Source organism: Amycolatopsis sp. WAC 04182 (assembly GCF_003947465.1).
Classification (GTDB): Bacteria; Actinomycetota; Actinomycetes; order Mycobacteriales; family Pseudonocardiaceae; genus Amycolatopsis.
On record NZ_QHJJ01000001.1, the window covers coordinates 1,347,082 to 1,402,415 of the forward strand.

The following is a 55,334-nucleotide window of genomic DNA, read 5'->3' on the forward strand; positions in this document are numbered from 1 at the left end:
ACGTCACGGCCATGATCGTAGACATCGCCGCCGGGCGTGACCAGGGCGTCATGTGACGTTGGGAAACCTTGTTTGACCTGCGCCGGAATGCCCCGGTACCGTGTTGTGTTAGCACTCTTGTCGGCTGAGTGCCAATGCACGAAGGAGCAGCAGTGCCCACCTACCAATACGCCTGCAAGGAATGCGACCACGCTTTCGAGGCCGTGCAGTCGTTCTCCGACGCGAGCTTGACCGTGTGCCCGCAGTGCTCGGGCCCGCTTCGCAAGGTCTTCAGCTCGGTCGGCGTGGTCTTCAAGGGCAGCGGTTTCTACCGCAACGATTCGCGCGACTCGAAGGCCAACACGACCTCGGCCCCGGCCAAGACCGAGACCAAGTCGGAGTCGAAGACCGAGTCCAAGCCGGAGGCCAAGAGCGCCGCATCCTCCTCCACGGGTACGACGAAAACGGCCGCCGCCGCTTCCTGACGTCCCGAGTTGTCCACAGGCCCCCGGTTATCCACAGCCGGGGGTTTTCGTTCTTTCCAGGGCAGCGCACCCGCCCCTAACGTCGAGATCATCACCGACCGACGAGGGGGAATCCCGTGCTCCATAATCTGCCCGTCCTGCGAAGACTCCAGGGCAGGCCTGCCCGGCTGCTCCGCCGCTGGCTGGCCCTGTCCCTGCTGCTCGGCGGCTTGATCACCCTGTTCCTGCCCGCGTCCGCCCGCGGCACGCCCGGCACCGCGACCGTCGTCTCCGCCCGCGACCTCCCGGCAGGCTCCTTGCTGCGTGCCGAGGACGTCAGACTCGTCGACCTCCCGGACGACATCCGTCCACAAGGCGCCACCGGCCTGCCGTCCTCCGTGGAAGGGCGGATGCTCGTCGGTGCGGCGCGGGCGGGTGAACCGCTGACGGACGTCCGCTTGCTGGACGCGGGCATCCCCGGATCGGGTGATCCCGAGAATTCAACTGTCCCGGTGAGGCTCGCCGACGCCGGGGTCGCGGAGCTGCTCAGGCCGGGCCGTCGGGTCGACGTCGTCGCGGCCGCCGAAGCGGGGCACGAGGCGTCTTTGCTGGCCAGCGCGGCCGTCGTGGCGGCGGTGGGCGAGCAGGGCACCCGCGATCCGAAGGCCTCCGGTGCCGGGAGCAAGGGACCTTTGGTGCTGCTTTCCCTGCCTTCCGCGATCGCGACACGGGTCGCGGCCACCTCGCTGGAACGGTCCATAACGGTTACCCTCCGCTAGCTCGCGCCTGCCCTGTGGCGGCGGGCGCCTGCGTCCCCCCGGTATGGAGAAGGGACGGTCGGCGAACCGTCCCAGGTGAAGAGGAGAGCGTCTTGATCAAGGGCTTCAAGGACTTCCTGATGCGCGGGAACGTCGTCGACCTGGCGGTCGCGGTGGTCATCGGCGCCGCGTTCACAGCGATCGTCACGGCCTTCACGAACGGCCTGATCAAACCGCTGATCAACGCCATCGGCGGTTCGGACGCCGCCAAGGGGCTGGGGTTCAACATCCTCAGCGCGAACGACTCGACGTTCATGGACTTCGGCGGCGTGATCAACGCGGCGATCAACTTCGTGATCGTGGCGGCCGTCGTCTACTTCGTGATCGTGCTGCCGGTCAAGCACGTTCAGGAACGGCGCAAGCGCGGCGAAGAGGCAGGCCCCGCGGAGCCGACCGACGTCGAGCTGCTCACCGAGATCCGTGACCTGCTGCGCGCGCAGCAGAACCGCGCGAGCTGATCCGGATCACCGGTCGTGGTGAGGCGGCCGGTTCTCCAGGAACCACGAGTCGGAGTCCGGGGAGCGCTGCCCCGGCTCTCGCTCGTCGGAGGTCGTGTCCGGCAGGACGTCGCCGAAGATCTCGTCGACCCGCCGTTTCTCCGCGGCGGAGGGGCGCTTGTCTTCGTCTTCACCTGGCATGACGTCCATTTTCGCACCGGTCGCGGGGGCCGTCCGCCGGTGGGACCATCAGCGCATGAGCATCGTCGACAAAGCGAAGGGGCTGGCCGCGCAGGCCATCCACAAAGCGGAAGAGGTCGCGGGCGAGGTCCGCGAGAAGGCCGGGCCGCTGGCCGAGAAGGCGGGCGACGTCGCGGCCAAGGGTGTCTCGGCGGCGTCGGCCGGGGCGAACAAGGTAACCGGCGGCCGGTTCGAGGACAAGATCGGCCAGGTCACCGAAAAGGTGGAAGGAGTGCTGCACCAGGACAAAAAGGGCGAGCCCGGGACCGAACCCGGACCCGCCCCGAAGAACTGAAAACTAGGCCTCTTCGAGCCCGGACAGCTCGTCGATCACGTACGGCACCAGCGACGAGAGCGTCGCCATGCCGTCACGGACGGCCGCGCGGGAACCCGCGAGATTGACCACCAGCGTGCTGCCGGAGACGCCGACGAGCCCGCGGGAGATGCCCGCGTCCACCGCGCCGGCGGCGAGGCCGGACGCGCGGAGCGCTTCGCCGATGCCCGGGATCGGGCGGTCGAGCACACCGGCCGTCGCGTCGGGGGTGCGGTCGCGCGGGGAGACCCCGGTGCCGCCGACGGTGATCACCAGGTCGGCACCGCCGATCACCGCGGTGTTGAGCGCGTTGCGGATCGCGGCCGTCTCGGCCTCGACCACGACGACGCCGTCGACGATGAACCCGGCCTCTTCGAGCAGCTCCGTGACCAGCGGTCCAGTGTTGTCCTCGTGTTCGCCGTGGGCGACCCGATCGTCCACGATGACCACCAGTGCGCGGCCCAGCCGTTGTGCGCTCCGTTCCATAGGCACACCGTATCCGGTTTCGGGCGATCTTCGCTCCCGCGGTGCCGAGGGCCACGACTTGTGACGATTCCCTGACATGAGCCCGCGATCCGGCGCCGCCGCCGTCGATCGCCCCTAGCGTCGGAACGGTGCGAACACTGGTAACCGGCGGGGCCGGGTTCATCGGCTCCCACATCGCCGATCTGCTGTCCGACCGAGGCGACGAGGTGGTGGTCCTCGACAACCTCCTGAGCACCGCGCACGGTTCGTCGCGACCGCCCGGCTACACCGGCCGCCACCGGTTCCTGCGTGGCGACGTCACCGACACGGAGCTGGTCGCCGAGCTGTTGGACGGCGTCGACGCGGTCTGTCATCAGGCGGCCGTCGTCGGGCACGGCGTCGATCCGTCCGACGCGCCGTCGTACGCGTTGAACAACGACTACGGGACCGCGGTCCTGCTCGCCGCGATGCACCGGGCCGGAGTCCGGAAGCTGGTGCTCGCCTCGTCGATGGTCGTCTACGGCGAAGGCCGCTACGAATGCCCCATCCACGGGATCGTGCCGCCGTCGCCACGGAAACAGTCCGATGTGGACGCCGGCTGCTTCGAGCCCGCGTGCGCGGCCTGCGGCGCCGAGCTCGACTGGCGGCTGGTTCCCGAGGATGCACCACTTCGGCCGCGAAGCACCTACGCGGCCACGAAGCTCGCGCAGGAACATCTGGCGGCGGCGTGGGCCCGGCAAACCGGCGGAACGGTCTGGGCTTTGCGCTACCACAACGTCTACGGGCCGCGGATGCCGCAGAACACCCCGTACGCGGGCGTCGCGTCGCTGTTCCGGTCCTCGCTCTTGCGCGGTGAGGCGCCGATCGTGCTGGAGGACGGGAAACAACAGCGTGACTTCGTGCACGTCCACGATGTGGCGAGGGCGAACGTCCTGGCGCTGCGCACCGACGGCCCCGAAGGTGACCTGACCCCGCTGAACATCTGTTCCGGCCAACCCCACTCCGTCGGCGAACTCGCCGAGGAACTCGCGAAGGCCTGCGGCGGACCGGCTCCGAAGATCGCCGGGGGTGCCCGGCCCGCCGACGTCCGGCACGTCGTCGCCGACCCGGCCCGCGCCCGGCGGCTGCTCGGCTTCACCGCGCGAACCGGTTTCGCCGAAGGCATCGCCGGGTTCGCCACCGCTGAGCTGCGGGAACCGGTCGGTCTCTGAAACCGGGAACAGACCGGGCCCCCGCCGAGTTGTCGTTCCCGGCAACGGAATCGACTTTTTTGGGGGTTTTGGTGGGCATCACCGTCGGAGACATCGAGATCGAAGCGATCGGGGACGGTCTGATCAGGCTGCCGCTCGCGTTCTTCCCGGGTCTCGACCCCGAAGCCCACCCGGACGTCTTCGACGAGGACGGCACCGTGCACGTCCCGACCGGCGCGTACCTGATCCGCGGCAACGGCCGCACGATCCTCGTCGACACCGGCCTCGGCCCGCGCGAATTCGCCTTCCCGCCGGGGATGACGCCCGCCAAGGGCGACCCGACCCCGCCGATGGGCACGGGCGGCGACCTCGCCGCCGCGCTCGACAAGGCAGGCTGCCCGGTCGGCGAGATCGACACCGTCTTCCTCACCCACCTGCACAACGACCACATCGGCTGGATCGCCCCCGAGGGCGACCTGACCTTCCCCGGCGCTCAGGTCGTCTTCGGCCAACTCGACTGGGACGCGCTGATCGCGCCCGCCGGGACGGGCGAATGGAGCCGTATCGGCATGGAGACCGCTCGCGGTGCGGGGCTGACCGAGGCGATCAGCGGCGACGTCGTCGAGATCGCGCCCGGGATCGTGGCGCGGCACGCCCCCGGTCACACGCCCGGCCACTACGTCCTCGACATCACCGCGGACGACGAGCGTCTGCTGCTGCTCGGCGACGTCCTGCACACGCCCGCGCAGCTGACGGACACGCGAGTGGGCTTCCTCGGTGACGTCGACCCGGAACTCGCGCTCCGCACCCGGCAGCGGTTCCTCGCGGAAGCGGAAGAGACCGGCGCGATCATCGCGCCGGCCCACTTCCCGGACATGGGGTTCCTGCGGCTCTGAGCTACTTGCCGCAGAGCACCTTGTCGGTGAGCAGCTGATCCGCCTTGAAGTAGGCCTGCCCCAGGTCGGCCGCGGAGTCCCCGTAGGTCATGGACAGTTCGTAGGTCCTGCTGCCGTCGGGGGTACTGGCCATCACCGTCCCGTAGCCGTGGAAGCCGCCCATGCCCTTGAGGACGGTGCCGCAGCTCGCTTCCTGGACGTACACGCCCAGGCCGTAGCCGCCCTTCGGGTGCGGTTTGCGCATCTCGGCGAGCAGCGGGGCGGGCAGGAGCTTTCCGCCCAGCAGCGCGGAGAAGAACGTGTGGAGGTCCTTGGTGGTCGAGATCAGCTCACCGGCGCTGGACGCCCACGACGGGTTCTGGTTCGTGATGTCGACCGTCTTCCACTGCCCGGGCTTCTCCTCGTAGCGGTAGTAGCCGTGGGCGTGCGGCCCGGGGATTCCCGGCCAGGTGCCGGGCACCACGGTGTCGCGCAGTCCGAGCGGCCGCAGGATCCGCCGCTGGATTTCGTCGCCGTACGGGCGGCCGGCGACCTTCTCGATCACCAGCCCGGCCAGGACGTAGTTGATGTTCGTGTAGGTCCAGTCCGTGCCCGGAGCGAACAGCGGCGGCTTGGACAGGCCGAAGCGCACCAGCTCCTCCGGCCGGTAGGTGTGGTAGCGGTTGTCGAGGAACTCCTTACCCGTCAAGGGGATTCCCGGCACGATCGTGCCGTCGGGCAGCATCGCGCCGGTGTAGTCGAACAGGCCGCTGGTGTGCTGCAACAACATCCGCACGGTGATCCGCCGGTCGAGGCCGAACTCGGGCAGGTACCCGGCCACGGGCGCGTCCAGGCCGATCTTGCCCTCCCCCACCAGCTGCAGGACGACGGTGGACACGAAGGTCTTGGTGTTGCTGCCGATCCGGAACCGCCCGTTCGTCGGCGGCTTGGCGGCCGAGCCCAGCTCGCGCACCCCGGCGCTGCCGGTCCAGTCGCCCCGCGCGTCGTGCACCCGCAGCTGCGCCCCGGCGAACCCGGAGGCGGCGATCTCCTGCACCATCGCCCGCAGATCCGGACGGTCCCGGCCGTTGTCCGCGGCGGCCACACCGGGCGCGACCCCGGCCAGCAGCGCGGCCGCCACCGCGGTGATCCCCGCCCGCCGGAAGAACTTACTCGCTGAAGTCGTCATGGCGGCAACGATCGCGGCCCGCGCTGACACCGCGGTGACACGCCGCTGACACGGTCAGGGCATGGCGAGCGGAAGCCGGACCTCGAACCGGCAGCCGGGGCCGTCGTTCCGGACGCCGATGCGGCCGCGATGGGCTTCGACGAGGCCTTTCGCGATCGCCAGCCCGAGCCCGCCGCCGCTCGCCAGCCCGCCGCGTTCGGGGGTGCGCGCCGTCGTCCCGCGGAACGCGACGTCGAAGACCCGCCCGATCTCGTCGTCGGGGATGCCGCCGCAGCCGTCGGAGACCGCGAGCAGCGCCTCACCGCCGTCGATGCCGATCTGGACCGCGACCGTCCCGTCCGGAGGCGTGTGCCGCACGGCGTTGGACACCAGGTTGCGCACGATCCGCGCCAGTTCGGGGTCGCTGCCGGAGACGACCGGCCACACTTCGGCGTATTCGATCATCCGCACGCGTTTCTGCTCGGCGAGCGGCGCTTGCGCGGCGACCGCGTCGCTGACGACATCGCGCAGCGGCACGGCGGCCATGGTCAGTTGCAGTGCGCCCGCGGTGATCCGCGACAGTTCGAACAGGTCGCCGACCATGCCGGACAGTCGCGTGGTCTCACCGCTGATCCGGCGCGCGTAGCCGGTGACCTCGATCGGGTCGGCGACGACGCCGTCCGCGACGGCCTCGGCCATCGCCTGGATCCCGGCCAGCGGGCTCCGCAGGTCGTGGCTGATCCACGCGACCAGTTCGCGCCGCGACGCCTCGGCCGCGCGCTCCCGTTCCCGCGCCTCCCGTTCCCACACGCTGCGGCGCGCGATCGCGCGGCCGAGTACGAGCGCCGCCGGCACGGTCACCAGCGCGACCAGCACACATACCAGTGTCATCGTGGTCAGCGCGGGGGTGAACATGAACCCGCTGATCCCGAGCACCGCGATCAGCGTCGCGAGTACGGGGATCAGCACGAGGATCGTCATCGTGCTGGCCAGCGAACCGCGGCGCAGCACGTACAGCGCCAAACCGCCGAGCAGCATCACCGGCAACGCGAACATCAGCGCGAACGGCAGGATATGCCAGGCGTGCGCCAGCATCTCGCCGAACGACTCACCGGAGCCGATCATCGCCGCACCGGGTCGTACCGGTAGCCGACGCCCCACACGGTGGCGACGCGGACGGGTTTCGCCGGGTTCTTCTCGATCTTCTCCCGCAACCGTCTCACGTGGACGGTCACGGTGGACTGGTCGCCGAAGTCCCAGCCCCAGACCTTCTCCAGCAGATCGGCGCGGGAGAACGCCACCCCGGGATGGGTGAGGAAGAACGCGAGCAGATCGAATTCCCGGCTCGTCAGGGGAAGTTCCACGCCACCGAGGGCCGCCTGCCGCGCCGACATCTGCAACGCGAGATCTCCGTCGGTGATCACGCGCGCCGCCGGCTCGGGCCGCGGCATCCGTGCCCGCCGCAGGACCGAAGCCACGCGCAACGCGAGTTCCTTGGGGCTGAACGGTTTCGTGACGTAGTCGTCGGCACCGAGCTGGAGCCCGGCGATGCGATTCTCCTCTTCGCCGAGCGCGGTCAGCATCACGACCGGAACCTGGCTCACCTGCCGCAGGCGACGGCAGACCTCCAGGCCGTTGAGCCCGGGCATCATGACGTCGAGGACCACGAGATCCGGCCCGGTCGCCGAGAAGAGCCGGAGCCCCTCGGTGCCGTCCCCGGCGACGTCGACTTCGAAGCCCGCGACCTCCAGGTACCGCCGGACGACGTCCCGCACGGTCTCGTCGTCGTCGACGACGAGCACCCGTCCTTGCTCTGTCATGCAGCCCACCTCACCAGCTCGTCAGCACCAGATGGTTCACCACCAGCGCCGTGGCCGCCGACGCGGCGAGCCACCACCGCCGCCCCTTCGACGGCAGCAGCGCCACCGCGGGCAGCAGCCACACCTCGAACGGTAGCCAGATGCGTTCGACCTCCGCCTTCGACAGGCCGGACAGGTCGGCGAAGGCGATCGTCAGCACGGCGGCCGGCACGATCAGCGTGACCGGCTCGCGGAACGATCGTTTCGGCTCGGCGAGGAACTCCGCGCCGGCCCGTCGTGTCCCGGCGATCACGGCCGGGCCGAGCGCGATCAGCACCGCCGCGATATCCGCCCACACCCAGTAGGAGTACGGGCGCAGCGTCGCGATGCCCTGGTAGTAGCGCTCGACCACGAGGTGATAGCCGTCGAGCCACCAGAATCCGGCCAGCGCGAACGCCACGACGACCACGGCCACCCCCGCCGTGGCCGTCAGGAGGATCCGCCATTCGCGGGTCAAAAAGACGACGGCGAGCACGATCACGCCGAGCAGCACAAGACCGTAGGAGAGGAAGAGCCCGAACCCGAGCAGCAGACCGCCGGGGAGCGCGAGGATCCGCCGTCGCGTGGCGAGTGCCAGCAGCGCGATCCCGGTCGCGGTGACACCCGCGAAGAGACCGTCGGCGGACACGCCGATCCAGATCGCGCCCGGGGTCAGGACGGCGAAAGGCAGGACCGTCCTCGCGGCGTCCTGCCTGCCCAGCGCGGAGAGCGTCACCGGCACCGCGACCACCGCGAGGCAGCCGACCAGGACGACGACCGTCGACGCCCACGCGCCGCCTTGCAGACCGAGCCGGTCGAGCCAGACGAAGACCAGCGTCGCGCCCGGCGGATGACCGGAGACGTGCGTCGTCCACGAGTCCGGCTGGAAATCCAGGATGCGCGAGGAGAACCCGTTCAGCATCTTCGGGATGTCGGTGATCCCCGGGACCTCGTGCAGGTACTCGTGTTCCGTCGCGAGCCTGCCGGTGAACCCGCGCGTCCACCCGTCGATCATCGCCAGCGAGAACGTCCACGCCAGCGCGGTCACGTAGCCGAGCGCGAGCAGCGGACGCCAGCTCAGCCGGGCGGCGAGCAAGGGACCTTTGGTGACGACCAGGAGCGCGAGCACGACGGCGGCGACCGAACCCGGCCCCACATGCGGCAACCACAGCCCGAACAGCGGCGGCGCGAAGGCGTAGATCACCACGCCGGAACCGGGACGGTTGTAGTGGAGGCCGACCGCGAGCGCGGCGGCGACCACGAGCATCGCCAGCCCCACGGCGATCAGATCGGCCCGGCGGCCGGTACGGGAAGGGGCGGTGACAGTGGACATCACCGGCACCATAACCGCGTTTCCCCGGTCCGGCGGTCCGGAACGGAGGTCTGTCAGAACTCGGTAAGAACTTCGCCGACGTCATGATTCGGTAAGCAGCGCAAGGGTTTTGGTCTCTCCATCCCGGACTTAACGTCCGTTGCGTGAACGCTGACCAGGTTGACGTCGTGCTCCCCTGTCTCGACGAGGCCGGTGCCCTCCCCGGGGTACTGGCGGCCCTGTCCGAGCGGTATCGGGCGATCGTGGTCGACAACGGCTCCACGGACGGTTCCGCCGAAATCGCGGCCGCGCTCGGGGCGAAGGTCGTCCACGAACCCCGGCGCGGCTACGGCGCCGCGGTGCACACGGGGCTGGAGGCGGCCACGGCGGACGTCGTCTGCTTCGCCGACGCCGACGGTTCCCTCGACCTCGCCGAACTGCCGATGCTGGTCGATGGCCTCGCCGACGCCGATCTGACGGTCGGGCGGCGGGTGCCGACCGGGCCCGGCGTCTGGCCGTGGCACGCGAGAGCCGGGAACGTCATGATCTCGTCGCTCCTGCGGTACAAGGGATTACCGGTCCGCGACATCGCACCGCTGCGAGCCGTCCGGCGGCGGGCGCTGCTCGATCTCGACGTCACCGATCGCGCCTTCGGCTACCCGCTCGAACTGCTGATCAAGGCGAGGCGCGCGGGCTGGCGGGTCACCGAGTTCGACGTGTCCTACGGCGAACGCGCCAAGGGCACCAAGTCGAAGGTCTCCGGATCGCTGCGGGGAACGCTCCGCGCCGCGCGGGATTTCGGGCGGGTGCTGAGCCGATGACCTTCTGCCTGTTGATCGTCGCCAAGGCACCCGTGCCCGGTTTCGCGAAGACGCGGCTGTGCCCGCCCGCGACGCCGGAGCAGGCCGCCGAAATCGCGGCCGCCTCGCTGCTCGACACCCTCGAAGCCGCCATCCAGACGCCGGACACACGCGTGGTCGTCGCCATGACCGGCGAACTCGACAGGGCGGCTCATAGCGCCGAAATCGCCGCGGTACTCCGGAAAACGGAGGTGATCCCCCAACGCGGGGAGGGGTTCGACCTGCGGCTCGTCAACGCTCACGCCGACGCGTCCCGTCCCGGGGAGCCGGTGTTGCAGATCGGGATGGACACCCCGCAGGTCACCCCGGCGCTCCTGGCCGAAGCCGCCAACCGGCCTGAAGACTCTGTCCTCGGACCTGCCGAGGACGGCGGCTGGTGGGCACTGGGGCTCAGGGATCCTTCGCACGCCGAAGTTCTCGCTGGAGTGCCGATGTCGCGTGACGACACCGGAAGTCAGACCCTGCGTGCCCTGCGCGACATCGGGCTCTGTCCTGGCATCCTGCCCACACTGTCCGATGTGGACACGATCGCGGACGCGCGCCGGGTCGCCACGGCGGCTCCGCACGGCCGGTTCGCCCGAGCGGTGGCCGAAGTCCGGTGACCGCCTTCGACCGCGGCCTGCTCGGCCACCGCTGCTGGCTGGAACTGGCGACCGGCGAACGCGTCGACCTGCCGGTCGACCGGTGGACCGCCATCCCCTGCGAAGGCGACGACGTCCTCCTCGCCGCCTGTGACGGCCCAACCCTCGACGTCGGCTGTGGGCCCGGCAGGCTCACCGCCGCGCTGACCGAACGCGGCGTCGCCTCGCTCGGCGTCGACATCTCGGCCACCGCCGTGCGGCTCACTCACGCCCGTGGCGCCGCCGCGCTCCACCGAGACGTGTTCGACCGGCTCCCGGGTGAAGGGCGCTGGCGGCACGTCCTGCTCGCCGACGGGAACATCGGCATCGGCGGCGATCCGCACCGTCTCCTCGCACGGATGGCGGAACTGATCACCGACGGCGGGACGGTGCTCGTCGAACTCGACCCGCCGGGCCGCGGGCTCCGCCAGGACCGGGTCCGGCTGCGCCCGGAAAACGGTGCGTGGTTCACCTGGGCGTGGGTCGGTGTCGAGGCGATCGCGGACATTGCCGCCCGCACCGCGTTCCGCGTCGCATGGTCCACCAGCCACGGCCACCGCTGGTTCGCCTGCCTGGAGAAAGCATGAACACGACCTCGGAGCGGGTGACGTCGCGGATCGGGCTCGCGCTCGCCGTGACGTTCACGCTGTGCTTCGTCACCGGCCTGCTCAGTCATCTCATCCAGCATCCGCCGTCGTGGTTCGGCTGGCCGAGCCGCCCGGTCTGGCTGTACCGGGTCACGCAGGGCACGCACGTGCTCTCCGGTATCGCGTCGATTCCCTTGCTGCTGGCCAAACTCTGGAGCGTCTACCCGAAACTGTTCGAGCGGCCGGTGATCCGGTCGCTGCCGCACGCGCTCGAACGGCTGTCGATCCTGGTGCTCTCCGCGGCCGCCTTCTTCGAACTCGCCACCGGCCTGTTCAACGTCGCGCAGAACTATCCGTGGACGTTCTACTTCCCGCAGTTGCACTACGCGGTCGCGTGGGTGGCGATCGGCTCGATCCTGGTGCACATCGCGGTGAAACTCCCCATCGTCCGCCGCTCGCTCACTCGGAAGCCGGAACCTTCGCGGCGTGCGTTCCTTCGCACGACCTGGCTGGCCGCGGGAGTCGGCGTCGTCGCGACGGCCGGAGCGACGGTTCCGTTGCTCCGCGGCGTTTCCGGTCTGTCATGGCGGAGCGACACGGGGCCGCAAGGGCTGCCGGTGAACCGGACCGCCGCGGCGGCAGGCGTCCTGGACACGGCGAACGACCCCGGCTGGCGGCTTTCGGTGGTGACGCCGAACGGCACGAAGACCTATTCGCTGGACGAACTCCGTGCCCTCCCCAGAACTTCGGCCGAGCTGCCGATCGCGTGCGTCGAAGGGTGGAGCGAGTCCGCGCGCTGGAGCGGCGTCTCCCTGCCGGAGTTGTTGCGGCACGCCGGAAGCACACCGGGCACCCCGGTGCGCGTGTTCTCGCTGGAGAAGGCCGGGCCCTACGGGATCAGCGACCTCCCCGGCGAGCACACCTCGGACGACCTCACCCTGCTGGCGCTGGAACTCAACGGTGAGGTGCTCGACGCCGACCACGGCTTCCCGTGCCGGATCATCGCCCCGAACCGGCCGGGGGTCCTGCAGACGAAATGGGTCACCCGTTTGGAGACGCTGTGAAGACGGTGCGGCTGCTGCTGTTCCTGCCCGGCCTCGCCGCGCTCGCGTGGGGCGCGGTCTTGTTCGCCGAGTACGCCTTCCCGCTGCGACCGGACGTCTTCGGGACGCTCGGGTGGCTCATCGGCGGCCCGCTGGCGCACGACCTGCTGATCGCGCCGCTGGCCGGCGCCGTGGGATTCACGCTGAGCAGGTTCCTGCCGGAACGCTGGAAGACGCCGGTCAAGACGGGCGCGGTGCTCACCGGCGTGTTGACGCTGCTCGCGTTTCCGTTGCTGTGGCGGCCTTTCGGCGGCGCCCGGAACCCGGGCCTGCATGACGCCGACACCGTCACCGGCCTGCTCGTCAGCCTGGCGGTCGTCTGGCTCGGCGTGCTCGCGGCCGCGCTGGTCCGGCGGAGGGCGGAATAGAAAGGTCTTGGTGGGCTGCCCGCTCCGGGACGTACAGCGACGTGTCGCGAAAGCCACTTTTGGGACGTCACATGTCGCGAAAGTGGCTTTCGCGACACGCGGCGGTGCCGTCTGCGATGAATGGTCCGACCAGAAGCCGCCACCGTTGCGAAAGCCACTTTCGCAACCTTCAACGTTGCGAAAGTGGCTTTCGCAACCCTTCCCTGACCTAGGTGGCGCGCAATTGCCTTACCCATCTCACCAAAAGAGCCACGCGCGACCGGGATTGGCAGCCGGTCGCGCGTGGCTTCTTGGGGTCCGGCCCGCTGGGGGTTCGAGCCGGAGCTGGTCTCGGCCGCGCACTGCGGCCGAGCGTTTTCTGGAAGGGCTAGTTCGGGGTGACGGGCTGCCCGCCGAGGGTCACCTCGATGACCTTGTCCCCGCTGAGCGTGAACTTCACCTTGTCGTTCGGCGCCCGGGTGCGGATCTCGGCGACGAGCGCGTCCGCGTTGGGGATCGAGCGGTCGTCCAGCTTCGTCACGACGTCACCGGATTTGAGGCCCGCCTTCTCCGCGGGGCTGCCCGGCGAGATCTCCCCGAGCTGCGCTCCGCCGGTCGGCGCCGTCTGCACGCGCGCGCCGATGAAGGTCTGCGTCGCCTGGCCGGTGTTGATGATGTCGTCGGCCGTGCGGCGCGCCTGGTCGATCGGGATGGCGAAGCCGATGCCGACGTTGCCGCCGGTCTCGCCGCCCTGGCCCTGCGCGGACTTCGGGCTGTAGATCGCCGAGTTGATGCCGATGACCTGGCCTGCCATGTTCGCGAGCGGGCCGCCGGAGTTGCCGGGGTTGATCGCCGCGTCGGTCTGCACCGCCGACATCACCGTGGTCTGGTCGCCGTTGCCGCCGGCGCTCACCGGCCGGTTCAGCGCGCTGACGATGCCCGAGGTGACCGTGCCCGTCAGCTCGAACGGCGAACCGATGGCGACCACCGGCTGCCCGACGCGCAGGTCGTCGGAGCGGCCGAGTTCCACCGGGGTCAGGCCGCTGACGCCACTGACCTTCACCACGGCGATATCGGTCGTCGGGTCACGGCCGACGACGGTCGCCGTGCCCTTCTTGCCGTCTTGGAACACCGCCTGGATCTGCCCGCCACCGGCGGCGACCTCGACGACGTGGTTGTTGGTCAGCACGTAGCCGTCGGTGCTGAGCACGAAGCCGGAGCCCTCGCCCGCGCCCGATCGCCCGGAAACCTGAAGCTCGACGACGCTCGGCGACAGCTTCTGCGCCACCGCTTCTACCGAACCGGCGGGCAGATTGCCCGTCTGCTGGGCCGGCTTCGGCGCGTCGAGCGCGTTCACGGAAGAGCCGCCGGACGCGTCACCGGTCAGGTAGCCGACCGTGCCGCCCGCGACACCGCCGACGACCAGCGCGATCGCCGCGACACCGGCGAGCAGCTTGCCCGACGTGGACTTCTGCGCCTGCCGCTGCTGCGGGACCGTGTACATCGACGGACCCGGCTGGGTGAACGGCGTCTGCTGGCCGGGGATCTGGTGTCCCTGGGTGTACTGGCCCTGCGTGTGGTGCTCCTGGGCGGGCGCCTGCTGAGTCTGCGTCTGCACCTGGGGAGCCCACGGGTTGTAGGCCTGCTGCGCTCCGGTGTGCGGAGTGGCATGGCCGCCGAGGCCGGGCGCGTCAGGCTGCTGCGGCGTGGGCTGGGCCGCCCAGCTCGCGCTCTGGTCCGCGTCCGGCTGAGCGCCGGCGGGCCGCGCCTTCTCGGCGTCCTGGCCGCTGGGGTCGTTCTCGGTCATGTCTTCACCTTGCGGGATGGTCCTGAGAAGTTCCTGAGCCAAAGCTGTGCATCGCACATGAGTATGGCGTCCCCGGCCGCCGACTTCACGCTTCTTCGGCTTCTGCCGCCTCCGCCGTTTCGGCAATCATCAGCTCACCCGCCTGCTCAGCGAGCGTTTTCCTTGCCTGGTCAGGCAAACCGTCGTCCGAGACGACGACGTCGGCCTCGTCGAGCCCGGCGATCGTGGAGATGCCGACGATTCCCCATTTCGTGTGGTCGGCCAGCACGACCAGCTTGCGGCCGGCTTCGACCAGCGCGCGGTCGGTCTCGGATTCGGTGAGGTTCGGTGTGGTGAACCCGGGCCCCTCTGCCATCCCGTGCACGCCGAGGAAGACGATGTCCAGGTGCAGCGACCGCAGGCTCTGCACGGCGACCGGCCCGACCAGCGCGTCCGACGGGGTGCGGACGCCGCCGGTGAGGACCACCGTGCGATCCGGCTGGTTCACGCCGCGCAGCACGTCGGCGACCTGGATGGAGTTCGTGACGATCGTCAGTCCGGGGACCTCGTCGAGCGCCCTGGCCAGCGTCCACGTGGTGGTGCCCGCGGAGATGCCGATCGCGGTGCCCGGCCGGACCAGCCCGGCGGCGAGCGCGGCGATGGCCTCCTTCTGCGCGCGCTGGCGCACGGATTTGGCCTCGAACCCTGGCTCGTCGGTGCTCTTGCCGACGACGGAGGTCGCGCCGCCGTAGACCTTCTCGACCAGTCCGCGGCCGGCGAGCACATCGAGGTCGCGGCGCACCGTCATATCGGAGACGCCGAGCCTCGCGACGAGATCGCTGACCCGGACCGCGCCGGTCCGGCGCGCCTCCTCGAGGATCACCGCCTGTCGTTGCCGCGCGAGCACGAAGCCTCCGATAACCACACTGGATCAACTACACAAAATCCTACACGATCAAACATGGCGCGACGAGCGGATTCGCCTGCCACCATGAGGCCATGGCCAGGCTTCGCGACGTCGTCTTCGACTGCCGTCATCCGGCTTCGCTGGCGCGATTCTGGGCGTCCGTGCTCGACGGTTACGAAGTCGCACCCTATGACGAAGAAGAGCTTGATCGCCTTCGTTCACTGGGGTTTTCGGGCCCCGAAGAAGATCCTTCGGTGTTGGTCGAAGCGGCATCGGGACCGCGGCTCTTCTTCAACCGGGTTCCGGAATCGAAGGTCGTGAAGAACCGGGTTCACCTGGACCTGACCGGAGACGACGTCGAACGCCTCGTTTCCTTGGGCGCGCGCGTACTCGCGCGTCCCGAAGACGGACTTGTCGTGCTCACGGATCCGGAAGGGAACGAGTTCTGTCTCGTTACTCCTCCGCCGTCTCCCTGACCCCATCGATCGGGATCCCGCGGAAACTCAGCACGAAAAGCGAGACGGCGCCGAAGAACAGCGCGATGTCGGCGACGTTCCCGACGAACCAGCCGTTGTAGTCGATGAAGTCGACGACATGGCCGCGCGCGAAGCCGGGCTCGCGGAACAAACGGTCGCCCAGATGCGTCGTCGCGCCACCGAGCAGCAACCCAAGCGAGATCGCCCAGCCCGCCGAACGGACCTTGCGGGAGATCCACAGCAGCGCGACCACTGCGGCCGCCGCCAGGATCGCGAAGATCCAGGTGGAGTTCGCGCCCAACGAGAACGCCGCGCCCGGGTTGTAGAGCAGCCGGAACCGGATGAAGTCGCCGATCACCGGGATCGGCGCCTGTCCGGTGAGGGCGTCGACGGCCCACCATTTGGTCAGCTGGTCGGCGGCCAGCAGCACCGCGGCCACCAACAGTGTCCACAGCAGACGGCGGGGCGGCAGCTCAGGCTCGTTCTCGGTGCTCATCACCCGTCAGCGTAATCACCCGTCAGGCGGGGGCTCCCGGGAGCCGCAAGGTCATCAGCGCGCCACCGGTGGACGCGCGCCCCGCGTAGACGTCGCCGCCGTGCCGCTGCGCCGCGTGCTGGACGATGGCGAGACCGAGCCCGGAACCGGGCAGCGTCCGCGCCTCCGACGAGCGGTAGAAGCGGTCGAACACCTTCGGCAGGTCCTCGTCGGCGATCCCCGGTCCGGAGTCTTCGACTTCGAGCACCGCGGTGCCGTCGCCGATCGGATACAGCCGGACCCCGACCGTCGATCCTTCCGGCGAGAACTTCACCGCGTTGTCCAGCAGGTTCAGCACCGCGCGTTCCAGCGCGCTCGTGTCGCCGGTCAGCACCCACGGCTGGAGCGAGACGTCGAACTCGATCTCGCCCGCACGGCGGCGTGCCCTGTCCAGCGCGCGCTCGACGACGTCGACCATCTCGACCCGCTCGTGCTCGATCCGCGGCTCGTCCTGGCGCGCCAGTTCGACGAGGTCGCCGATCAGCTGGGTCAGCTCGTCGAGCTGGCCGCGGATGTCGGCCTCGATGTCGGCGCGGTCCTCGTCGGACAGCGTCCGCGCGCCCGGCCTGCTCGCGGACAGGAGCAGCTCCAGGTTGGTGCGGAGCGACGTCAACGGGGTGCGGAGTTCGTGGCCGGCGTCGGCGACGAGTTGCCGTTGCCGCTCCTGCGATTCGGCGACCGTGCCCAGCATCGTGTTGAAACTCTGGGTGAGGCGGGCGAGTTCGTCGTCGCCGCTCACCGGGATCGGGCGCAGATCACCCGTGGTGGCGACGCGTTCCGCCGCCGACGTCAGTCTGTCGACCGGCCGCAAACCCGCTCTCGCGACGGCCGTTCCCGCGGCCGCGGCGACCAGGATCCCGGCGCCGCCGATCAGGAACAGGACCACCGAAAGCTCGTTCAGGGTGCGCTTCGTCGGCCCCAGCGACTGCGCGAGCACCATCGCCTGGCCGTCCCCCTGCGGGAGGGCGACGACGCGGCTGTCGGTCTTCGGGTCGGTGCGCAGGGAGAACGGCGACTCCCCGGTGGCGACCGCGATCTCGTCCGCGCCGTACGGCGGGCGGCTGCCGGACTGCGGGAAGGTCAGCCGGATCTTTTCGCCGACCGTCAGCTGGCCGATCTGCAGGTCCGCGCTGGCCAGGAAGGCGCCCGGCACCTGCTGCAACTCGGTCTGCACCTGCGGCGAGTCGACCGCGGCCTGCGCGCGGGCGAGCAGGTTGTCGTCAACCTGCTGGTAGAGGTTGTCCTTCACGACGAGATACGCGCCGAGCGACACCAACGCCACCGCGCCGGCCACCGAAGCGGCCGCGAGCAGCGTCACCCGGCCGCGGAGCGAGAAGCGCCGCGTGCTCCAGCGGTCGCCGCGCGGATCCTTTTCGGACACGTCGACGACCGGGACCGGCTCCGTCACGGCGGGGTTTCCCTCAGCACGTAGCCCACTCCCCGCACCGTGTGGATCAGCCTCGGTTCGTTCCCAGCCTCGGTCTTTCGGCGCAAATAACCGACGTAGACCTCCAGCGCGTTGCCCGAGGTCGGGAAGTCGTATCCCCACACTTCCTCCAGGATCCGGCTGCGGGTCAGAACGTGCTTCGGGTAGGAGAGGAACAGCTCCAGCAGGGCGAATTCGGTCCTGGTGAGACTGATCTCCCGCCCCGCCCGGCGCACCTCGCGCGTCCCCGGGTCCAAGGTGAGGTCCGCGAACGAGAGGACCTCCGCATTCTGTCCGGCCTGCGGATCCGGGATCGCCCGGCGCAGAAGCGCGCGAAGGCGCGCGAGAAGCTCTTCGAGCGCGAAGGGCTTCGGCAGGTAGTCGTCGGCGCCGGCGTCGAGACCGGACACGCGGTCGGAGACGGTGTCCCGCGCGGTGAGGACGAGAATCGGCAGGTCGTCCCCGGTGCTCCGCAGCCGCCGGGCAACCTCAAGGCCGTCGAGCCGCGGCATCATGACGTCGAGGACCATCGCGTCGGGTCTGTTGGCGATGATCGCTTCCAAGGCCTGCGCGCCGTCCCCGGCCAGTTCCACCTGGTACCCGTTGAACTCAAGGGATCGCCTGAGTGATTCACGGACGGCCCTGTCGTCGTCCACTACGAGGATGCGCATGGCGACAGTCTTACGCAGAGTGCTGAGACTCGCCTAAGAACACACACAGAACCAACAAAGGAAATCCGGCGGTCCACATGACGTTTCAGCCGGTCTCGGGCCCTTTTGCAACGGGTGCGTTCCATCTCCGCCACAAAGCGAGCATCCGGACCCCCACCACGGCGGCGGCTGCTACCAGCGTCACCGCCCCCGGCGGCAGTCGCAGAGAGTGACCGATCACGACGAGCACGGCCCCCGCGAGCGCCGCGACCGCGTAGATCTCCTTCCGCAGCACGAGCGGGATTTCCCGCAGGAGAAGGTCACGCACAGCGCCACCACCGATACCCGTCGTCATGCCGATCAGGCACGCCGCGTAGGGAGTGGCGCCCGCGTTCAACGCGATGGTGGTCCCCGCCGTCGCGAACACCCCGAGCCCGAGCGCGTCCGCCAGCAACACGGCACGCCGCAGCTTCGCGATCTGCGGATGGAAGACGAACACGACCAGCGCCGTCCCGCCGCAAACGGCGAGGTAAGGCCAGGTCCGCAGGGTCGTGGGCGGGGTGATCCCGAGCAGGACGTCACGGATGACCCCGCCGCCGAGCGCGGTCGTCAACCCGACAACGACCACCCCGAAGACGTCCAACCTGGCCCGCACCGCCGCGAGCGCCCCCGAAGCCGCGAACGCGATCAAGCCGAGGAACTCGAGCGCGGTGAGGATCATTACTGGTCGAGCAGGCCACCGCGGTAGGCCAGCAGCGCGGCCTGCACCCGGTTCGCCGCGCCGATCTTGGACAGGACGGCCGAGACGTAGCCCTTGACCGTGGCCTCGGACAGGTGCAGGCGACCGCCGATCTCGGCGTTGGACAACCCTTGGCCGATCAGCCCGACGACCTCACGCTCCCGATCGGACAACGACGCGAGCAGCTTGCGCGCCGGCTGCGCGGCCCGCTGCTCGTCCCGGTGCGACTGGACCATCCGCGCCGCGACCCCAGGGTCGAGCACCGCGCCACCGCGCGCGAGGTCTCTCACCGCCCTGAGCAGCGCGGCCGGGTCGATGTCCTTGAGGAGGAAGCCGTTGGCCCCGAGCCTGAGCGCGAGACTGACGTAGTCGTCGATGTCGAACGTGGTCAACATGGCCACGGTCGGCGGATCCGGCAGCGCGAGGATGGCCCTCAGCGCGCGAATGCCGTCGTCCGGCGCGCGCATCTTGATGTCGAGCAACGCGACGTCAGGGTGGTACCGCCGGGCGACCTCGACCGCTGATCTCCCGTCGCTCGCCTCGCCCACGATCTCGATATCGGCAGCGCCCGACATCATGGCACGCAGGCCCGAACGGACCAGTTCCTCGTCGTCGGCGAACATGAGCTTGATCAACGAAGCCCTCCGGCAGCCGGGGGAGCGGCGTCTCGCGTCCCGTTAACGAAGATTACCTACTGTTGTTCAGGGTTTCGAAACCAGACACGTACGAGTGACCCGCGCGGGTCATCTGTGTCGATCTAGGCGTCGATTCAGACCCTGGTTTACTGCTGGAGAGTGTGGCTGCTCCTGGGCGGATCCGCAGGTCGGGTGTCACTAGGCGGCCAGTGTCGCGGTCCGGCCGCATGCCCGCTCGCGGGCTCTTGGGCAACCGCCGTTCGGGGCATTCCGGGCGTTCACCGAGCCGGCCGCAGGGTTGGTCAGCCCTCTCGACGCCGCCGGGTATCTACACGGTAGGCTGCGCGTGGCAGTACATGCCCTCGTAGCTCAGGGGATAGAGCACCGCTCTCCTAAAGCGGGTGTCGCAGGTTCGAATCCTGCCGGGGGCACTCTCATTGGCGCTTCGCTTGACCGCAGCCTCAGAAGTCGTTCAACACAGCCGGAGCAATACCTCGTCCGCGACGTTGACGTCGGCCAGGCTCACTCCCTTACAAGATTCTAGCGAGCTTGACAACGCCCGCTAATCTGAGTTGTTCTGTCCGGCTTCCAGAGGGGGAAGCAGTGACTGCTGCATGGCAAGTTCGCGCCGGAAGGCGTGGTGAACGTGACCAAGAAGCGCTGGACGTCGGGCTCGCGATCGTCGGCTGGGAGCGGGTTCCAAACCTCGGTCGATTCGAGACACGCTCTGCACTGAAGGCTCAGATCCAAGCACTCTATCCGCAACGTTCGGGATACGTCATCGGCAACTGGACCGGCCAACTCTGGCGATTCTCCCAGGAGATGAGCGAGGGCGACTTGATAGTGATGCCCGTCAAGAGCAAACAGAAACTCGCGATCGGCGAGATCACGGGCCCGTATCGCCATCGAGATGACAAAGCAGCTGGTTTTCGGCATGTCCGTCCGGTGCAATGGATCCGAACGGACGTAGACGCAAGCGAATTCCAACCAGATCTACGCAGCAGCCTCGGTTCCCTACTGACCGTTTGCCAGCTCAGTCGCCATGAGGCCGTCCACCGGATCAGCGAGGTTGCCGCTCGGCGTCCTGATCCCGGCTGGCGTCATGTTTCCGCGAGTGTCGCACCGGACGCGACCCTCGCGGATCTCTGGGAGGCCGTAGAAGCCGGTACCGAGCCGGTCAAACTGACAGTCCGCGAGCTACTGGCTAAATGGGGCTTCAGTCGTCGAACGGCGACCTCACTGGAGACCGTTCAGGCAGAACTGGCGGATCGCGGGATTTCCACAAAGCCTCCGTTCACCACAGCACGCATGGACATGGTCGTCGAGCTGCTACAAGTGGCCGCCGAGCCCGACGCCTCACCGGACCAAGGCGGCCAATCCGACCTCGCGGACACCGAAGCCCTCGACGAACTTCCCACCAAGTGGCGAGTACAAGCCATCCTGCCAGATGAGCCCAGTATTGAAAAAATATCTCCCGACCGCCCGCTCACTGCAGCTATCACCGTGATGCTCGCCCGAAACTACTCACAGCTCGCAGTCGTCGACGAAAACGGAGATTACCAGGGGGCTGTGAGCTGGGAATCGATCGGACGTGCACGTCTTACCAATCCGGACGCGACATTGCGCGATGCGACCGAAAAGGTTCGAGTCGTCGACTATGACGACGAGCTGTTCGACCAGATCGACGAAATCTATCGCCGAGGCTACGTGCTGGTACGAGGCGACGATCGTCGCACCCTCATAGGCATCATCACGGCTAGCGACCTGGCGCGCCAATTCGGCACACTTGCTCGACCATTCTCACTATTGGAGGAAACAGAGCTCCGCCTTCGCCGCAATACCAAAAGGTGCATCCCGGAAGACATCCTCATTAAAATCGTACCAAAATGGGCAAACGGCAATCCCACATTTGGCAACTACGTCAGAATATATACCGAACTCGACAACTTCAAGCTGACGAAGTGGCCACTAGACCATCAAACCTTCCATGACCTCCTGACAAAGGTCAAGAACATTCGCAATGAGCTTATGCATTTTTCCGGCGAAATGATCCCCGAGCATGACCTGGCTGTAATCGAAGGGTTCTGCGCAATGATTCGAGCAGTCGATCAGTCCACGCAAGCCACCTAAGGCCAGGCGGGCCTACTGCGTCCGAGCCCGTCTTTCTCCAGTGGGCTCCCACTCGCTCACTCCCGGTCAACGACCTGCTGGGCGCCCGTCCGGGTCGGTCATCGTGATAGCGCCCCCTTGTGCCCGCAGCACCACATCGGCCCGGTACTTCCCCTCGCCGAGGGCGGCCAGAGTGCCGAGGCTGACCATCCGCGTGGTGGCGCCGTCACGATCGAACACGAGCAGATTGCCGTCCTGGACGTAGTCTCCGCTGTGCGTGCCATCGCCCTCGACTGTGACAGGCCTGCCGAGTTCGCGTTCGATTCGCGCGCCGGAAGCGGGGCCGGTGAGGACGTGCACAGACGTCCAATCGCCGGGTGCCAGTTCCTTGAGCGGGCGCGAGCCGCCTGACCTGGCAAGTTCACCTATCGTTTTTTCGAGACTTTCGTCGAATTCCACTGTCACTCCTGGGGTGCTCGTGCCACAGCCCATCACGAGGGCGAGCAGGGCGAGCAGAGTCACTATCAAGCGCATGGTCAGTATTGGTCCGGAGTCGCCGACGGGTCGCCGGGGTCGTGGTCGTCATTGCGCCCCGGATTGTCCGTGGGCCAAGGCTTGTTCTTGGTTTCGCGGGTCTCGCCAGGAGGCGATTCGTTGGACGATACCAGGGTGTCGTTCTTGTCGATGACCACCATTTTGCCGTCCTTGACGGCTTGTTCGATCAGGTTCGCCATCTGCTCGGGACTGGCGTCCGGGTTGGCTCGGGCGATCGCGCGGCCGACTTCGTTGTTGTGCAGGTCCATGGCCACTGGGACGTGGTGACTGCTCGGGTTCCGTTCGTGCGCCGTGGCGAAGTCGCGGGCCCATTCTTCGCCGTACCGCTGCGTCATCATCGCGTTCCAGTAGGCGTGGCGGAACGCGTCGGCATGCCCGTCGGTCAGGCCTTTGCCCTCGAATTTGCCTTCGGCGACATGCAGGGCGTCCTGCCGGATGTCGGCGAACTCCTTGAGCCCGAGCATTCCCTTGCGCATCTGGAGATCGTCGAGCAACTTGGCCTCGGCTTGAGTGATCTTCTCCTTCGAGAAACCCGCCCGTTCCGCGAGCCAGCCGGTCAGACCGCTCGGCCACACTGTCGTGCCGTCCGTTTTGACCTGGTATTTCGCCAAGAGATCGCGATGCCGCTGTTCGTCGGCGATGCGGTCTTCGCCTGCCGCGGCGGCCGCCGCCAGCGTCGTCGCGCCGGCGTCACCGATCTCGCCGGCGAGGATGCGCTTGAGCACGGAATTCAGTTCGGTGTCGATCTGGCCGGCGCGGGCCAGAATGGCTTCCACCTCGACCTGTACCAGCACGCTGGAGAGAAACCCGCCGGCGTTTTCGGTCTCGACGACCTTGCCGTTGTCGATCCGGAAACCGTTCTTGGCGGCGAAATCCTCGGTCGTCTCGACACTGCGCACCAAATCGCGCACAGCCTGCTCGGTGTCGTCGATGATCTTCACGGCCGCGGACAGGCGCGCCGCGAGATCCTCGAGTTCCTGACAGCGGGCGCGCAGATTCTCGGCCGCCGCGTCCGCTGCCTCACCGGCCCACCCGGCGGGCTTGGCACCGTCGATCTCGTCCTGCAAGCCGAGCACCTGACGGTTCTGCGCGGCCAAGTGGTCGCCGATCTGCCCGATCCCGTCGGCTTTCCACTGACTGACATCGGCCCAGGTGACCATCATCGACCACCTGTCCCGTCGAATTCCTGCTCACCGGAGTCATCTCGAACCCGGTACGCGGTCGCGGCCGTGGTCAGCGATGCCGCGTAGGAATCCACCCCCTTCGCCCAGACACCGATCGAGTTCTCCCAATGTGGACCGAGCTCGGCGGCAGTCTTCGCGGACTCTGTTCCGGTCAATGCGCCGGAAAGCGCCGCCACCCGCTCCAGATCGAGCTCGCGAACGATTCCTGCGGCTCGTTTGGCCTGATCGGCCGCGTCGCGCAGGGCTTTCGGATCAGCTTCGAACCCCGTCATAGAACCCCTCCCCCGCAGACTGAGGCTACTTGTCCCATTTGGGAGGTTCAAGCCGCCGTCAGGCCTCGTGGAAATCGTCGAGACGATGAGCTTCGACTGAAGATTCCGTAGCGGCCAGCCAATGCGGATAGGTGACATAAACCAGTTCCGTGTCCTCATCGGCCACGTAGACGAGCTCAGTCCCCGCCCGCAGGTAGATCACCTCGCCCACGCGAGCCGTCACCGAACCCGAAGGGCCCTCGACAGTGAAGACGCCGGAAGTGATGACCAGAGCCTCGTCGTAGGTCATCTTCCACGGGTTCTTCTCCCCTTTTCCGTAGCGGCCGAAGCCGACGGACATGGCCGCGCCGCTGTCTTGCGCGAGGACGTCGGCCAGGAAGATCTGCTGATCAAGGCGCTGGAACCAGGTCGAAGCGTCGTCGCTCGTGAAGTGTTCGACGGACATCCAAGTCTCCTTAAGTGGAAGTTTCTCCACTTAGTTAACTGGAGAAAGTTCCACTTGTCCACCGGCTAGGCTCACTGAGTGCTTCCCATCGCAGGAGCCGGGACTCCAGAGCGGGCGGACGCGGCTCGCAACCGGCAGAAGATCGTCCACGCGGCGGCCAAGCTTGTGGCGGCCAAAGGGATCGACGGGCTCGCGTTGGACGAGGTCGCGGCGAAGGCGGGCGTCGGGATCGGGACCGTGTATCGGCGCTTCCCGGACAAGGGTGCGTTGGCGCAGGCGTTGCTCGACGAGAACGAGCGCGAGTTCCAGGAAGCGTTCATCAGCGGGCCGCCGCCGCTGGGGCCCGGTGCGCCGGCAGCCCAAAGGCTCAGCGCGTTTCTCGAAAAGTACGTCGACAGGCTTGAGACGCATGGCGAGCTACTGATGGTCGCGGAGACGGAGACGCCGATGGCGCGGTTCGTGACCGGCGCGTACCGGCTGCACCACAGTCACCTGGTCGCGTTGATCAGCGAGATCGAGCCGGAAGCGGACGCGCATTTCAGGGCCGACGCATTGCTCGCCCCCTTGGCGGCGGCGCAGTACGCCTACCAGCGGCAAAGCATGACGCCGGAGCAGATCAAAGCGGGACTGCGTGACCTGTACCAACGCACCTAGACTCCCCGAAAGTCCGGAAGGGGTGGCATGGTTCCAGCAGTGAAGTCCGAACTGGTCGAACAGGTGCGCGCGTTCACCGAATGGGTGGGTGCGGGACGGAAACTGACCCAGACCGGGCGTATCACCTTGGCCGACGCCAAAACGCTGGTGCCTTTGTTGGGCACCGGTGACGTGCTCGAGCAGACCATCGGCTCCCACGTGTACCGGACCAGGTCGAGCGAGCGTCTGCTCAACCTGATGCTCGTCGTGGAGTGCGCCAAGGTGGTGCGGCTGGTCCGCAAGACCGGGCAACGCTTGGTTCCGGTGAAGAAGAATCAGACGCTTCTCGATGACCCGCAGAAGCTGTGGCTCGCGTTGTTCACCGGGTTCGACAAGCTGGGCGAGGCGTTCCTGCACGGCGGATTCAGCGAGTCACTACTGCGCCGGGAGTTCGCCCACGGCAGCCGTGCCGCGTTGGCGTCGTTGTACGGCGCGGACGGTGCTGTCCCGATCGCGAGCTTGTGCACGACCGTCCGGAATGTCGTCAGCGCGCCCTACATCTTGGACGACCTCACCGAGTTCCAGTCTGAGATGTTGCGGAGCACGAACGACCGTGACACCAAGGAGACGCTCGAGGTGCTGCGGCGTTTGGGCGCTGTGACCCTCCAGGACGAATCAGCCGAGCTGACCGAGCTCGGCCGATCGGGAATGCGACGGCTCTTGGGCGAGCCGGAAGCCGGTGATCCGATCTACCAGGTGAAGATCACTCTGCTGGAAATCGAGGGTCTCCCGGTGTGGCGACGGGTGCTGGTTCCGGCGGCCATCCCGCTCGACCGGCTGCACATCGTCATCCAGGCCGCGATGGGCTGGGAGAACTACCACCTGCACTATTTCCTCGACGGGAAGACCTACTACGGCGAGGCTGAGCCTGAACTGCAGTACCGCGACGAACGGGAAGTTCGGCTCGACGACCTGGTGAAGCCCGGCGGCCGTCTCGTGTACAACTACGACTTCGGTGACAGCTGGGACCACGAGATCCTCGTCGAGGAATCCACGGTCGCCACGGCCGATGGGCGCTACCCGCGGTGTATCGCGGGCCAAGCGGCCTGTCCGCCGGAGGACGTCGGCGGAACCGGAGGGTACGCCCGGCTGATCCAGATCCTCGGCGAGCCCGGGCACCCGGAACACCAGGACATCGTCGGCTGGCTCGGTCTCGACGACCCCGGCCAATTCGATCCGGGGCGCTTCAGTCTCGAAGAGGCAAATCAGCGCCTCGCCGCACGTCGATAGGACGGACGCATGCTCGACTTGGAGAAGTTCGATCTTGGCGACATCGCGATGGCCCTGCAGGACCAGACCGACTACGACTATTTTCACCTGGTCGACCCACGGACCGGCGAGATGGGCTTGTGGACACGGGACGGCGGGATCGACGGCCGGAATCCCCTCGACCTCGACGACGTGGACCTGACCGTCATCGAGCCTTTGCCGTCTTCCGTCTGGTACCAGGACATGGCGGACTTCGCGGCGGGTCTCAGCGACGAACGAGCCGGCGAACGGCTATCGAGAGCCCTCAGCGGTAAGGGCGCTTTTCGCCGTTTCAAGAACGAGTTGCACGACCGATACCCGCATCTTGTTCCCGTCTGGAACGCCTTCAGCGACAACCGCGCGAAGCTTCGCGCGGTTGAGTGGCTCGCCGACAACACCCTCATCGACGAGGGCAGCGCTGACCGGTTCGCCGCGGAGCATCCGGATCCCGGCCTGCCCTGAAGGAGCAGGCCGGGACGACGATCAGCGCTCGCCGAGTTGCCATTCCGGCCGCACGTAGTGGCAGGTGTAGCCGTTGGGGATGCGCTCCAGGTAGTCCTGGTGCTCCGGTTCGGCCTCCCAGAAGTCACCGGCCTGGGTCACCTCGGTGACGACCTTGCCCGGCCACTTGCCGGAGGCGTCGACGTCCGCGATCGTCTGCTCGGCGACCTGCTTCTGCTTGTCGCCGGTGTAGAAGATCGCCGACCGGTAGCTCGTGCCGATGTCGTTGCCCTGGCGATTGCGGGTCGTCGGGTCGTGGATCTGGAAGAAGAACTCCAGGATCTGCCGGTACGAGAGCTGCGCCGGGTCGAAGACGATCTCGATGCCTTCGGCGTGCGAGCCGTGGTTGCGGTAGGTCGCGTTCGGCACGTCGCCGCCGGTGTAGCCGACCCTGGTGGAGACGACCCCGGGGTGCCGGCGGAACAGGTCCTGCATACCCCAGAAGCAGCCGCCCGCGAGAACAGCCTTTTCCGTCACTGTAGATCTCCTTCGGTCGTTGACACCCAGTACAACGTGTCGCACCGCCCCTGTCATCCCCGTCCAAGTGTGACGGAACGCTTACGTCCGATGAACGAGAGCGGAGAGGGTGGCCGGGGTACGCCCGGGCGAATCGACCAAGGCGGTGATGAGCCGCTGGACCGACGGCCTGCCGAGTTCCTGCGGAGCACAGTCGTGAGCGCGGTGCAACGCGTCCGCGGCACGCTCGACGTCGCCGTGCTCCTTCCAGGCTCGCGCGGCGTCCACGAACGCTCGTGCTCGTCGCTCGGCGCTGGGCAGTCGTCGCGGTTCGACCGATTCGAAATAAGTCAGCGCGAGAGCCGTGTCACCGAGAGTGGTGTGCACGCCGATGCGATAGACGGCGACGGTGGTCGCACTGAATTGCGCGTTGCCCATGCCGCTTCCGGCGGACTTCAACCGCCGCGCGGCGTTCTCTGCTTCTTCGATGAGTGCGACGGCCTGAGCGGTGTTCCCGTTCTGGGCAGCCGAATAGCTCGCTGTGCACAAGAGTGAGCCATAGGACGCGAGTTGCGGGACAGGCGGATTGCCTTGCTCGGCTCCCAGATCGAGAGCGGTCCTGGTAAGCATCGTGATCGCACCGTTCAGACCGGCATCCCTGTCGATCTTCTCGGAAGCGCCGAGGGCGTGCCGCCGCATTCCGATCGCGATGGCCCTGGAACTCGCGGCGATCACCAGCGGGTCGCCGCTGGCCTCGGCCGCCGAATGAGACCGATCGGCGGCGACACGGGCGACGCAATCGCGGTGTTGCTTGACCGCCAGTTCCGAACCGAGGAGGTATGCCCTGGAGAGTGCCGCGGACATCCGTTCCTGCATTTGCCCGACGGACGCGTCCTTGCTCGCGTGCGCGGTGGCGATCAACTGAGGTAGCAGGCGGCTCAGATCCGCGTACTCGCAGGCTTCGAACTTTCTCTGCGCGTCGGCTAGTGCCTGGGACAGCGTGACCAGTGGTACCGGTACGGCCGGGCACTGTGACCTGGCCAGTAACAGTGCCTCCAAAGATTCCTCGCCAGTGGAGGCGCGCGCCGTGCCGGGCAGGACCCCGGCGATCGTGACACCGACCAGCCCCGCGAGCACCTGTCGTCGCCGCATCGCCTCGTCACCGTCCTGTCCGCCGGGGATAGCAGTGCCGACATTAACCGGCCCACCATCTTCGCGCATTTGCGCCGCGCCGGTGAATGCGGGCGCCAGGCCAAAGAGGTGCGGCGGGATTTCCAGTACCTCGGAGAGGGTCCGCAAGTAATGGACATCGATGAGTTTGCGTTGGCCCGTCTCCATCCTCGACAAAGTGCTCAGGGAGAGATGGCAACGGCTCGCCACCTGTGCCAGTGTCAGCCGTCGAGCGTGCCGGACGGCTCTGGCCAGCGGGCCGTATCGGGCCGTCGCGGCGGCTCGTAGCACTTCGGGCGACGACCAAAACGGGTGGAGTGCGTCCATGGCGACCTCCCCCGGCGATGGTCCCGCATCGGACCGCTACATCAGTAGGGCGTTACCCGGATCGCAATTTGACAGTTCCGCAAAATTGTTGCCGATCACGCACGCGGTCCCCCCACAGAGACGAGAACGCGCGTTCCATGGTCTGGAGCTCTGACAACGCGATGATCAGCGGAGGCCTGCGATGGGCACCCTTCGACACTACGTCCGCTTGATGGCCGTACCACCGAACGTTCCGGACCAACCGGCTCGACGCGCGGTCACGGTCATGGTGTCCGCCTTGGGCGTGCCGTACTTCTGGCTTTCCGGTGGTCACGGCCTTCGATTGCGAGACAAGCCGGACCCAGTCGATTTCGTCGGCTTCGCGCTGAGAACCGAACCCCTGGAAAACGTTTCTCCCATGGAGTACCTCGCACTGTTCATGCTGCGGCCGGCTTCGTCTCCCAGCCGGTGCTCGATCGTTTCGGACCTGCGCGCAGCTGCGTCCTTGATCGAGGCGGTGGGCGGCGCGCGGACCGTCGAGTTCCTCGACGCGAGGTCGGAGCACTTGCACGGCAACGGAACACCGGACGCACCGTTCTCGACCCTCGACGGCGGCGCCATGGCGGATGGCGGATGGCTTCGCTGGTCGGGCAGGAAGCCTTTCACCGGACGCGACACCGAGCACCAGGCGATACTCGAGAGATTCGCCGAGTTGCTGGAGGTCTCGCAGCTCACCCGCGGGGAGCTTTTGATCGCCAGTGTGACGGAACGCTTACGTCCACCGTGCGTCTCACGTTAGGTGAAAACCCTGCTCGCGGCCCTCGCCCTCCTCCTTGCCGGCTGCGCGACGACACCGGAAGCCCCGAGGCCGGAGGACGCCTTCCGGTTCGGCGGGATCTCGATGCCCGCCAGCGGCAAGGTGCTGGAGACGCGGTACGACCGCGGCATCGACTCGAGGTACGTCGTCGTCCTCACTCTTCCGGCGGAGGACGTGCCCAAGCTGCTCGAAGCGTCGAACTTCGCTCCCGGAGTGCTGAACGACGACCGGCTCGTGGAGGGCCGCCGCGTGGTACGCAAGGTCTCCGTCGAAGGGACCACGGTGCGCCTCGAGCTGTTCACGACGTGAGCACTCTGCGTGAAAACGACGGTCCGTTCGGACTCGTCTGGGTGACCCCCTAACGTGTAGCTCCACGCACCAGCCGCCGGAGGACGCATGGATCCGATCCGTGTTCCGCCCGAGATGTTCCGTTTCACCGACGGCAGCAGATCCGGGCTCCCCCTGGCGATCCTGCACGCCTTCGGCGAGGCGAACGAGCGGCTTGAGACAGCGCTCGGGATCGACGACGTCCGCACGAGGCTGCGCGAGGTCGGCTGGCTGGAGACGCTGGACGACGAAGACCTCGTCAAGGCGCTCGACCAGCTGAGGAGCCAGGGCCACCTCGACGTCGTCCAGAGCCACGCTGGCGACTACCGGACGGCGTCGGAGTACGAGCGCCGCAATCTCCAGTACTCGCTGACCCGGCAGGGCGAAGCGGCGTACGCGGGGGTGGTCCGCGCGAACGAGGTGCTCAACGCGTCCGGGGCACTCCAGACGGCGACGCTCGAGGCGCTGGGTGAGCGGCTCGGCGAGCTCGTGAAGCAGCTCGAAGACGGCACGGACCGGCGCGTGTTCAGCACGCTCACCGAAGTCGAGAGCCACCTCGAAGCGTTCCGCGACAACACCAAGCGCTTCAACGGCGACCTCCAGCGCCTCCTGCACGCCGAGGCCGACCTCGCGACGTTTCACGAGGTCAAGGCGGCCACGGTCACGTATCTGCAGGAGTTCCTGAACGACCTGGAACACCACACGCACACGATCGCCACCCGGATCAAGGAGATCGACGACCACGGCGTCGAGCGGGTGCACCGGCGGGCGCTCAACGGAGCGGCGCTGCCGAACCCGGACGCGCGCTGGCTCGACGTCCGCAAGGCGCGCTGGGACGGCCTCCGCGCGTGGTTCCTGCCCGAAGACGGGGCGACGCCGCGGGTCGAGGACCTCCATCGCCTCGCGCGGCGGGCGATCATCACGCTGCTCCAGGTCCTGGACCGGATCACCGAATCGCGGCGGCGCGCGAGCAGCGCGGTCGCCGACTTCCGCGAGCTGGCGCGGTGGTTCACCGTCGTCCCGGCGCAGGAGGACCTGCACCGCCTGTGGTCCACGATGTTCGGGCTGAGCTCCGCGCGGCACGCGCATCTCGCCCACGCGGATCCGGAAGTGGTCAGCACGACGGCGTCGTGGCTCGACGCGCCGCCGGTCGAGGTGTCGGAACTGCTTCGCTCCGCGGGCCGCACCGAGCGATTCACCAGGACCGGGCGGGTTCGCGACGTCAGCGCGATCAGGGCGGCCCGGGTCCAGCAGGCGATCGCGGAACGCGCCGAACTCGAAGCGGCGTGGAACATGCTCGACACCGGCGGCGTCGTGCGGCTTTCGGCGTTCGAGAAGCTGGACCACAGCGTTTTCGAGCGGCTGCTCGATCTGCTGGGACAGGCGCTGGGCAGCAGCCCCGGCACGGGCGGCACCCGGCGGAGCACGACGTCCGACGGCCAGATCGAGATCGTCCTGCGGCCGCCGCAGAACGGCGCGGTCGCGCGCCTGACCACCACGAGCGGCGTCTTCCGGGGCCCCGACTACGAAATCGAGATCAGTACGGCCGGAGGCGGTGCGTGAGCCTCACCAACCAACTGGTCATCGCGGAACGCGAAGAGGTCGCGCGCGGGATCCGGGCCCTGCTGGCCACCCCGCTGATCGGCGAACGCGGCTCCCCCGAGACCTTCGACCTCATCCGGCGCCGCCGCGAGCCCATCCGGCAGTGGTTCGACTACTACTGCGGCTGGACGCTCACCGTCGAACCGCGGCTCGGCTACGCGCGGCTGGTCAAGGTCCGCGCGGCCACCGATCCCACGCGTCCGGCGCGACGGCTGCGGTCCGGGCGCGCCGCGTTCGACCGCCGCCGCTACGTCCTGCTGTGCGTGGTGGCCGCCGAACTGCTGACCGTGCCGGTGACCACCATCGGCCTGCTCGCCGGTCGCGTCGCGCAGGCGAGCGCCGCCGACGATCTCGTCACCACCTTCGACGTCGCCACCAGGGCGGAGCGTCTCGCGTTCGTGGACGTCCTCAAACTGCTGGAGTCCTACGGCGTCCTCGAAGCCGCCGACGGCGATCCGGAGTCCTTTGTGGACGATCCGGCGGCGAAGGTGCTGTTCCGGGTGGACGCGACCCTGTTGCTGCGGATGCTGGCCGCGCCGGTCGGGCCGTCGCAGCTGGCCGTGCCCGCCGACGACGTCGCGTTGCGGTTCGAGGAACTGCTGGAGGCGGTGTCGCACGAGCAGCGCTACGGCCTCTCGTCGGGCCGCCACGAGGACACGCCGAGCGCTTCGGACGTCCAGCGGAACCTGTGGCTCCGGCACACGGTCTTCCGCCGTCTGGTCGACGACCCGGTGCTGTACTTCGCCGAGCTGACCGCGGAAGAGCGCGCGTACCTCGGCACGCCGACCGGGCGCCAGCTGCTGAGGCGAGCCGCGGAGCAGGGCGGTTTCGTCCTCGAAGAACGCGCGGAGGGCGTGCTGCTCGTCGACGTCGACGGGCTGGCCACCGACGAGCGGTTCCCGGACGACGGCAGCAACGCCAAGGTCGCCGCGCTCCTCCTGCTCGACGCGCTGGACGAGCCGCGGACCACCGACTACCTGCAGAAGGCCACCGCCAAGCTGCTGAAACGCTTCCCGCGCTGGGCCAAGACGTACCGGGGCAAGGACGGTGTGCGGCGGCTGACCGTCGACGCGCTCGCCGTGCTGACCGGCTTCGGCCTGATCCGCGTCGAAGCCGAACTCGTCCGGCCGCTCCCGGCCGCCGCGAGGTACACCGACCGCACCGAGGAGGCGCCGTGACCGTGACGAGGTGGATTCCCTCCCGTGCGGGCATTCTCAACATCTGGCGCTACTACGACGAGATCTTCGAGTTCCACGACGGGCGCCTGCTGTTGCGCGGCCCCAACGGGAGCGGCAAGTCGAAGGCGCTGGAGCTGCTGCTGCCGTTCCTGTTCGACGCGAGCCTGCGCGCCAACCGGCTGTCGACCTTCGGCACCAGCGAACGCAGCATGCACTGGAACCTGATGGGCGAAGGCGCTTCCGGCGCCACCCGCGTCGGATACGTCTGGCTCGAATTCGGCATGGCCGGCGAGAAGTGGTTCACCTGCGGCGCGCGGCTCCAGGCCAGCACGCACACCAGCACCGTGCACGCCGACTTCTTCACCACCGATCTGCGGGTGGGCGACGGTTTGCCGCTGGTCAACGAGGCGGGCCAGCCGCTGACCAAGAACGCCCTGGAGGAAGCCCTCGGCGACCACGGGACCGTGCACGACGGCGCGGCCGAGTACCGCGCGGCCATCCGCGCGAAACTGTTCCCCACCTTGAGCGAACAGCGGTACGACGCGCTGATCACCGCGCTGCTCCAGCTGCGGATGCCCAAACTCTCGCAGCGGCTCGACCCGAGCCTGCTGTCCAATCTGCTCTCCCGCGCGCTTCCGCCGTTGGGGCAGCAGGAGATCGCGGATCTCGCCGAGGGTTTCGAGCGGCTCGACGCGCAGCGCGAACGGCTGGGCTCGCTGGAGACCGAGGTCGACGCGACCCGCGCGCTCGCCGCGCGGCAGCGGACCTACGCCCAGCGTGTGCTGCGCGCGGGCGCCGCGAACCTCATCGCCGCGACCACCGAACTCGACGAACTCGCCGCGGCCGCCCGCCGTTCGGCCGAGGAGCACGACGAGGTCGCCGCGAAGAAGGAAGCCGCCGAGGAACGGGCGGCGAAGCTCGAAAAGGACGTCGAAGAGACCGAAGCGCGCCTCGCCGGGCTGACCGAATCCGAGTCGTACCGCAAGGGCCAGGAGCTCGACAAGCTGCGGCAACGGACCTTGGCCACGCGGGAAAAGGCGGAAGCACTGCGCGCGGACGCGGATCGGCTCCGTGCCGAGGCGGACGCCGACGAGGAGCGTTCGCGGGCGGCGAAGCAGGTCGCGAAACGGCAGGCCGACCTCGTGCGCTCGATGGAGGCCGAGGTCCGTGCCGCCGCGACCCGCGCGAACCTGGCCGGGGTGCACGACGAACTCGTCGCCGGGCTGGGTGAACCGGCCCGGCTCCGTCCGTTGCTGCAGGCCGCCGTCCGCGGCAAGCGCGACCAGGTCGAGACGCTCGGCCGGGCGCTGGACAAGCACGAACTCGCGGTCGGACGGCGTCACCGGGCCGAGGCGGATCTCGACCGCGCGCGATCGGATTTCTCGGCCGCGCAGGAGCGGCTGGACCTCACGACGGCGACGCGGGAACTCGCGCTGAGCGATCTGCGCACCCGGCTCGCCGAATGGGCGATCGGCTGCCGCGAGCTGCGGTTCCCCGACGTGGAAGCGGTCGTCCGGGACGCCGAGGCGGAGGTCTCGCTGCTGGGCAGGCTCGGCGTCGTCGCCGAGACCGTGCTCGAAGACATCATCCGGCGGGAGGCGGCGACCGGTGCCGCGCTGGCCGCCGCGCGCGCCGAGCACGACGAACTCCTCGTCGAGGCGGGCGTGCTCGAAACGGAGGACGTCCTCGCGCCCGAGCCGCCGCGCACCCGAACGACGGATCGCGCCGAGATGAGCGGCGCGCCGCTGTGGCGCCTGGTCGATTTCGCGGGCTCGGTCCCGGAAAGCGCGCGGGCGGGCATCGAGGCCGCGCTCGAAGGCGCCGGCCTGCTGGACGCCTGGGTGAATTCCCACGGTGTCGTCGACGGACACGACGTGCTCGCGGAGACCGGGACACTGCCGGTGGCCACCGGGCGGTCGCTCGCCGACGTCCTCGTACCCGAACCCGACGCGGAACTTTCCCCGGCGAAGATCCGCCGGATCCTGGAAGTGATCGCCTTCGACGACACGCTCCCCTCCGGCCCCGCCGCGATCGGCGCGGACGGCGGCTGGCGGATGGGCGGCCTGTCGGGCACCTGGGCCAAGGACGCCCCGGCGTACATCGGCGCGTCCGCCCGCCTTCGCGCGCGGGAGCGCCGGATCGCCGAGCTGCGGGACAAGATTTCCGTCCGGGAGAAGACGATCGCCGAGCTGGAGGGCGAGCTGGCCGGGCTGCGCGGCAGGCGCGAGCTGATCAAGATCGAACGCGCCGCCCGCCCCAGCCACGAAGATCTCCGTGCCGCGACGGGAGAACTGACCGCGGCCGAAGCCGAGCTGACCGCCGCCGACGCCGCCGTCCGGCACTTGGAGTCCGCCGTCTCCGCGCTGGAGATCGAGGCCAAGACCGCGCTGCACGAGCTGACCGCCCAGGCTTCGGAGAGCGGCCTGCCGACCGAGCGTGGGCCGCTGGCCGCGCTCGCCACGGCCCTGCGCACCTACTCCGACCAGGGCGAGAACTGGTTGTACGAGCACGGGAACCTGCTCACTGCGACCCAGCGAGCCGAGCTGTGCGCCGAACAGGCGGACCGGTCGGAGGCGAACGCGGCCCGGCGTGAGGACGAGGCCTCCGAGGCGGAGGCCGAACGCGTCAAGCTCACGGCGATGCTCGAAGCGATCGAAGGAACCGCCGGCAGCGGGCAGCGCGAGGTGCTCGCCGAAATCGACGGGCTGCGCACGAAACTGCGTGACCTCGCCGGCGAACTCCGCGCCGCGAACGCCGACGCCAAGGATCTCGCGGTGTCGCTGGGCGCGCTCGGCGTCCGCCGCACCACCGACGCGCGGGCCCGCGAGGACGCCGCCAAGAAGCAGGACGCGGCCGCGCACCGGTTCCGGAAGCTCGCGACCGGCGTCTTCCCCGCCGACGGCGGGATCGAGGACCTGCCGAAGTTCCAGGCCACCCTGTCCGCTTCCGAGGGGGTGCGGTCGGCGCTCGAAACGGCCCGGCTGGTGGCCGCGGCGTGGCCGTCCGTGCCGCACGCGCCGAGCAACCTCGGCGAGGCGCTGCACCGGCTCTCCGAGGCCGTGCACACCTGCCGGAACACCCTCAGCTCGCGGGCCGAACTCGATCTGGAGACCGACGAGGACGTCCAGATCTTCACCGCCGTCGTCGACGGGCTGCGGGTCGGCGCGGCCGAACTGCTGAAGATCCTTTACGCGGAGGCGGAACAGAGCAGGCACGAGATCACCGATCGGGAAAGCGACCTGTTCGACAAGACGCTGACCGGCGACACCCGCCGCCATCTCGCGGCCCGTATCCGGCAGGCCAACGACCTCGTCGACGGGATGAACGCGCGGCTGGAACGCGTGCGGACCGCGTCCAGGGTCGCCGTCCGGCTGGTCTGGCAGGTCTCCCCCGATCTGCCGCCGGGCACCAAGACCGCGCGGGATCTGCTGCTGAAGGATCCGGATCAGCTGACCGCCGAGGACCGCGTGTCCCTGCACAAGTTCTTCCGGGAACGCGTCGAGCAGGCGAAGGCGGACGACACGGCGACCAGCTGGGAGCAGCAGCTCGCGCAGGTCTTCGACTACACGTCCTGGCACCGGTTCGTGGTCAAGGTGGACCGCGCGAACGGCGCGGGCTGGCAACTGCTGACCAAGAAGCTGCACGGCGCGCTTTCCGGTGGGGAGAAGGCGATCGCGCTGCACCTGCCGCTCTTCGCCGCCGTCGCCGCGCACTATCAGGCCGCGCCCGAGGCACCGAGGGTGATCCTGCTCGACGAGGTGTTCGTCGGCGTCGACACCACCAACCGGGGGCAGGTGTTCGGCCTGCTGTCCGAACTCGACCTCGACCTGATGCTGACGTCGGACCACGAATGGTGCACCTACGCCGAACTCGGCGGCGTCGGGATCCACCAGCTCATCACCGGCGGCGACGGCGACGACGCGGTCACCACGGCCCGGTTCACCTGGAACGGTCACGACCTCGCGCCCGCGGGGCATTAGCCTGAGCGGCCCCAAAGCCGGGCGCAGCGGGGTTCTTTCCGCCGTTCGTCCTTGTGCGGCGCGGGAGTGCTCGCTACGTTCCTGCCGGTGGCTGTGCGGATCCAGGTACTGGGCTCGCTGCGCGTATGGCTGGCCGGGGAGGAAGTCGACCTGGGCCCACCGGGTCGCCGTGCCGTCTTGGGACTGCTGGTGCTCGGCGGCGGCGAGGCGATGTCCAAGCAGGAACTGCTGGACGCGCTGTGGGGCGAACGGCCGCCGCGCAGCGCGGTGAACGTGCTCCAGACGCACGTCAAACATCTGCGGCGACTGCTGGAACCCGGCCGTCCGTCACGGTCCGGGAGCGAGATCCTGCCGCATGTCGGCGGTGGCTACGCGGTGCGCTGGGACGCCGTCGAGATCGACCTTCCCCACGTCCGCGGGCTTGTCGCCGAGGCGAATGACGCCCAGCGCGACGGCGAGACCGGCCGTGCCGCGGCGCTGTTCGGCGAGGCCCTGCGCTGGTGGCGTGGCAGGCCGCTGGCCGATATCCCTTCGCTCTCAACGCATCCGAAGGTCATGGCGTTACTCGCGGAACGCCGCGCGCTGCTCGCCCGCTACGGCGACGCGATGCTCGCGATCGGCGCCGTCGACGAGGTGGTGGCCGAACTGGCCGAAGCCGCGGCGGACCAGCCGCTGGACGAGCCCGCGCAGGCGCGCTTGCTCCGCGCGTACCACGCCACGGGTCAGCGGGCGACGGCTTTCCGTCTCTACCAGGAGGTTCGCGAACGGCTGGTCGAGGAACTGGGGGTCGAACCCGGGCCGGAACTCGCCGCGGCACACGCAGCGCTGCTCGAAGACGGGGAACCGCTGCCTGGTCCGCGTTCCGCCGTACGCGTTCCCCGGCAGTTGCCCGCCGAACCGTCCGGCTTCACCGGCCGGGCGACCGAACTGTCTATTTTGGACCATCTGGTGCCCCGTACCGGGAACTCCGGTGGCGCGGTGGCGCTCGTCGCCGTCACCGGGCCGGCGGGTGCCGGGAAGACCGCGTTGGCCGTGCACTGGGGTCACCGGGTGCAGGCCCGGTTCCCGGACGGGCAGTTCTACGCGAACCTGCGCGGCCATTCCGCCGGCGCGCCCGCGACCGCGCTCGAAGTGCTCACCCGGTTCCTGGCCGCGCTGGACGTCCCCGCCGAACGCCTGCCCGCGGACACGGAGACCGCGTCCGCCCTGTACCGGACGCTGATGACCGACCGGAAAGCGCTGGTGGTGCTGGACAACGCCGTGGACGTCGATCAGGTCCGGCCGCTGCTGCCCGCCGGGCCGGGCTGTCTGGTGCTGGTCACCGCCAGGGATCGGATGGCCGGGCTGGTCGCCCTCCACGGTGCCCGGCGGCTCACGCTGGGCATGCTCGAACCCGGCGAGGCGCTGGACCTGCTCGCGCGTGTGCTCGGTGCCGAATGGGTCCGGGCCGAGCACGAAGCGGCCGCCGAGGTGGCCGGGCTGTGCGCGTATCTGCCGCTGGCGCTGAGGATCGCCGCCGCCAACCTCGCCGAAGATCCCGGGAACGGCATCGAGGACTACGCCATCGAGCTGCGCAAGGGCAATCTGCTCGCCGCGCTGACCGTGCCGGGCGACGAGCAGATCGCCGTCCGGACCGCCTTCGATCTGTCGTACGCGGCCTTGCCCGCCGAAACGCGCCGGTTGTTCCGGCTGTTGAGTCTGGTGCCGGGCAACGACATCGGCGTCGAAGCGGTCGAGATCCTGACCGGCGAGGAGCGGGCGGGCCGGATACTGGACACGCTCGCGAGTGCGCACCTCATCGAACAGCACGCGCCCGGCCGCTACCACTTCCACGACCTGCTCCGCCGTTATGCCGCCGATCGCCTGCGGGAATCCCCGGCGGAGGCCGGATCCGCGCGGCGCCGTCTGCACGAGTGGTATCTGCGTGGAGCCGACCAAGCGGCGAAAATCGTTTACCCGCACATGTTCCGTGTCCCGCTGACCGTGCCGGACGGCCCGGTTCCCGCCGGGGCCAAGGAGAACGCGGCGGAATGGCTGGAGGCCGAACTGGGCAACCTCGTCGCCGTCGTCGAGGACACGTCGCGGGCCGGGCCGCATCCGGTGGCCTGGCTGCTGGCCGACGCCCTGCGCGGCTATTTCTGGATGTCGTCACGGCAGGTGGAGTGGCGGGCGGCGGCCTCGGCGGCGCTGTCCGCCGCCGAGGAAGATGGTGATCTCCGAGCCCGCGTGTCCGCCCGGTTCAGCTTGGCGGATCTGGGTTTTCGCCAAGGGCGGTACCGGGAGGCCGTCCGTGAGCACACCGGCGCGCTCGTGCTCGCCCGGCGGGCCGGGTGGGTGGAGGCGCAGGCCGCGGTGCTGGGCAACCTCGGTTGCGTGTACTGGCAGTCGGGACGGCTCCCGGCCGCCGCGGTGCGGTTCTCCCGTGGTCTGGAGCTGAGCAGACGCGCCGGAAGCCCGGCCGGGGAAGCCGTCGCGCTGGGCAATCTGGGGCTCGTCCACTGGGAAATGGGGGATCTTGCCGGGGCGGCCGAACAGTACGTCCAGGCGCTGCGCCGCTATCGCGAAATCGGCTCCCGCTACGGGGAGGCGATCAACCTGTCCAACCTCGGGCAGGCGCAACACGCCCGCGGCCGGGCCGGCGAGGCAGCAGGCCTGCTCGCCAAAGCCCTCGCGCTGCATCGAGAGGCGGGAAACCGTTCCGGGGAAGCGGAAACGCTCGGCAGGCTCGCCTCGGTGTACTGCGATCTCGGCCGTCTCACCGACGCGCTCGACCACGCGCGCGAAGGGCTGCGGCTCGCGCGGGAGACCGGTGAACCTCGGGGTGAGGGCGAGGCGCTCGTCGCGCTCGCGGGCGTGCACCAGCGCGTGGGGCACCGGCAGGACGCCGTCCGCCGGTACCGGCAGGCGCTCGCCCTGCTGCGGGAGACCGGCGATCGGTACCCCGAGGTCGACGCGCTCATCGGGCTCGCCACCGCGACCGGCGACCTCGGGCAGGCCCGCCGCGCGCTCGCCCTCGCCGAACGGGCGGGCTATCGCGCGTTGCGGAAACGAGCGGCGGCCGCGGTCGAGTCGATCCTTCGCGCCTAGACCGCGATGTCGCTGCTGGTGTCGTATCCGCCAGCCGGGTCGAAGGTGACGACGACCCACGGGTTGACGCCGTGTTCCTTGCCCGCGCTGTCCTGACAGGAGAACTCACTCATGTCGAACGCGCTCCACACCCTGTCCGGCAGTTCCTTGATCGACTCCTCGATCCGGCCGACCCAGCGACAGGCCGGACTGTGCACTCGCGCCGTCACCGACGGCTCGGCCCAGAGGATCGTCCCGCCGTCCGCGCACCACGAAAGGTCGAACGTGTAGGTCCACCTCCCCGCCTCTTCGAGCACCACCGGCTTGATGACCTTGACGCCGGAAGCGCATTCCGGTGCCGCGTCCGCTTCAGCCGGTGCGGCGATCGTGAAACCGGCGCAGAGGACCGCCGAGCAGACAAGGACTTTCTTGGCTGTCATCGTTCCTACTGTTCCGTCGGTGTCCGATGCCCGCAAGCCGCCGGACGCCGGATCCAATCGACGTCCAATGCCCGTCCAGTGCCGCTGATTAGCTTGTGCTCGCACAGTTTCCGCTGAGGGGAGTACGGATGAGGGCACGACTCAAGAAGGCCGCGACCGCGGCGGCCACCACGGTGGCCGTCACGGCGGCGCTCGTCGTCGGGACCGCGACCGGCAGCTCGGCGCAGGCGGCCGGGCTGCGGGCGTTCGCGATCTCGTCGGACGGCAAGCTGATGGCCACCTACTGGACCGGCCAGCCCCAGGTCCTCGACTGGGTGCGGCTCGTACAGGGGCTCACCTGCGGGGAGACCCGCCTGATCGGGATCGATTTCCGGGTCCAGAACGGTTTGCTCTACGGCGTGGGCGAGAAAGGCTGTATCTACACGATCAAATTCCCGCCCGCGGCTCCCGACGTCATCGTCACGAAAGTCTCACAACTGAGCGTTCCGTTGTACGGCACGAACTTCGGCGTCGACTTCAACCCGGCCGCCGACCGGCTGCGGGTGATCAGCGACTACGGCCAGAACCTGCGGCACAACCTCGCCGACCACGTCACGGTCGAAGACACCATCCTGACCACGCCGCCCGCCGGCGGTCCGACCAGGGGCGTCACGGCCGCCGCCTACACGAACAACGACCTCAACCCCGACACCGCGACCACCCTGTTCGACATCGGCACGGCCACCGACCAGGTGCTCGTCCAGTCACCCGCCAACGCCGGATTCCTCAGCCCCACCGGCGCGCTCGGCGTCGACACCGGCCCGATCGCGGGCTTCGACATCTACAGCGACCTGACCAACGGCAAGACGACCTCGGTGAGCGCGTTCGCCGTACTCAACCCGGCTTCCGGGCCGTCGACCTTCCACACGGTCAATCTGCTGACCGGCGCGGCGACCAAGGTCGGCGAATTCCCGTTGCCGATCGGGGATATCGCTGTCGCGCTCGATACGAACTGAGCGGGGAGTGCCGCTGTTCGGTGCCCAGTCTTGGCCGGGCACCGAACAGCGGTGTGTTTGGGGCTTTGGCCGTTGCCGGAAATCGGTAACGGCGTAGAACCTTCGGAGGTCGATATGCCTTGTCGGCCGGCGTAGCTCTTCTACCGACTCTCGCTTGCCCGACCGAGGCTTGCTTGCCGGAAATCGGCAACGCCCCTTTGTCACGGTCTTCGTTGCCGAAAATCGGTAATGCGATCTGTGTTCGTGGGGTCGGGTTTTGTCGGTGGTGGGTCGTATGTTCGTGGGGTGGACATTCATTCCGCGCCTGTGGCGCTTCTGGAGAACCTCACCGGCCCGGCTGTGCTGGCGTCGGTGAATGATGTGGTGGATTCCTTGGACGACAAGGATTCCGTGGCGCTCGCTGAGGCGGCGTCGGCGGGGATCGCACGACTGGAAGCGATCCGGTTCCGGGCTGTGGCGCAGCTGAACCGGCACCGTGCGGGTGCCCGTAGTGTTGTTCAGGAAGTCGCGTTCGCATTGTCCGTTGTGGACAATCATGCGGGTGCTGTGGTCGCCGCGGCCGCCGCGTTGACCAGCCGCCTGCCCCGCACCCTGGGTTTGATGGACGAGGGGAAACTCGGCGGGTTCGGTGCGCTGAAAGTCGCCGCCGCCACCTCCTGGCTCTCCGACGACCACGCCCGTGCCGTCGACGCGCTGCTGGAAGACCGGATCGCGGACAAGAATCCCGGCCAGGTCCGCAAGGCCGCCAACCACGCGGCCAACACCATCGACCCCGACGGCGCCGACAAACGGGCCGAAGGTCATCGTGACGGCCGCCGTCTCACCTTGCGCCACGGCGAGACCGGGGTCGCCTCCATCGAGGTCGAAGACGCCCCCGTGGAGAAGGCGGCCGCCGCCTACCAGCGGATCGACCGGGAAGCGCGTGCTCTGAAAACCGGCGGCGAGACCCGCACTCTGGATCAGCTGCGGGCTGATGTCGCTCTCGACCTGCTCCTCGGCGGCCAGGGTGGTGGCGGTGAACGCAGTGAGGTGTTCCTCTATATGGATCTGTTCACCTATCTCGGCCTGAACGACGACCCGGCGGAGCTGGCCGGGCACGGGTCTGTCCCCGCGGGGTTGGCCCGGCACATCGCCGGCGGGGAGAACACGGTGTTGCGGCGGATCATCACCGACCCGCTCTCCGGGCAAGTCCTCGACCTCGGCCGGGACCGGTATCGGCCGACGGCGGGTTTGGGTGAGTTCGTGCGGGTGCGGGACCGGGAATGCCGAAGACCCGGCTGCCACCGCCCCGCCCAAGCCTGCGACATCGACCACTCGCTGCCGTGGCAGCACGGCGGCCACACCACCGCCGACGAGCTGGTCGATCTCTGCCGCCGCGATCATCGGCTGAAAGACGAACCCGGCTGGACCTACCGGCTCGCCTCCGACGGCACCCTCACCATCACCACCCCCACCGGTCAGAGTTATGACAGCACGCCTCCGCCGCTCCACCCGCCCCGACCGCCAGCCGACGAACCACCACCCTTCTGAACCGATCGCCGGAAAACGGCAACAGCCCCTGCCGGGGTTGCCCCCCCCGCAGCCCGTCCCATGGCCGGAAACGATGATGGCGCGCTGGCGCGTTGCCAGAGAATGGCAACAGCCCCTCTCCACAAAGGGTCTTCAACTACCAGGGCTCCACGACACATCAGCCACATAGCCGAAAAACGGCGACGGCCCATTCCCAGGACCGAGTCACAGCCCGACGCCAGTCGCGTTGCCGGAAACGGCAACAGCCCTGCCAGCGCGGTGGCGAGTTCGCCACGCGCCGGGATGGTCACCACGCACCCCGCCTATAGCCAAAGACCGGCGATGCCCCGTCCACGCCCCCTGATGCGGGTACAGCCAGGACCCCCACCAGCCTTGTCGGAAAGCGGCGACGACCCACCCATGCGGCAGCAAGCTCTCCAGCTGCCACGCATCCCTCCCATAGCCAAACCGGCGACGGCCCGTTCAGACACCTGCCGATCTCCGGGCCGGGCACCCACCAGCAGCCGTGTTGGCCAAAAAACGGCGACGGCCCGCCGAGACACTGCCGATCTCCAGCCCGGGTCCCCACCCGCCTTGCCGAAAAACGGCAACAACCACCCATGCCACGGCAAGTTCTCCAGCGCCCCACCCGTAGCCAAAAACCGACCACGCCCTCCAGAAGTCCCAAGACTCCACCCACGGGCTGAGCCCCAAAACCGGACCGTGATCCGATCCCCGCCACCCCCACGCGCGGCAGGCTCACCGGGTATGGAAACCGACTACGTCTTCCCCGGCCGCCGCGTCGCCGCGGTCTCGATGGTCCTCGGGCCGGTGCTGTTGCTCACCGGGACGCTGCTGAGGGCGCGCTTCGACTTCTTCTTCCCGAGCCAGCTCAGGGCGATGGGCGACCATCCCGCGCTGGTGAGCGCCGCGTACACGTGCTTCCTGGCGGGTATTGTCGTGCTGTGGCCCGCGATCGTCGCCCTCGCCACGAAGATCGGCCGCACGAGGCCGGCGTTGGCCGCTTGGGGTGGCCTGTTCGTCCTTTTTGGACTCTTCGAGCGGACCTTTCACGCCGGGATCGATCAGGCGGCGCTGGGACTCGCCGAACGCCGCGGCGCCGGGTTCGCCGAGAGCGTGGTCAGTGAGTCGTATCAGGACCTGCATCTGTTCAGTTTTCTGTCGTTCACGATCATGTTCGGCTGGTACGTGCTCGCCTTCGCCGCTTATCGGGCGAAAGTGCTCGGCGTCGCCGGGTCGATCGGATTGGCGACGATGGGACTTCTGCCGCTCGGTGTTCTGAAAGGTACCGAATTCGTGTCGATCATCGGCACCGCCGGACTTTGTGTCGCGTTGGTTCCGGCCGGTATCCGGGCATTACTGGAAAGTCCCAAACCGAGCCGCCGGACGATGATGCTCACCGCGATCGCCGTTCCGATTCTGGGCGCGCTCGCCTTCGCGAGCACGCTGGGCTGACGTCAGGCCAGCCGCGCGGACGTTTTCCCTTTTCTGTCACCGGATTCGTGTTCGCGCCCCGCCGGGAGGCAGCTCATCAGCAGTACGAGACCGACCGCACCGAGAAGCATGTGCCCGGCGAGGATGCACAGCCCACAGAATCCGATCCACAATGAGATCTTCATTCTCAGAGAGTAGTGCGGTTCCCGAGAGCGGGGTCCGGACTTGGGAAAGACTTAAGGTCTCCTTTGGGCAAAGGGTCTGTCCGGAGTACGCGCGTAATACACCACCAAGGACACCGTCGCGGCGAGGAACACGACCTGCATCAGGCTCCGCGGGACCAGTTCGTCCATCGTCGAAGTCACCGGCCCGTGCAGCGCCTTGTACACGTTCGCCGGGAACATCCCCAGCAGCAGGAGGGTCAGCCCGGCGGACGCCCACGGCGCCGTGCGCGACCACAGCACCCCGGCGGCGCCCGCGAGTTCGAGGACGCCGGTAATGGTCACCAGCAGTCCCGGCGCGGGCAGGGCGGGCGGCACCATCGCGACGAGTTCCTCGCGCATGCCGATGAAGTGCGCGAGACCGGTCGTGACGAACAGCGCCGCGACGCCACCGCGCACCGCGACGGGCCAGGGCTTCAACCGCTGGACGCCGAAGGCTCCCAGCAGGGACAACGTCGCCGTGACGGCGATCAGCATCAGTACGGGCGCGAGACCGGGATCCATGACCATGCCTCCAAGACAGCAGCGAATCTTTCCACTGCCAAGATGCGCGATTGCGGACCATCTTGTCAATGACTAGATTCGTCGGCATGAGTCCGTACCACCACGGTGACCTCCGCCGGGCCGTGCTCGACGCCGCCGTCGCGGCCATCACCGAACACGGCCCCGCGGGGATCAGCCTCCGCGACCTCGCCCGGCGCGCGGGGGTCTCGCACGCCGGGCCGGTGCACCATTTCGGCGACAAGGCCGGGGTGCTGACCGCGCTGGCGGCCGAGGGTTTCGACCTGCTCGCGGACGCGCTCGCGGCCGAGAGCGATCGCGGTTTCGTCGAGGTCGGGGTGGCTTACGTGCGCTTCGCGATCGAGCATCGCGCGCATTTCGAGGTGATGTTCCGTCCCGAACTCCACCGCGAGGACGACGCCCCGCTCGCCGCCGCCCGTGACCGCGCCGGGGCCCTGCTGACCAGCGGTGCGTCGTCGGTGAGCGACGACGCGATGGCGGGCGTCGCCGCGTGGTCGTTGATGCACGGATTCGCGAACCTGTGGCTCACAGGCGCGCTTCGCGCCGAACTCCTCGAGGATCCGGACACCGCCGCCCGCGCGATCGCCCGGATCCTGTTCCCGTGATCAGACCTGCGCGGTGGGCATCACGGTGACCTGCTGAAGGTTCACCCGAGCCGGGAGCGAGGTCAGGAACGCCACGGTCTCGGCGATGTCCTCGGGCTTCAGCCAGGTCAGCGACTCGCGCGCGCCGTCCAGCCACTGCAGGGCGCCGGCGTCGGTGACGTGGCCCTGCAGTTCGGTCTCGACCAGGCCGGGCTCGATCGCCGCGACCCGCACGCCCTTCGGCCCGAGGTCGGCGCGAAGGTTCTTCGACAAGTGCGTCACGAACGCCTTCGAGGCGACGTACACGGCGAAGGACGGGAAGACGGCCTGCGCGCCGATGGACGAGGTGTTCACCAGGTCCGCGACGCCCTTTTCGGCCGACGAAGCGACGAGATGCGGCACGAACGCGCCGATCGCGTTCATCAGGCCCGTCAGGTTGACGTCGATCATGCGCTGCCAGTCGTCGGTGGCGAGTTCGTCGATCGGCGCGGCCAGCATCACGCCGGCGTTGTTGAACAGGAGGTCCGCGCGGCCCAGTTTCGCTTCGACCTCGGCCGCCGCGGCCCGCATCGCCTCGGCGTCGGCGACGTCGGCGGCGAGTACGAGCGCGGTACCGCCGTCGGCCTCGATCTCCTTGGCCAGCGTCTCCAGCCGGTCCGTCCGGCGGGCGATCAACGCGACCGCCGCGCCGGAGGCGGCCAGCCGCCGAGCGGCCGCCTCGCCGATTCCGCTCGACGCTCCGGTGACGACGGCGACCCTGTTCGCGTGCGAGTTCGTCATCTCTGTTTCTCCTAAGTGGACTCTTTCACGGGGTGACGAGTCCAGGAAACCGGGCGCCGCCAAGAGATGGCACGGTCTGTTCAGCCTGGGTCCGGCAGTACCAGTCAGGGTGGGCACGGAACTGTTACGCGCTCATCGAATTCCGCGGACACGGACCGGCCAGCGTGACCCGTATGCGAATCCGATCCCTCGCGCTCGCGCTGGCCATGATGACGGCCACGGCGGCCCCCGCGTCGGCCGTCATCGGCGGCACCGAGTCCACCAGGCCCTACGACTTCATGGTCTCGCTGCAGTACGACTCGCCCCGCCCGGACGGGCACCGGTGCGGGGCGGTGCTCATCGCGCCCCAGTGGGCGGTCACGGCGGGCCATTGCGCCAACACCCCGACCGGCTCGACGGCCGGCGTGCCCCGCGGCTGGAAGGTCCGCGTGGGCTCGCTGGACACCACCACCGGCGGCGAGATCACCGAGGTCGACAAGTTCTACCGGCGCCACAACTCGTACGACCCTCCCGGCGAGGACATCGCGGTGCTGCATCTGCGTGAACCCGTGCGCGCCAAGCCCGTCCGGCTCGCCGAAGCCACGCCCGCCGTCGGCACTCCCGTCCGGATTCTGGGCTGGGGCGCGGCTTCGACCGGCTGCGGCGACTTCACGGACCCGAAGTGCTTTCCCGGCAAGCTGCGCGAAGCGGACACCGAGGTCGTGCCGCTCGACCGGTGCTGGGACGACGACGGGCACACCTTGCCGTTGTGCGTCGGCCGCGCCGATCCTCCCGTCGGACCCGGGACGACGGACTCCGGCGGGCCCGCACTGGTTCGTTCTGGCGACGGCTGGGCACTGGCCGGAACGGTCATCGGCCCGGGTATCAGGGGCGCCGACTTCCCCGACATGTACACCGACGTCTCGAAGAATTCCGCGTGGATCAACGGCATCGTGACCGGGACCGCCGTTCCGCCTGACTCCCCGGTCCCGAACGTGGAGGGCACGGCCGCGGTGGGCGAGTGCCAGGGAGCGGTGGTGCGGGCCGCCACCGCACGTCCCGAAGACCCGGCGCTGGCGCTGACGAACGGCCATTGCGTGCCGAGCGGGCGGCCCGCCCCAGGGAAGGCCCTGGTCGACCTGCCCGCCGACCTGCCCCGCCCGGTCACCATCGCCGACCGGGAGGGCTATCCGAAGACCAGTGCCCGCGCCACCCGGCTGGTCTACGCGACGATGACCGGCACCGACGTCGCGCTGTACCGGCTGGACAAGACCTACGCCCAGCTGGCCAGGGAGGGCGCGAAGGTCTTCCGGCTGACCACCACCCCGATGCGCGCCGGAGACCGGCTCCTCATGGCCTACTCCAGCAGCCGGCCGAGCTGCACGGTGGAAACCGTGGTGCCGCATCTGCGCGAGGCCGGCTATCAGCAGGACGACGCGGTTCGCTACGCGCCCAGCGACACCTGCGTGAGCGGACCCGGGTACTCCGGTTCCGTGCTGCTGTCCCGCGACGGGAACACGGTCATGGGCATCAACAACACCCACAACCGTGACGGCGAGCGCTGCACCGAAGGCAACCCGTGCGAGGTCTGGCGGAACGGGACCGTGAAGGTGCTGAAGGGCCGCAGCTACGGCCAGCAGGTCCACCGGATCGCGGCCTGTCTGACCAAGGGATCCCGGATCGACCTGCGACGATGTGCCCACGAAAAATAATTCCCGCCGGCTGTCGAATCGGTGGGAGGCCCTTCGTATAGGTGGTGACAAGCCGCTTCGACGTCAGGAGGACGCCATGACCCAGTACCTGATCAGCCTGTACCAGCCCGACGGTCCCGTCCCGCCGCCGGAGTTCCTGGAGCCGATCGCGCGCAAGATCCAGGCGCTCGACGACGAGATGAAGGCCGCGGGGGTCTGGGTCTTCGCCGGCGGGCTGCACCCGCCGACCACGGCGACCGTGCTGCGCGCCAAGGAGAACGGCGAGATCGCGATGACCGACGGCCCGTACGTCGAGGGCAAGGAACACCTCGGCGGGTTCACCATCATCGAGGCGCCGGATCTGGACGCCGCGCTCGAATGGGGCCGCCGCGTCACCGAAATCACCTACCTTCCGGTCGAGGTCCGGCCGTTCCAGGGCGACGAAGGTCCTTCGTGCGTGTGACCACCGAGGAAATCGGACGCGTTTTCACCGAGGAGTACGGCCGCGCGGTGGCCGTACTGGTCCGGGTCTTCGGCAGCATCGACATCGCCGAAGAAGCGGTGCAGGACGCCTTCGCCGAGGCGGTGGACCGCTGGCCGTCCAGCGGTCCACCGCCGAGCCCCGCGGGCTGGATCATCACGACCGCCCGCAACAAGGCCATCGACCGGTTGCGCCGGGAAGCCGCGCGCGACGACAAACACGCCCAGGCCGCGCTGCTCAGCGCCGGTAGTGAACCAGTAGAGGAGGGTCCCGTGCGCGACGACCGGTTACGGCTGATCTTCACTTGCTGCCACCCAGCGCTGGCCATCACCGCGCAAGTCGCGCTGACGCTGAAGCTGCTGGGCGGGCTGACCACCGGCGAGATCGCGCACGCGTTCTTCGTCCCCGAGACGACGATGGCGCAGCGCCTGGTCCGGGCGAAGGGCAAGATCCGCGCCGCGAAGATCCCGTACCGCGTGCCGGACGACGCCGATCTGCCGGACCGGCTGCGCTCGGTGCTCGCCGTGATCTACCTCGTCTTCAACGAGGGCTACACGGCCACCTCGGGCGACCGGCTGGTGCGGGAGGACCTGTGCGCGGAGGCGATCCGGCTCGGCAGACTGCTGACTGGACTCATGCCCGACGAACCGGAGGCCACCGGGCTGCTGGCGCTGATGCTGCTCACCGAGTCCCGCCGCGCGGCCCGCACCGGCACCGACGGCGAGGTCGTGCTGCTGGCGGAGCAGGACCGGTCGCGGTGGGACCGGGAGCTGATCACCGAAGGGCAGACGCTGGTCCGCGCCTGCCTGCGGCGGAACCAGCCGGGGCCTTATCAGATCCAGGCGGCGATCAACGCCGTCCACAGCGACGCCGCCGACGCGGCGAGCACGGACTGGTCGCAGATCGTCCGGCTGTACGACCTGCTGCTGGCGGCGAATCCGACGCCGATCGTGGCGCTCAACCGGGCCGTCGCGGTCGCCGAGGTGGACGGCCCCGACGCGGCGCTCACTGTGATCGACGGCCTCGGCCTGGAGGAATACCACCTGTACCACGCCATCCGCGCGGATCTGCTGCATCGTCTCGGCCGCCGGGAGGAGTCGGCGCTGGCCTACGAAACGGCGATCCGGCGAGCGGAGAACGGCGCCGAACGACGGCTGCTGGAACGGAAACTGGCCACGGTCAGTCCGTGATCAGCCGTGCCGCGCCGGGGCCCTTGGCGGCGAGGACGTCGCCGGGGTTCACCAGCACGCACTGTTTGAAGGACAGGCAGCCGCAGCCGATGCATTCGGTGAACCGGTCCCGCATGCACTCCAGCTGCTCGATGCGCTTGTTCAGTTCGGCGCTCCAGCACTGGGAAGCCCGCTGCCAGAACGCCTGGTCCGGCGCGGCGCCCTCCGGCAGGAAATCGAGCACTCCGCCGATCACCTCCAGCGGGATGCCGAGGTGGTGCGACGCGCGGATGAACGCCACCACGCGGAGCGCGCTGCGGGGGTAGCGACGCTGATTCCCGCTGGTCCGCCTGCTGCTGATGAGGCCCTGACGTTCGTAGAACCGCAGGGCGGAGGTGGCGACGCCACTGCGCCGGGACAGCTCTCCGATGGTGAGTTCGGACGGCAGTTCGGACATGGTGACGATCCTACCTTGACTTAAACCCTTGTTTAAGTTTCATGCTGGAGGCATGACAGCACAGGGGACCTCCGAAATGACCATCCACAACGGACATTGGCCGACACCGGACGATTCGACGGTCGCGGTGGCGCGGGAATGGCCGGACGCCGAAGCGGCCCGCGCGGCGTTCAAAAGCCACGAGGGACTTGTTTCCTTCACCGCGTACGAGGGCATCGACCACGACGGCGCCTTCACTTACGAGCAGTGGACCAGCGAAGACGCCATCCAAGACCTGGACGGCGCGCCCGTTTTCCGCCTCTACCGCGGGCAGCGCGGCGAGGGGGCGCCCGGCTGCCTCGTGATCGTCTCGGTCGAGTTCGAGGGGCCCGACGAGCGACGGCAGCGCGACTGGATCGACCTCGTCTTCGAAGCGCTCGCGTCGGAACCCGCGCGTCCCGAAGGCGGGATCTCGGGCTTCTTCCACGTGAGCACCGACGGGACCAGGGTGCTGAACTACGCCGAATGGGCCAGTGCCGAAGCCCACCTCGCCGCGCTCGCGGCTCCCGGCGCCGACGGCATCGGGACGACGGACGCGTGGAAGAAGGTGCAGACCTACCCGGGGATGTCGGGCGGGTCGGTCAAGCGGTACCGCCCGATCTTCTCGGCGGTGGCGGCATGAAGCCGATCCTGGTCGCCGGCGCGACGGGCAACGTCGGCTCGCAAGTGGTCGCCCAGCTGCGGGCGCGGGACATCCCGGTCCGGGCGCTGAGCCGGAACCCGCCCGCCGACGGCGTCCGCGGTGACCTGGCGAAACCGGAGACGATCGCACCGGCGCTCGACGGCGTCGACACGGTGTTCCTGATGCTCGCCGGCCCCGCCGAGGCACTGGTCCCCACGGTGTCGCTGCTCGGGGAACGGGTGAAGCGCGTGGTGTTCCTTTCCTCGGGCGCCGTCGACGATTCACTGGCAGAGCAGGACAACGCCATCGGCGCCTGGCATCGCACCGTCGAGGAGGCGATCGAAGCCGCCGGGCTGGAATGGACTTTCCTGCGACCGCACGGATTCGCGACCAACACCCTCGGCTGGGCGCCGTCGATCCGCGCGGACGGCGTCGTCCGCGGCGCGTACGGCGAGGCGTCGATGCCGCTGATCCACGAGAAGGACATCGCCGCGGTGGCCGTCGAAGCACTGACGGGCGACGGGCACGCGGGGGCGAAGTACAAGCTCACCGGCACACGGCCGATGACGCAGGCCGAACAGGTCCGGATCATCGGCGAGGCCGCCGGCCGTCCGGCGCGCTGGGAGGAGATCCCGCTCGAAGAAGCGCGTGCCGCCCTGCTCACGAAGATGCCGGACTTCGTCGTCGACACGATGCTGGCGGGGTTCCAGGGGCTGGTGGCGAAACCGGGCGAGGTCACCTCGACCGTCCAGGACGTCACCGGTAGGCCGGGGCTGGACTTCGAGGTCTGGGCGGCCGATCACGCCGCCGCGTTCCGGTAGGCTCGGGTTCGTGTCGACACCGGTTCATGCCGCGGTGGTCCACTAGCCGCCGTTCCCGACCTTGTCCCCCGACGAGCCACGCCCGCGGGGTCTCTTCGCCGCGGGCGGATCCAGGAACGGAAATCATGAACCCCCTGTCCACAAAGGACGGTGGTCGGCGCTGGCTGACCACCGTCGGCACGAAAATACCCCGGCCCGTCGTCGCCGTCGACGATCGCCTCCCCGCCGACGAGGCGTTCCGGCTCGCCGCCTCCGGCACCGGTCTCGCCTGGCACGGCGATTTCCCCGGCGCGCGGAACCTGCTCACCGCGATGTCCCGGCGGTGCGGTACGGCGGCGGGGAAACCCTTTCAGGACCAGCGGAACCATCGGTCACGCCGGGCGCGGATCCTCGGCAGGCTGCTGGTCCCGCTGGATCCCGGGCATGTCCTGCCGTTGCGCCGCGGGCCGGACGTGCGCGAGGCCTGCGCCGAGGTCTACGGTCCGTCCGAAACCCCGTCGCTGGTGTCCTTGCGTGAGCTGCTGGGCGTCGTCGGCGCGCACGAGTGGCGGATGAAGGGCGTCGAAATCCCCGCGCTCGGCGCGAAAATCCATCCGCATCACGGGGTCTTCTCCCCCGTCCGTGGCGAGTACGTCGATCTGGTGGCGAGAACTCCGTTGCCCGCCAAGCGACTGGCGTTCGATATCGGCACCGGTACCGGCGTGCTCGCCGCGGTCCTCGCGCGTCGAGGGGTCGAGCGCGTGGTGGCGACGGACAACGAGCCGCTCGCGCTCGCCTGCGCGCGGGACAACTTCGCACGTCTCGGTCTCGGCGGAATCGAAACCCTCCACGCGGACGTGTTCCCGCCGGGCCGCGCGCCGCTGGTCGTCTGCAATCCGCCGTGGCTGCCCGCCCGCGCGCACACGCCGCTCGAACGCGCCGTCTACGACCCGGGAAGCCGGATGCTCAAGGCGTTCCTCGACCGGCTGCCCCGGCATCTCGAACCCGGCGGGGAGGCGTGGCTGATCCTGTCCGACCTCGCCGAACTGCTGGGGCTGCGCACGCGCGAAGAACTCCTCGGCGCGTTCGCGCGGTCCGGCCTCGAAGTCCGGGGCCGGGAGGACATCCGCCCGCGGCATCCGCGAGCCAACGCGAAGGAGGTCACCTCGCTGTGGCGACTCAAAACGGGGTGGCTCACAACCCGAGCAGCGCCCGTGCCTGACTGATGAACACGCGGGCGGCGGGGCTGACCGGCCCCTCCGTCCGCCAGGCCAGCGCCAGTTTCGCGCGCAGCCCGGCGGGCCGCGTGATCTCCATGGCGTGCAGTTCCGTGTAGTGCGTCGCCAGCGACATCGGCACCACGGCGACGCCGAGCCCGCGCCCGACCAGTTCGGCGACGACGTTCGGGTCGCCCGCCTCCAGGGTCACCCTCGGCTGGGCGCTGTCGGCGAGGAACGCCGCGTCGACGATCGCGCGCATGCCGGTGCCCTTCGGCAGGCTCACCAGGGAACGGCTTTCCAGCTCCGACAGCGTGATCGTGGCCTGACCGGTGAGCGGATCCTCCGGCCCGGAGATGGCGACGAGCGGCTCGTCGAGGACGACCTCCAGGCCGATCCCCGGCGGCGGTTCGCCGGAGACCCCGATCAACGCGACGTCGAACCGGCCGTCGGCGACCCCCGCGAGCAGGACGTCGGAGGTCGCCTCGGCGAGCGTGATGTCCACGGCGGGATGCCGCTCGTGGAAGCGCGCGAGCAGATCCGGCAGGTTGACCGGGCCACGCGAGGACACCATGCCCATCGCGACCTGGCCGCGGACCAGCCCGGTCAGCTCGTCGACCGCCTGCCGCACCCCGGCGACGGCGGCGAGCGCGGCCCGCGCGTGCGGGAGCGCGGCGGCGCCGACCTCGGTCAGCCGCACCGCCCTGGCCGACCGGTCGAGCAGCGGCTGCCCGAGTTCGCGTTCGAGACGGCGGATCTGGGCGCTGACGCCGGGCTGGGCGACGTGCAGCCGCTCGGCGGCGCGGGTGAAGTTCGCTTCCTCGGCCACCGCGACGAAGTATTCGAGCTGGCGGAGTTCCATAACCGATGATTCTAGTTGCCAGACAAACCAGATCTTGGACTTCTGGGCGAATCGAGATCACGCTGGTGGCATGACCACGATGCTCCGCTCCGGCGACCCGGATTACGACAACGAACTCGCCGGTTTCCAGACCGCAGTGCCCCGCCGTCCCGATGTCATCGTGCCCGCCGCTTCGGCCGCGGACGTCGTCGAGGCCGTCCGTCACGCCGTCGAGCACGACCTTCCGATCGCCGTCCACTCGACGGGGCACGGCGTGGGCGTCCCGTTCGAAGGCGGCGTCCTCGTCACCACCCACCGCATGACCGGGATCCGCATCGACGACGGGATCGCACGCGTCGAAGCGGGCGTGCGCTGGGGTGCGGTCATCGAAGCGGCCGCGGAGCACGGGCTCGCTCCTCTGAGCGGCTCCTTCCCCGGCGTCGGCGTCGTCGGCTACACCCTCGGCGGTGGATTCAGCCTGCTCGGCCGCAAGTTCGGCCTGGCGACCGACCAGGTGACCGCGATCGAGGTGGTGACCGCCGACGGGGAGCTCCGCCGCGCCACCCCGGACACCGAAAGCGACCTGTTCTGGGCGCTGCGCGGCGGCCGCGACAACTTCGGCATCGTCACCGCGCTGGAGTTCCGGCTCGTCCCGGTCACCCGGCTGTACGGCGGCAGCCTGCAGTTCGGCACCGAATCGCTGTCCGCGGTGCTCCACGCCTGGCGTGACTGGGCGGCGGACCTGCCGCGCGAGATGACGTCGTCGCTGGGCATGGTCCCGATGCCGGATCTGCCGATGGTGCCCGAACCGCTGCGCGGGCAGCACGTCGCGCAGATCCGGGTCGCCTATCTGGGTGACGCCGCCGAGGGTGAGCGCCTCGTCGCCCCGCTGCGCGCCGCCGCCCCCGTGCTGGGTGACACGCTCGCCGAGATCCCGTTCACCGAATCGGGCAAGATCGCGAACGAGCCGCCCTTCCCGCACGGCTACCGCGCCGACAACGCGACCGTGTCCGAACTCAACGACGCGATGCTCGACGCGATCCTCGAACACGCCGGCCCGGACGCCCCGGTGCCGACCGTCGTCCTGCTGGACCTGCTCGGTGGCGCGCTGTCCGACGAGCCCGAGCACCCCGGTGTCGGCTGGGACCGTGAGGCGAGCTTCACCATCCGGGCGCTGTCCGTCGTGGACGACGCTTCGATCACCGAGATCCGGAGCGCGCACGCGAAGCTGTTCGACGCGCTGAAGCCCTGGTCGACCGGCAAACTGCTGACCTTCGTCTACGGCGAGAGCCCGGCGGGCGAGGAGGCGGCCAAGGTGTACTCCCCGGCCGATCTGCGGCGGCTCGCCGAGGTCAAGGCGGCCGTCGACCCGGCGAACCGGTTCCGGCTGACCCATAACGTCGAACCTGCGCCTGACGCTGGGTGATCTTCGAAAACCGCACGCCGACACCACCATTCGGCACCTGCTTGCGAAGATCGCCTTCGCGGTCAGGTGCCGAATCGCGGTGAATCAGCGCGAGATCGTGACGATCGGGATCACCCGATCGGTCTTCTTCTCGTAGTCGGCGAAGCCCGGCATCAGGCTGATCATCTTCGCGTAGAGACGGTCGCGCTCGGCGCGGTCGACGACGGTCGCGGTCGCTTCGAACTTCTCCGTGCCGACCTCGATGGTGACCTTCGGGTTCGCCAGGATGTTGTGGTACCAGGCCGGGTTCTTGTCCGCCCCGGCGTACGACGCGGCGACGACGTACTTGCCGTCCTCCTCCGCGTACGCGAGCGGCGACGTGCGAGGCTCGCCGCTCTTCGCCCCGATGGTGGTGAGGAGCAGCAGCGAACCGCCCTCGAACGGGCCG

60 protein-coding genes and 1 tRNA gene (2 of these 61 only partly in view) are annotated in these 55,334 nt (G+C 68.9%); 34 read left to right on the forward strand and 27 right to left on the reverse strand.

The window, feature by feature from the left end; all coding sequences use genetic code 11:
* Positions 1-7: the start of a sensor histidine kinase gene (locus DMH01_RS06745; RefSeq protein WP_158633194.1), read on the reverse strand. The gene continues 1,220 nt to the left of window position 1, outside the view; 7 of the gene's 1,227 nt are visible here — the first part of the coding sequence; it begins with the start codon at positions 5-7; the stop codon falls past the left edge of the window.
* A gap of 145 nt (positions 8-152) precedes the next feature.
* Here DMH01_RS06745 and DMH01_RS06750 point away from each other — a divergent pair, with 145 nt between their 5' ends.
* The 3 genes from DMH01_RS06750 (at position 153) to mscL (ending at position 1,719) form a co-directional block, all read left to right on the forward strand.
* Positions 153-464, forward strand: a complete 312-nt coding sequence (locus tag DMH01_RS06750) for an FmdB family zinc ribbon protein (protein ID WP_125674190.1) — start codon at positions 153-155, stop codon at positions 462-464.
* Between the two features lie 116 nt (positions 465-580).
* Positions 581-1,222, forward strand: a complete 642-nt coding sequence (locus DMH01_RS06755) for an SAF domain-containing protein (RefSeq protein WP_125674191.1) — start codon at positions 581-583, stop codon at positions 1,220-1,222.
* A gap of 92 nt (positions 1,223-1,314) precedes the next feature.
* Positions 1,315-1,719 (forward strand): large-conductance mechanosensitive channel protein MscL, encoded by a 405-nt coding sequence (gene mscL / locus DMH01_RS06760; RefSeq protein ID WP_034306011.1) that lies wholly within the window; start codon positions 1,315-1,317, stop codon positions 1,717-1,719.
* A 6-nt stretch (positions 1,720-1,725) separates the two neighbouring features.
* On the opposite strand, the gene DMH01_RS06765 is transcribed toward mscL, so the two are convergent.
* On the reverse strand, positions 1,726-1,899 hold the full coding sequence (locus DMH01_RS06765; RefSeq protein ID WP_199745374.1) for a hypothetical protein: 174 nt from the start codon (positions 1,897-1,899) through the stop codon (positions 1,726-1,728).
* A gap of 55 nt (positions 1,900-1,954) precedes the next feature.
* On the opposite strand from DMH01_RS06765, the gene DMH01_RS06770 reads away from it, so the two are divergent.
* On the forward strand, positions 1,955-2,233 hold the full coding sequence (locus DMH01_RS06770; RefSeq protein ID WP_039921525.1) for a hypothetical protein: 279 nt from the start codon (positions 1,955-1,957) through the stop codon (positions 2,231-2,233).
* Positions 2,234-2,236: 3 nt separating this feature from the next.
* Here DMH01_RS06770 and DMH01_RS06775 read toward each other — a convergent pair whose 3' ends face one another.
* Positions 2,237-2,737: a molybdenum cofactor biosynthesis protein B gene (locus DMH01_RS06775; RefSeq protein ID WP_005155592.1), complete on the reverse strand. Its 501-nt coding sequence runs from the start codon at positions 2,735-2,737 to the stop codon at positions 2,237-2,239.
* Positions 2,738-2,865: 128 nt separating this feature from the next.
* On the opposite strand from DMH01_RS06775, the gene DMH01_RS06780 reads away from it, so the two are divergent.
* Both DMH01_RS06780 and DMH01_RS06785 read left to right on the forward strand, forming a co-directional pair.
* Positions 2,866-3,927: an NAD-dependent epimerase/dehydratase family protein gene (locus DMH01_RS06780; RefSeq protein WP_125674194.1), complete on the forward strand. Its 1,062-nt coding sequence runs from the start codon at positions 2,866-2,868 to the stop codon at positions 3,925-3,927.
* 71 nt (positions 3,928-3,998) lie between these two features.
* Positions 3,999-4,802, forward strand: a complete 804-nt coding sequence (locus DMH01_RS06785) for an MBL fold metallo-hydrolase (RefSeq protein ID WP_125674195.1) — start codon at positions 3,999-4,001, stop codon at positions 4,800-4,802.
* Between the two features lies 1 nt (position 4,803).
* On the opposite strand, the gene DMH01_RS06790 is transcribed toward DMH01_RS06785, so the two are convergent.
* The 4 genes from DMH01_RS06790 to DMH01_RS06805 are packed head-to-tail and all read right to left on the reverse strand — an operon-like array spanning position 4,804 to position 9,132.
* Complete coding sequence (locus DMH01_RS06790) at positions 4,804-5,970, reverse strand: serine hydrolase (protein ID WP_125674196.1); 1,167 nt, start codon at positions 5,968-5,970, stop codon at positions 4,804-4,806.
* A gap of 54 nt (positions 5,971-6,024) precedes the next feature.
* Positions 6,025-7,074: a sensor histidine kinase KdpD gene (locus tag DMH01_RS06795; protein WP_125674197.1), complete on the reverse strand. Its 1,050-nt coding sequence runs from the start codon at positions 7,072-7,074 to the stop codon at positions 6,025-6,027.
* On the reverse strand, positions 7,071-7,769 hold the full coding sequence (locus DMH01_RS06800; protein WP_034305757.1) for a response regulator transcription factor: 699 nt from the start codon (positions 7,767-7,769) through the stop codon (positions 7,071-7,073). Before DMH01_RS06800 ends, DMH01_RS06795 begins: the two co-directional genes overlap by 4 nt.
* A gap of 10 nt (positions 7,770-7,779) precedes the next feature.
* Positions 7,780-9,132 carry a hypothetical protein gene (locus DMH01_RS06805; protein WP_125674198.1) on the reverse strand — a complete coding sequence of 451 codons (1,353 nt, stop codon included), beginning with the start codon at positions 9,130-9,132 and terminating at the stop codon, positions 7,780-7,782.
* A gap of 131 nt (positions 9,133-9,263) precedes the next feature.
* On the opposite strand from DMH01_RS06805, the gene DMH01_RS06810 reads away from it, so the two are divergent.
* From DMH01_RS06810 to DMH01_RS06830, 5 genes are read left to right on the forward strand one after another with little or no spacing between them, the layout of a single operon-like run.
* On the forward strand, positions 9,264-9,920 hold the full coding sequence (locus tag DMH01_RS06810; RefSeq protein WP_125674199.1) for a glycosyltransferase family 2 protein: 657 nt from the start codon (positions 9,264-9,266) through the stop codon (positions 9,918-9,920).
* Positions 9,917-10,561 carry a DUF2064 domain-containing protein gene (locus DMH01_RS06815; RefSeq protein ID WP_125674200.1) on the forward strand — a complete coding sequence of 215 codons (645 nt, stop codon included), beginning with the start codon at positions 9,917-9,919 and terminating at the stop codon, positions 10,559-10,561. Before DMH01_RS06810 ends, DMH01_RS06815 begins: the two co-directional genes overlap by 4 nt.
* Positions 10,558-11,166: a class I SAM-dependent methyltransferase gene (locus DMH01_RS06820; protein ID WP_125674201.1), complete on the forward strand. Its 609-nt coding sequence runs from the start codon at positions 10,558-10,560 to the stop codon at positions 11,164-11,166. Before DMH01_RS06815 ends, DMH01_RS06820 begins: the two co-directional genes overlap by 4 nt.
* Entirely contained in the window at positions 11,163-12,230 is a 1,068-nt protein-coding gene (locus DMH01_RS06825) for a molybdopterin-dependent oxidoreductase (protein ID WP_125674202.1), read from the forward strand. The genes DMH01_RS06820 and DMH01_RS06825 overlap by 4 nt, the downstream gene beginning before the upstream one ends.
* Positions 12,227-12,637, forward strand: coding sequence for a hypothetical protein (locus DMH01_RS06830; protein WP_125674203.1), 411 nt, complete (start codon positions 12,227-12,229; stop codon positions 12,635-12,637). Before DMH01_RS06825 ends, DMH01_RS06830 begins: the two co-directional genes overlap by 4 nt.
* Positions 12,638-13,004: 367 nt before the next feature.
* Here the strand turns inward: DMH01_RS06830 and DMH01_RS06835 are convergent, their stop codons facing one another.
* Positions 13,005-14,423 carry a S1C family serine protease gene (locus tag DMH01_RS06835; RefSeq protein ID WP_125674204.1) on the reverse strand — a complete coding sequence of 473 codons (1,419 nt, stop codon included), beginning with the start codon at positions 14,421-14,423 and terminating at the stop codon, positions 13,005-13,007.
* An 85-nt stretch (positions 14,424-14,508) separates the two neighbouring features.
* A complete protein-coding gene (locus DMH01_RS06840) occupies positions 14,509-15,309 on the reverse strand; it encodes a DeoR/GlpR family DNA-binding transcription regulator (protein WP_125674419.1) in 801 nt (266 codons plus the stop codon).
* A gap of 92 nt (positions 15,310-15,401) precedes the next feature.
* On the opposite strand from DMH01_RS06840, the gene DMH01_RS06845 reads away from it, so the two are divergent.
* Complete coding sequence (locus DMH01_RS06845) at positions 15,402-15,785, forward strand: VOC family protein (RefSeq protein ID WP_125674205.1); 384 nt, start codon at positions 15,402-15,404, stop codon at positions 15,783-15,785.
* On the opposite strand, the gene lspA is transcribed toward DMH01_RS06845, so the two are convergent.
* The 5 genes from lspA to DMH01_RS06870 all read right to left on the reverse strand — a co-directional run bounded on the left by lspA (position 15,763) and on the right by DMH01_RS06870 (position 19,770).
* A complete protein-coding gene (gene lspA, locus DMH01_RS06850) occupies positions 15,763-16,281 on the reverse strand; it encodes a signal peptidase II (protein WP_125674206.1) in 519 nt (172 codons plus the stop codon). The two genes, DMH01_RS06845 and lspA, sit on opposite strands and share 23 nt — an antisense overlap.
* Before the next feature lie 22 nt (positions 16,282-16,303).
* Positions 16,304-17,728 carry a HAMP domain-containing sensor histidine kinase gene (locus DMH01_RS06855; RefSeq protein WP_125674207.1) on the reverse strand — a complete coding sequence of 475 codons (1,425 nt, stop codon included), beginning with the start codon at positions 17,726-17,728 and terminating at the stop codon, positions 16,304-16,306.
* Entirely contained in the window at positions 17,725-18,417 is a 693-nt protein-coding gene (locus tag DMH01_RS06860; RefSeq protein WP_037340466.1) for a response regulator transcription factor, read from the reverse strand. The genes DMH01_RS06855 and DMH01_RS06860 overlap by 4 nt, the downstream gene beginning before the upstream one ends.
* 85 nt (positions 18,418-18,502) lie before the next feature.
* Positions 18,503-19,117: a trimeric intracellular cation channel family protein gene (locus tag DMH01_RS06865; RefSeq protein ID WP_125674208.1), complete on the reverse strand. Its 615-nt coding sequence runs from the start codon at positions 19,115-19,117 to the stop codon at positions 18,503-18,505.
* Positions 19,117-19,770, reverse strand: coding sequence for a response regulator transcription factor (locus DMH01_RS06870; protein WP_034305786.1), 654 nt, complete (start codon positions 19,768-19,770; stop codon positions 19,117-19,119). Before DMH01_RS06870 ends, DMH01_RS06865 begins: the two co-directional genes overlap by 1 nt.
* 358 nt (positions 19,771-20,128) lie before the next feature.
* On the opposite strand from DMH01_RS06870, the gene DMH01_RS06875 reads away from it, so the two are divergent.
* Together DMH01_RS06875 and DMH01_RS06880 are read left to right on the forward strand one after the other, a co-directional pair.
* Positions 20,129-20,201: transfer RNA gene (locus DMH01_RS06875), tRNA-Arg, on the forward strand.
* 172 nt (positions 20,202-20,373) lie between these two features.
* Positions 20,374-21,900: a CBS domain-containing protein gene (locus DMH01_RS06880; RefSeq protein ID WP_125674209.1), complete on the forward strand. Its 1,527-nt coding sequence runs from the start codon at positions 20,374-20,376 to the stop codon at positions 21,898-21,900.
* A gap of 66 nt (positions 21,901-21,966) precedes the next feature.
* Here DMH01_RS06880 and DMH01_RS06885 read toward each other — a convergent pair whose 3' ends face one another.
* From DMH01_RS06885 to DMH01_RS06900, 4 genes are all read right to left on the reverse strand, one after another.
* Complete coding sequence (locus DMH01_RS06885; protein WP_125674210.1) at positions 21,967-22,338, reverse strand: hypothetical protein; 372 nt, start codon at positions 22,336-22,338, stop codon at positions 21,967-21,969.
* A gap of 77 nt (positions 22,339-22,415) precedes the next feature.
* Positions 22,416-23,597 (reverse strand): wnt family protein, encoded by a 1,182-nt coding sequence (locus tag DMH01_RS06890; protein ID WP_233621419.1) that lies wholly within the window; start codon positions 23,595-23,597, stop codon positions 22,416-22,418.
* A complete protein-coding gene (locus DMH01_RS06895) occupies positions 23,594-23,890 on the reverse strand; it encodes a hypothetical protein (protein ID WP_125674211.1) in 297 nt (98 codons plus the stop codon). The genes DMH01_RS06890 and DMH01_RS06895 overlap by 4 nt, the downstream gene beginning before the upstream one ends.
* 58 nt (positions 23,891-23,948) lie before the next feature.
* Positions 23,949-24,335 (reverse strand): cupin, encoded by a 387-nt coding sequence (locus DMH01_RS06900; RefSeq protein WP_125674212.1) that lies wholly within the window; start codon positions 24,333-24,335, stop codon positions 23,949-23,951.
* Between the two features lie 78 nt (positions 24,336-24,413).
* Here DMH01_RS06900 and DMH01_RS06905 point away from each other — a divergent pair, with 78 nt between their 5' ends.
* The 3 genes from DMH01_RS06905 to DMH01_RS06915 are packed head-to-tail and all read left to right on the forward strand — an operon-like array spanning position 24,414 to position 26,738.
* Positions 24,414-24,989: a TetR/AcrR family transcriptional regulator gene (locus tag DMH01_RS06905; protein ID WP_125674213.1), complete on the forward strand. Its 576-nt coding sequence runs from the start codon at positions 24,414-24,416 to the stop codon at positions 24,987-24,989.
* Between the two features lie 27 nt (positions 24,990-25,016).
* Positions 25,017-26,258: a plasmid pRiA4b ORF-3 family protein gene (locus tag DMH01_RS06910; protein ID WP_125674214.1), complete on the forward strand. Its 1,242-nt coding sequence runs from the start codon at positions 25,017-25,019 to the stop codon at positions 26,256-26,258.
* Between the two features lie 9 nt (positions 26,259-26,267).
* A complete protein-coding gene (locus DMH01_RS06915; RefSeq protein WP_125674215.1) occupies positions 26,268-26,738 on the forward strand; it encodes a UPF0158 family protein in 471 nt (156 codons plus the stop codon).
* Between the two features lie 21 nt (positions 26,739-26,759).
* Here the strand turns inward: DMH01_RS06915 and msrA are convergent, their stop codons facing one another.
* Complete coding sequence (gene msrA / locus DMH01_RS06920) at positions 26,760-27,254, reverse strand: peptide-methionine (S)-S-oxide reductase MsrA (RefSeq protein WP_125674216.1); 495 nt, start codon at positions 27,252-27,254, stop codon at positions 26,760-26,762.
* A gap of 81 nt (positions 27,255-27,335) precedes the next feature.
* Positions 27,336-28,730, reverse strand: coding sequence for a helix-turn-helix domain-containing protein (locus DMH01_RS06925; protein WP_125674217.1), 1,395 nt, complete (start codon positions 28,728-28,730; stop codon positions 27,336-27,338).
* A gap of 277 nt (positions 28,731-29,007) precedes the next feature.
* Here DMH01_RS06925 and DMH01_RS06930 point away from each other — a divergent pair, with 277 nt between their 5' ends.
* The 6 genes from DMH01_RS06930 to DMH01_RS06955 all read left to right on the forward strand — a co-directional run bounded on the left by DMH01_RS06930 (position 29,008) and on the right by DMH01_RS06955 (position 39,700).
* The gene (locus tag DMH01_RS06930; protein ID WP_125674218.1) at positions 29,008-29,508 is read left to right on the forward strand and encodes a hypothetical protein; all 501 of its coding nucleotides are present in this window, start codon (positions 29,008-29,010) and stop codon (positions 29,506-29,508) included.
* Positions 29,509-29,835: a hypothetical protein gene (locus DMH01_RS06935; protein ID WP_125674219.1), complete on the forward strand. Its 327-nt coding sequence runs from the start codon at positions 29,509-29,511 to the stop codon at positions 29,833-29,835. It begins immediately after the preceding gene.
* A gap of 87 nt (positions 29,836-29,922) precedes the next feature.
* Positions 29,923-31,416, forward strand: coding sequence for a TIGR02677 family protein (locus DMH01_RS06940; protein WP_125674220.1), 1,494 nt, complete (start codon positions 29,923-29,925; stop codon positions 31,414-31,416).
* On the forward strand, positions 31,413-32,633 hold the full coding sequence (locus DMH01_RS06945; RefSeq protein ID WP_125674221.1) for a TIGR02678 family protein: 1,221 nt from the start codon (positions 31,413-31,415) through the stop codon (positions 32,631-32,633). Before DMH01_RS06940 ends, DMH01_RS06945 begins: the two co-directional genes overlap by 4 nt.
* The gene (locus DMH01_RS06950; RefSeq protein ID WP_125674222.1) at positions 32,630-36,613 is read left to right on the forward strand and encodes a TIGR02680 family protein; all 3,984 of its coding nucleotides are present in this window, start codon (positions 32,630-32,632) and stop codon (positions 36,611-36,613) included. The genes DMH01_RS06945 and DMH01_RS06950 overlap by 4 nt, the downstream gene beginning before the upstream one ends.
* 87 nt (positions 36,614-36,700) lie before the next feature.
* A complete protein-coding gene (locus DMH01_RS06955; RefSeq protein WP_125674223.1) occupies positions 36,701-39,700 on the forward strand; it encodes a BTAD domain-containing putative transcriptional regulator in 3,000 nt (999 codons plus the stop codon).
* Here DMH01_RS06955 and DMH01_RS06960 read toward each other — a convergent pair.
* The gene (locus tag DMH01_RS06960) at positions 39,697-40,119 is read right to left on the reverse strand and encodes a hypothetical protein (RefSeq protein ID WP_125674224.1); all 423 of its coding nucleotides are present in this window, start codon (positions 40,117-40,119) and stop codon (positions 39,697-39,699) included. The genes DMH01_RS06955 and DMH01_RS06960 overlap by 4 nt on opposite strands.
* 128 nt (positions 40,120-40,247) lie before the next feature.
* Here DMH01_RS06960 and DMH01_RS06965 point away from each other — a divergent pair, with 128 nt between their 5' ends.
* From DMH01_RS06965 to DMH01_RS06975, 3 genes are all read left to right on the forward strand, one after another.
* Positions 40,248-41,114, forward strand: coding sequence for a DUF4394 domain-containing protein (locus DMH01_RS06965; protein WP_125674225.1), 867 nt, complete (start codon positions 40,248-40,250; stop codon positions 41,112-41,114).
* 306 nt (positions 41,115-41,420) lie between these two features.
* Positions 41,421-42,644 carry an HNH endonuclease signature motif containing protein gene (locus DMH01_RS06970; protein ID WP_233621435.1) on the forward strand — a complete coding sequence of 408 codons (1,224 nt, stop codon included), beginning with the start codon at positions 41,421-41,423 and terminating at the stop codon, positions 42,642-42,644.
* 747 nt (positions 42,645-43,391) lie between these two features.
* Positions 43,392-44,099 (forward strand): hypothetical protein, encoded by a 708-nt coding sequence (locus DMH01_RS06975; protein WP_125674227.1) that lies wholly within the window; start codon positions 43,392-43,394, stop codon positions 44,097-44,099.
* A 2-nt stretch (positions 44,100-44,101) separates the two neighbouring features.
* Here the strand turns inward: DMH01_RS06975 and DMH01_RS42670 are convergent, their stop codons facing one another.
* The gene (locus DMH01_RS42670) at positions 44,102-44,263 is read right to left on the reverse strand and encodes a hypothetical protein (RefSeq protein ID WP_158005348.1); all 162 of its coding nucleotides are present in this window, start codon (positions 44,261-44,263) and stop codon (positions 44,102-44,104) included.
* A 51-nt stretch (positions 44,264-44,314) separates the two neighbouring features.
* Complete coding sequence (locus DMH01_RS06980) at positions 44,315-44,809, reverse strand: DoxX family protein (protein ID WP_125674228.1); 495 nt, start codon at positions 44,807-44,809, stop codon at positions 44,315-44,317.
* An 80-nt stretch (positions 44,810-44,889) separates the two neighbouring features.
* On the opposite strand from DMH01_RS06980, the gene DMH01_RS06985 reads away from it, so the two are divergent.
* The gene (locus DMH01_RS06985; protein ID WP_125674229.1) at positions 44,890-45,426 is read left to right on the forward strand and encodes a TetR/AcrR family transcriptional regulator; all 537 of its coding nucleotides are present in this window, start codon (positions 44,890-44,892) and stop codon (positions 45,424-45,426) included.
* On the opposite strand, the gene DMH01_RS06990 is transcribed toward DMH01_RS06985, so the two are convergent.
* Entirely contained in the window at positions 45,427-46,185 is a 759-nt protein-coding gene (locus tag DMH01_RS06990; RefSeq protein WP_125674230.1) for an SDR family oxidoreductase, read from the reverse strand.
* Positions 46,186-46,358: 173 nt separating this feature from the next.
* Between DMH01_RS06990 and DMH01_RS06995 the strand changes: the two genes are divergently transcribed.
* The 3 genes from DMH01_RS06995 to DMH01_RS07005 all read left to right on the forward strand — a co-directional run bounded on the left by DMH01_RS06995 (position 46,359) and on the right by DMH01_RS07005 (position 49,526).
* The gene (locus DMH01_RS06995) at positions 46,359-47,876 is read left to right on the forward strand and encodes a trypsin-like serine protease (protein WP_125674231.1); all 1,518 of its coding nucleotides are present in this window, start codon (positions 46,359-46,361) and stop codon (positions 47,874-47,876) included.
* 76 nt (positions 47,877-47,952) lie between these two features.
* The gene (locus DMH01_RS07000; RefSeq protein WP_034305837.1) at positions 47,953-48,318 is read left to right on the forward strand and encodes a YciI family protein; all 366 of its coding nucleotides are present in this window, start codon (positions 47,953-47,955) and stop codon (positions 48,316-48,318) included.
* On the forward strand, positions 48,309-49,526 hold the full coding sequence (locus DMH01_RS07005) for an RNA polymerase sigma factor (RefSeq protein ID WP_125674232.1): 1,218 nt from the start codon (positions 48,309-48,311) through the stop codon (positions 49,524-49,526). Before DMH01_RS07000 ends, DMH01_RS07005 begins: the two co-directional genes overlap by 10 nt.
* On the opposite strand, the gene soxR is transcribed toward DMH01_RS07005, so the two are convergent.
* On the reverse strand, positions 49,516-49,962 hold the full coding sequence (gene soxR, locus DMH01_RS07010; RefSeq protein WP_125674233.1) for a redox-sensitive transcriptional activator SoxR: 447 nt from the start codon (positions 49,960-49,962) through the stop codon (positions 49,516-49,518). The two genes, DMH01_RS07005 and soxR, sit on opposite strands and share 11 nt — an antisense overlap.
* Positions 49,963-50,014: 52 nt before the next feature.
* On the opposite strand from soxR, the gene DMH01_RS07015 reads away from it, so the two are divergent.
* From DMH01_RS07015 to DMH01_RS07025, 3 genes are all read left to right on the forward strand, one after another.
* Positions 50,015-50,623: an antibiotic biosynthesis monooxygenase gene (locus DMH01_RS07015; RefSeq protein WP_233621421.1), complete on the forward strand. Its 609-nt coding sequence runs from the start codon at positions 50,015-50,017 to the stop codon at positions 50,621-50,623.
* The gene (locus tag DMH01_RS07020) at positions 50,620-51,444 is read left to right on the forward strand and encodes an NAD(P)H-binding protein (protein ID WP_125674234.1); all 825 of its coding nucleotides are present in this window, start codon (positions 50,620-50,622) and stop codon (positions 51,442-51,444) included. The genes DMH01_RS07015 and DMH01_RS07020 overlap by 4 nt, the downstream gene beginning before the upstream one ends.
* A gap of 125 nt (positions 51,445-51,569) precedes the next feature.
* Positions 51,570-52,649 carry a class I SAM-dependent methyltransferase gene (locus tag DMH01_RS07025; protein ID WP_125674235.1) on the forward strand — a complete coding sequence of 360 codons (1,080 nt, stop codon included), beginning with the start codon at positions 51,570-51,572 and terminating at the stop codon, positions 52,647-52,649.
* On the opposite strand, the gene DMH01_RS07030 is transcribed toward DMH01_RS07025, so the two are convergent.
* Positions 52,618-53,502, reverse strand: coding sequence for a LysR family transcriptional regulator (locus DMH01_RS07030; protein WP_125674236.1), 885 nt, complete (start codon positions 53,500-53,502; stop codon positions 52,618-52,620). The two genes, DMH01_RS07025 and DMH01_RS07030, sit on opposite strands and share 32 nt — an antisense overlap.
* Positions 53,503-53,572: 70 nt before the next feature.
* Between DMH01_RS07030 and DMH01_RS07035 the strand changes: the two genes are divergently transcribed.
* Positions 53,573-54,907: an FAD-binding oxidoreductase gene (locus DMH01_RS07035; RefSeq protein ID WP_125674237.1), complete on the forward strand. Its 1,335-nt coding sequence runs from the start codon at positions 53,573-53,575 to the stop codon at positions 54,905-54,907.
* An 84-nt stretch (positions 54,908-54,991) separates the two neighbouring features.
* Here DMH01_RS07035 and DMH01_RS07040 read toward each other — a convergent pair whose 3' ends face one another.
* Positions 54,992-55,334, reverse strand: the 3' portion of a protein-coding gene (locus DMH01_RS07040; RefSeq protein ID WP_125674238.1) for a nitroreductase family deazaflavin-dependent oxidoreductase. 68 nt of this gene lie beyond the right edge of the window; the window shows 343 of its 411 coding nt (coding positions 69-411); its start codon lies beyond the right edge, outside the window; the stop codon is at positions 54,992-54,994.

Coding starts and splice junctions, on each gene's coding strand:
- lspA (WP_125674206.1), bottom strand. CDS start 16,281: ATGAGCACCGAGAACGAGCCTGAGCTGCCGCCCCGCCGTCTGCTGTGG.
- DMH01_RS06835 (WP_125674204.1), bottom strand. CDS start 14,423: ATGACCGAGAACGACCCCAGCGGCCAGGACGCCGAGAAGGCGCGGCCC.
- DMH01_RS06865 (WP_125674208.1), bottom strand. CDS start 19,117: ATGATCCTCACCGCGCTCGAGTTCCTCGGCTTGATCGCGTTCGCGGCT.
- DMH01_RS06860 (WP_037340466.1), bottom strand. CDS start 18,417: ATGCGCATCCTCGTAGTGGACGACGACAGGGCCGTCCGTGAATCACTC.
- DMH01_RS07020 (WP_125674234.1), top strand. CDS start 50,620: ATGAAGCCGATCCTGGTCGCCGGCGCGACGGGCAACGTCGGCTCGCAA.
- DMH01_RS06765 (WP_199745374.1), bottom strand. CDS start 1,899: ATGCCAGGTGAAGACGAAGACAAGCGCCCCTCCGCCGCGGAGAAACGG.
- DMH01_RS06825 (WP_125674202.1), top strand. CDS start 11,163: ATGAACACGACCTCGGAGCGGGTGACGTCGCGGATCGGGCTCGCGCTC.
- DMH01_RS06790 (WP_125674196.1), bottom strand. CDS start 5,970: ATGACGACTTCAGCGAGTAAGTTCTTCCGGCGGGCGGGGATCACCGCG.
- DMH01_RS06975 (WP_125674227.1), top strand. CDS start 43,392: ATGGAAACCGACTACGTCTTCCCCGGCCGCCGCGTCGCCGCGGTCTCG.
- DMH01_RS06960 (WP_125674224.1), bottom strand. CDS start 40,119: ATGACAGCCAAGAAAGTCCTTGTCTGCTCGGCGGTCCTCTGCGCCGGT.
- DMH01_RS06890 (WP_233621419.1), bottom strand. CDS start 23,597: ATGATGGTCACCTGGGCCGATGTCAGTCAGTGGAAAGCCGACGGGATC.
- DMH01_RS06990 (WP_125674230.1), bottom strand. CDS start 46,185: ATGACGAACTCGCACGCGAACAGGGTCGCCGTCGTCACCGGAGCGTCG.
- DMH01_RS07015 (WP_233621421.1), top strand. CDS start 50,015: ATGACAGCACAGGGGACCTCCGAAATGACCATCCACAACGGACATTGG.
- DMH01_RS06800 (WP_034305757.1), bottom strand. CDS start 7,769: ATGACAGAGCAAGGACGGGTGCTCGTCGTCGACGACGACGAGACCGTG.
- DMH01_RS07025 (WP_125674235.1), top strand. CDS start 51,570: ATGAACCCCCTGTCCACAAAGGACGGTGGTCGGCGCTGGCTGACCACC.
- DMH01_RS06770 (WP_039921525.1), top strand. CDS start 1,955: ATGAGCATCGTCGACAAAGCGAAGGGGCTGGCCGCGCAGGCCATCCAC.
- DMH01_RS06965 (WP_125674225.1), top strand. CDS start 40,248: ATGAGGGCACGACTCAAGAAGGCCGCGACCGCGGCGGCCACCACGGTG.
- DMH01_RS06985 (WP_125674229.1), top strand. CDS start 44,890: ATGAGTCCGTACCACCACGGTGACCTCCGCCGGGCCGTGCTCGACGCC.
- DMH01_RS42670 (WP_158005348.1), bottom strand. CDS start 44,263: ATGAAGATCTCATTGTGGATCGGATTCTGTGGGCTGTGCATCCTCGCC.
- DMH01_RS07035 (WP_125674237.1), top strand. CDS start 53,573: ATGACCACGATGCTCCGCTCCGGCGACCCGGATTACGACAACGAACTC.
- DMH01_RS06910 (WP_125674214.1), top strand. CDS start 25,017: ATGGTTCCAGCAGTGAAGTCCGAACTGGTCGAACAGGTGCGCGCGTTC.
- DMH01_RS06895 (WP_125674211.1), bottom strand. CDS start 23,890: ATGACGGGGTTCGAAGCTGATCCGAAAGCCCTGCGCGACGCGGCCGAT.
- DMH01_RS06915 (WP_125674215.1), top strand. CDS start 26,268: ATGCTCGACTTGGAGAAGTTCGATCTTGGCGACATCGCGATGGCCCTG.
- DMH01_RS06775 (WP_005155592.1), bottom strand. CDS start 2,737: ATGGAACGGAGCGCACAACGGCTGGGCCGCGCACTGGTGGTCATCGTG.
- DMH01_RS06900 (WP_125674212.1), bottom strand. CDS start 24,335: ATGTCCGTCGAACACTTCACGAGCGACGACGCTTCGACCTGGTTCCAG.
- DMH01_RS06795 (WP_125674197.1), bottom strand. CDS start 7,074: ATGATCGGCTCCGGTGAGTCGTTCGGCGAGATGCTGGCGCACGCCTGG.
- DMH01_RS06940 (WP_125674220.1), top strand. CDS start 29,923: ATGGATCCGATCCGTGTTCCGCCCGAGATGTTCCGTTTCACCGACGGC.
- DMH01_RS07030 (WP_125674236.1), bottom strand. CDS start 53,502: ATGGAACTCCGCCAGCTCGAATACTTCGTCGCGGTGGCCGAGGAAGCG.
- soxR (WP_125674233.1), bottom strand. CDS start 49,962: ATGTCCGAACTGCCGTCCGAACTCACCATCGGAGAGCTGTCCCGGCGC.
- DMH01_RS06925 (WP_125674217.1), bottom strand. CDS start 28,730: ATGGACGCACTCCACCCGTTTTGGTCGTCGCCCGAAGTGCTACGAGCC.
- DMH01_RS06815 (WP_125674200.1), top strand. CDS start 9,917: ATGACCTTCTGCCTGTTGATCGTCGCCAAGGCACCCGTGCCCGGTTTC.
- DMH01_RS07000 (WP_034305837.1), top strand. CDS start 47,953: ATGACCCAGTACCTGATCAGCCTGTACCAGCCCGACGGTCCCGTCCCG.
- DMH01_RS06845 (WP_125674205.1), top strand. CDS start 15,402: ATGGCCAGGCTTCGCGACGTCGTCTTCGACTGCCGTCATCCGGCTTCG.
- DMH01_RS06995 (WP_125674231.1), top strand. CDS start 46,359: ATGCGAATCCGATCCCTCGCGCTCGCGCTGGCCATGATGACGGCCACG.
- DMH01_RS06980 (WP_125674228.1), bottom strand. CDS start 44,809: ATGGTCATGGATCCCGGTCTCGCGCCCGTACTGATGCTGATCGCCGTC.
- DMH01_RS06805 (WP_125674198.1), bottom strand. CDS start 9,132: ATGGTGCCGGTGATGTCCACTGTCACCGCCCCTTCCCGTACCGGCCGC.